Source organism: Streptomyces sp. Ncost-T10-10d, assembly GCF_900091955.1.
In the GTDB taxonomy this organism is placed as follows: domain Bacteria; phylum Actinomycetota; class Actinomycetes; order Streptomycetales; family Streptomycetaceae; genus Streptomyces.
Genome location: NZ_FMDF01000179.1, coordinates 1 through 57671 on the forward strand (window position 1 = coordinate 1; position 57671 = coordinate 57671).

General features: G+C 71.0%; 43 protein-coding genes and 1 pseudogene (1 of these 44 running past the window's edge). 31 read left to right on the plus strand and 13 right to left on the minus strand.

Annotation, left to right across the window (positions count from 1 at the left end; genetic code table 11):
* On the plus strand, window positions 1–1367 hold a 1367-nt coding region (locus tag GA0115254_RS32120; protein WP_176740379.1), incomplete at its 5' end, for an SUKH-4 family immunity protein.
* 183 nt (window positions 1368–1550) lie between these two features.
* Window positions 1551–2450 carry a coiled-coil domain-containing protein gene (locus tag GA0115254_RS32125; protein WP_176740380.1) on the plus strand — a complete coding sequence of 300 codons (900 nt, stop codon included), beginning with the start codon at window positions 1551–1553 and terminating at the stop codon, window positions 2448–2450.
* Window positions 2451–2471: 21 nt separating this feature from the next.
* Here the strand turns inward: GA0115254_RS32125 and GA0115254_RS47925 are convergent, their stop codons facing one another.
* The 4 genes from GA0115254_RS47925 to GA0115254_RS47930 all read right to left on the minus strand — a co-directional run bounded on the left by GA0115254_RS47925 (window position 2472) and on the right by GA0115254_RS47930 (window position 6096).
* Window positions 2472–3017, minus strand: coding sequence for a hypothetical protein (locus GA0115254_RS47925; protein WP_141720951.1), 546 nt, complete (start codon window positions 3015–3017; stop codon window positions 2472–2474).
* Window positions 2959–3582, minus strand: coding sequence for a hypothetical protein (locus GA0115254_RS46760; protein WP_370740977.1), 624 nt, complete (start codon window positions 3580–3582; stop codon window positions 2959–2961). Before GA0115254_RS46760 ends, GA0115254_RS47925 begins: the two co-directional genes overlap by 59 nt.
* 604 nt (window positions 3583–4186) lie before the next feature.
* Window positions 4187–5806: a sodium/solute symporter gene (locus tag GA0115254_RS32140; protein ID WP_093898791.1), complete on the minus strand. Its 1620-nt coding sequence runs from the start codon at window positions 5804–5806 to the stop codon at window positions 4187–4189.
* Window positions 5803–6096, minus strand: a complete 294-nt coding sequence (locus tag GA0115254_RS47930; protein ID WP_370740978.1) for a DUF485 domain-containing protein — start codon at window positions 6094–6096, stop codon at window positions 5803–5805. The genes GA0115254_RS32140 and GA0115254_RS47930 overlap by 4 nt, the downstream gene beginning before the upstream one ends.
* 710 nt (window positions 6097–6806) lie before the next feature.
* Between GA0115254_RS47930 and GA0115254_RS32150 the strand changes: the two genes are divergently transcribed.
* Together GA0115254_RS32150 and GA0115254_RS32155 are read left to right on the plus strand one after the other, a co-directional pair.
* Window positions 6807–8513: a sensor histidine kinase gene (locus tag GA0115254_RS32150; RefSeq protein WP_093898793.1), complete on the plus strand. Its 1707-nt coding sequence runs from the start codon at window positions 6807–6809 to the stop codon at window positions 8511–8513.
* Window positions 8514–8587: 74 nt separating this feature from the next.
* Window positions 8588–9256: a response regulator gene (locus GA0115254_RS32155; RefSeq protein WP_093898794.1), complete on the plus strand. Its 669-nt coding sequence runs from the start codon at window positions 8588–8590 to the stop codon at window positions 9254–9256.
* 142 nt (window positions 9257–9398) lie between these two features.
* Here GA0115254_RS32155 and GA0115254_RS32160 read toward each other — a convergent pair whose 3' ends face one another.
* Window positions 9399–10958 carry an MFS transporter gene (locus GA0115254_RS32160; RefSeq protein ID WP_093898841.1) on the minus strand — a complete coding sequence of 520 codons (1560 nt, stop codon included), beginning with the start codon at window positions 10956–10958 and terminating at the stop codon, window positions 9399–9401.
* Between the two features lie 487 nt (window positions 10959–11445).
* Between GA0115254_RS32160 and GA0115254_RS32165 the strand changes: the two genes are divergently transcribed.
* From GA0115254_RS32165 to GA0115254_RS32220, 12 genes are all read left to right on the plus strand, one after another.
* The gene (locus GA0115254_RS32165; RefSeq protein WP_093898795.1) at window positions 11446–12234 is read left to right on the plus strand and encodes an ABC transporter ATP-binding protein; all 789 of its coding nucleotides are present in this window, start codon (window positions 11446–11448) and stop codon (window positions 12232–12234) included.
* On the plus strand, window positions 12231–14816 hold the full coding sequence (locus tag GA0115254_RS32170) for an ABC transporter permease (protein ID WP_093898796.1): 2586 nt from the start codon (window positions 12231–12233) through the stop codon (window positions 14814–14816). Before GA0115254_RS32165 ends, GA0115254_RS32170 begins: the two co-directional genes overlap by 4 nt.
* A gap of 516 nt (window positions 14817–15332) precedes the next feature.
* On the plus strand, window positions 15333–17210 hold the full coding sequence (locus tag GA0115254_RS32175; RefSeq protein ID WP_093898842.1) for a BTAD domain-containing putative transcriptional regulator: 1878 nt from the start codon (window positions 15333–15335) through the stop codon (window positions 17208–17210).
* 4 nt (window positions 17211–17214) lie between these two features.
* Window positions 17215–19413 carry a TOMM precursor leader peptide-binding protein gene (locus GA0115254_RS32180; RefSeq protein WP_093898797.1) on the plus strand — a complete coding sequence of 733 codons (2199 nt, stop codon included), beginning with the start codon at window positions 17215–17217 and terminating at the stop codon, window positions 19411–19413.
* Complete coding sequence (locus GA0115254_RS32185) at window positions 19403–21364, plus strand: TOMM precursor leader peptide-binding protein (protein WP_093898798.1); 1962 nt, start codon at window positions 19403–19405, stop codon at window positions 21362–21364. The genes GA0115254_RS32180 and GA0115254_RS32185 overlap by 11 nt, the downstream gene beginning before the upstream one ends.
* Window positions 21365–21378: 14 nt before the next feature.
* Window positions 21379–22953: a nitroreductase family protein gene (locus GA0115254_RS32190; protein ID WP_093898799.1), complete on the plus strand. Its 1575-nt coding sequence runs from the start codon at window positions 21379–21381 to the stop codon at window positions 22951–22953.
* 48 nt (window positions 22954–23001) lie between these two features.
* Window positions 23002–25716, plus strand: a complete 2715-nt coding sequence (locus tag GA0115254_RS32195; RefSeq protein WP_256102882.1) for a lantibiotic dehydratase — start codon at window positions 23002–23004, stop codon at window positions 25714–25716.
* On the plus strand, window positions 25713–26771 hold the full coding sequence (locus GA0115254_RS32200) for a lantibiotic dehydratase C-terminal domain-containing protein (protein WP_093898800.1): 1059 nt from the start codon (window positions 25713–25715) through the stop codon (window positions 26769–26771). The genes GA0115254_RS32195 and GA0115254_RS32200 overlap by 4 nt, the downstream gene beginning before the upstream one ends.
* The gene (locus tag GA0115254_RS32205; RefSeq protein ID WP_093898801.1) at window positions 26768–27904 is read left to right on the plus strand and encodes a M50 family metallopeptidase; all 1137 of its coding nucleotides are present in this window, start codon (window positions 26768–26770) and stop codon (window positions 27902–27904) included. The genes GA0115254_RS32200 and GA0115254_RS32205 overlap by 4 nt, the downstream gene beginning before the upstream one ends.
* Window positions 27905–27975: 71 nt before the next feature.
* A complete protein-coding gene (locus GA0115254_RS32210; protein ID WP_093898844.1) occupies window positions 27976–28950 on the plus strand; it encodes an ABC transporter ATP-binding protein in 975 nt (324 codons plus the stop codon).
* 65 nt (window positions 28951–29015) lie between these two features.
* Window positions 29016–29771: an ABC transporter permease gene (locus GA0115254_RS32215; protein WP_093898802.1), complete on the plus strand. Its 756-nt coding sequence runs from the start codon at window positions 29016–29018 to the stop codon at window positions 29769–29771.
* Entirely contained in the window at window positions 29768–31735 is a 1968-nt protein-coding gene (locus tag GA0115254_RS32220; RefSeq protein ID WP_093898803.1) for a TOMM precursor leader peptide-binding protein, read from the plus strand. Before GA0115254_RS32215 ends, GA0115254_RS32220 begins: the two co-directional genes overlap by 4 nt.
* A gap of 83 nt (window positions 31736–31818) precedes the next feature.
* Here GA0115254_RS32220 and GA0115254_RS32225 read toward each other — a convergent pair whose 3' ends face one another.
* Entirely contained in the window at window positions 31819–31995 is a 177-nt protein-coding gene (locus tag GA0115254_RS32225; RefSeq protein ID WP_073790073.1) for a thiazolylpeptide-type bacteriocin, read from the minus strand.
* A 215-nt stretch (window positions 31996–32210) separates the two neighbouring features.
* Between GA0115254_RS32225 and GA0115254_RS32230 the strand changes: the two genes are divergently transcribed.
* Both GA0115254_RS32230 and GA0115254_RS32235 read left to right on the plus strand, forming a co-directional pair.
* Window positions 32211–33512: an amidohydrolase gene (locus tag GA0115254_RS32230; protein ID WP_093898804.1), complete on the plus strand. Its 1302-nt coding sequence runs from the start codon at window positions 32211–32213 to the stop codon at window positions 33510–33512.
* On the plus strand, window positions 33509–33784 hold the full coding sequence (locus tag GA0115254_RS32235; protein ID WP_093898805.1) for a hypothetical protein: 276 nt from the start codon (window positions 33509–33511) through the stop codon (window positions 33782–33784). The genes GA0115254_RS32230 and GA0115254_RS32235 overlap by 4 nt, the downstream gene beginning before the upstream one ends.
* Before the next feature lie 98 nt (window positions 33785–33882).
* On the opposite strand, the gene GA0115254_RS32240 is transcribed toward GA0115254_RS32235, so the two are convergent.
* Window positions 33883–34881 (minus strand): helix-turn-helix transcriptional regulator, encoded by a 999-nt coding sequence (locus GA0115254_RS32240; RefSeq protein WP_256102886.1) that lies wholly within the window; start codon window positions 34879–34881, stop codon window positions 33883–33885.
* Window positions 34882–35356: 475 nt separating this feature from the next.
* On the opposite strand from GA0115254_RS32240, the gene mfd reads away from it, so the two are divergent.
* Window positions 35357–38887, plus strand: a complete 3531-nt coding sequence (gene mfd, locus GA0115254_RS32245) for a transcription-repair coupling factor (protein WP_093898806.1) — start codon at window positions 35357–35359, stop codon at window positions 38885–38887.
* Between the two features lie 55 nt (window positions 38888–38942).
* Here the strand turns inward: mfd and GA0115254_RS32250 are convergent, their stop codons facing one another.
* Window positions 38943–39344 (minus strand): ATP-binding protein, encoded by a 402-nt coding sequence (locus GA0115254_RS32250; protein WP_093898807.1) that lies wholly within the window; start codon window positions 39342–39344, stop codon window positions 38943–38945.
* A 150-nt stretch (window positions 39345–39494) separates the two neighbouring features.
* Between GA0115254_RS32250 and GA0115254_RS32255 the strand changes: the two genes are divergently transcribed.
* Genes GA0115254_RS32255 through GA0115254_RS32265 form a run of 3 tightly spaced genes read left to right on the plus strand, consistent with a single transcriptional unit; the run spans window position 39495 to window position 42932 of the window.
* Window positions 39495–40034: a UTRA domain-containing protein gene (locus tag GA0115254_RS32255; RefSeq protein WP_370740979.1), complete on the plus strand. Its 540-nt coding sequence runs from the start codon at window positions 39495–39497 to the stop codon at window positions 40032–40034.
* Complete coding sequence (locus tag GA0115254_RS32260) at window positions 40031–40810, plus strand: GntR family transcriptional regulator (RefSeq protein WP_093898809.1); 780 nt, start codon at window positions 40031–40033, stop codon at window positions 40808–40810. Before GA0115254_RS32255 ends, GA0115254_RS32260 begins: the two co-directional genes overlap by 4 nt.
* Before the next feature lie 58 nt (window positions 40811–40868).
* Window positions 40869–42932 carry an NACHT domain-containing protein gene (locus GA0115254_RS32265; protein ID WP_176740381.1) on the plus strand — a complete coding sequence of 688 codons (2064 nt, stop codon included), beginning with the start codon at window positions 40869–40871 and terminating at the stop codon, window positions 42930–42932.
* Here GA0115254_RS32265 and GA0115254_RS46765 read toward each other — a convergent pair.
* Window positions 42862–43130, minus strand: a pseudogene (locus GA0115254_RS46765) (WHG domain-containing protein); the annotation flags it as partial. The gene GA0115254_RS32265 and the pseudogene GA0115254_RS46765 sit on opposite strands and share 71 nt — an antisense overlap.
* Window positions 43131–43221: 91 nt before the next feature.
* Window positions 43222–44661: an ATP-binding protein gene (locus GA0115254_RS32275; protein WP_176740382.1), complete on the minus strand. Its 1440-nt coding sequence runs from the start codon at window positions 44659–44661 to the stop codon at window positions 43222–43224.
* Window positions 44662–44929: 268 nt separating this feature from the next.
* Here GA0115254_RS32275 and GA0115254_RS32280 point away from each other — a divergent pair, with 268 nt between their 5' ends.
* The gene (locus tag GA0115254_RS32280; protein ID WP_256102884.1) at window positions 44930–45712 is read left to right on the plus strand and encodes an HNH endonuclease family protein; all 783 of its coding nucleotides are present in this window, start codon (window positions 44930–44932) and stop codon (window positions 45710–45712) included.
* A 110-nt stretch (window positions 45713–45822) separates the two neighbouring features.
* On the opposite strand, the gene GA0115254_RS32285 is transcribed toward GA0115254_RS32280, so the two are convergent.
* A complete protein-coding gene (locus GA0115254_RS32285) occupies window positions 45823–46560 on the minus strand; it encodes a LolA-like protein (protein ID WP_093898813.1) in 738 nt (245 codons plus the stop codon).
* Between the two features lie 28 nt (window positions 46561–46588).
* A complete protein-coding gene (locus tag GA0115254_RS32290) occupies window positions 46589–47425 on the minus strand; it encodes a DUF4190 domain-containing protein (protein WP_093898814.1) in 837 nt (278 codons plus the stop codon).
* Between the two features lie 280 nt (window positions 47426–47705).
* On the opposite strand from GA0115254_RS32290, the gene GA0115254_RS32295 reads away from it, so the two are divergent.
* The 7 genes from GA0115254_RS32295 (at window position 47706) to GA0115254_RS32325 (ending at window position 54682) form a co-directional block, all read left to right on the plus strand.
* Window positions 47706–49892, plus strand: a complete 2187-nt coding sequence (locus GA0115254_RS32295) for an N-6 DNA methylase (protein WP_093898815.1) — start codon at window positions 47706–47708, stop codon at window positions 49890–49892.
* 119 nt (window positions 49893–50011) lie between these two features.
* The gene (locus tag GA0115254_RS32300; RefSeq protein ID WP_093898816.1) at window positions 50012–50647 is read left to right on the plus strand and encodes a hypothetical protein; all 636 of its coding nucleotides are present in this window, start codon (window positions 50012–50014) and stop codon (window positions 50645–50647) included.
* Window positions 50644–52182: a serine/threonine-protein kinase gene (locus GA0115254_RS32305; RefSeq protein ID WP_093898817.1), complete on the plus strand. Its 1539-nt coding sequence runs from the start codon at window positions 50644–50646 to the stop codon at window positions 52180–52182. The genes GA0115254_RS32300 and GA0115254_RS32305 overlap by 4 nt, the downstream gene beginning before the upstream one ends.
* A gap of 238 nt (window positions 52183–52420) precedes the next feature.
* Window positions 52421–53215, plus strand: coding sequence for a glycoside hydrolase domain-containing protein (locus GA0115254_RS32310; RefSeq protein WP_256102885.1), 795 nt, complete (start codon window positions 52421–52423; stop codon window positions 53213–53215).
* Window positions 53216–53631: 416 nt separating this feature from the next.
* The gene (locus GA0115254_RS32315) at window positions 53632–53982 is read left to right on the plus strand and encodes a type II toxin-antitoxin system RelE/ParE family toxin (RefSeq protein ID WP_370740980.1); all 351 of its coding nucleotides are present in this window, start codon (window positions 53632–53634) and stop codon (window positions 53980–53982) included.
* Window positions 53979–54347: a helix-turn-helix domain-containing protein gene (locus GA0115254_RS32320; protein WP_093898820.1), complete on the plus strand. Its 369-nt coding sequence runs from the start codon at window positions 53979–53981 to the stop codon at window positions 54345–54347. The genes GA0115254_RS32315 and GA0115254_RS32320 overlap by 4 nt, the downstream gene beginning before the upstream one ends.
* A gap of 122 nt (window positions 54348–54469) precedes the next feature.
* The gene (locus tag GA0115254_RS32325; RefSeq protein WP_093898821.1) at window positions 54470–54682 is read left to right on the plus strand and encodes a glycoside hydrolase family 25 domain-containing protein; all 213 of its coding nucleotides are present in this window, start codon (window positions 54470–54472) and stop codon (window positions 54680–54682) included.
* On the opposite strand, the gene GA0115254_RS32330 is transcribed toward GA0115254_RS32325, so the two are convergent.
* Window positions 54679–57165 (minus strand): YfhO family protein, encoded by a 2487-nt coding sequence (locus tag GA0115254_RS32330; protein WP_093898822.1) that lies wholly within the window; start codon window positions 57163–57165, stop codon window positions 54679–54681. The two genes, GA0115254_RS32325 and GA0115254_RS32330, sit on opposite strands and share 4 nt — an antisense overlap.
* Window positions 57166–57288: 123 nt before the next feature.
* Between GA0115254_RS32330 and GA0115254_RS32335 the strand changes: the two genes are divergently transcribed.
* Window positions 57289–57671 carry the 5' portion of a glycosyltransferase family 2 protein gene (locus GA0115254_RS32335; RefSeq protein WP_093898823.1) on the plus strand. It continues 583 nt past the right edge of the window, so the window shows 383 of its 966 coding nt (coding positions 1–383); its start codon is at window positions 57289–57291; its stop codon lies off the right edge, out of view.

A 57671-nucleotide genomic window follows, 5' to 3' on the forward strand; every position in this document is an offset into this window, starting at 1 on the left:
CTCCTGGTTCGACGCCTCCGCCGCTTGGTGGCGGGGTGCACCATGCGGCGACGATGTTCGCGGACCCGGGCATGGGTGGTCCGGGTGCGCCGCAGCCTCCGGGTCCGCCCGGAGTTCCCGGTGCCCCGCAGCCTCCCGGGCCTCCCGGGCCTCCGGCGCCTCCTGCTCCTCCTGGTTCGACGCCTCCGCCGCTCGGTGGCGGGGTGCACCATGCGGCGACGATGCTCGCGGGCCCCGGCCAGGTCGGGCCGTCCGCGCCGCAGCCTCCCGGTCCGCCCGGTCCGCCGGGAATACCGCAGGGCGGCGCCCCCGGCCCCGTACCGCCGAATTCGCACACCTCGCCGCCCCCGGCATACGGATATCCGCAGGCGCCGACCGGTCAGCCGACCGTCGGCCCCGGCTACCAGGCCGTGTTGCGCTACCGCGCGCCCGACGGCAGCGAGCAGCAGCTGATCCGCCGCTCGGCGCCGGGCACCCCGCACCCCGAGTGGCAGATGCTGCACGAGCTGCGGGCCATGAACGTGCCGCCGCAGCAGGTCATCGAGCTGCACACCGAGCTGGAGTCGTGCGAGCTGCCCGGTGGTTACTGCGCGCGGATGATCCGTGAGACCTGGCCCCAGGTGCGGATCACCAGCGTCGCCCCGTACGGCACCGATCACGCCAGCCGTCAGCAGGGCATGCAGCATCTGCTCACCCATCAGGGGGAGCTGCATCAGGTCGCGGACGGGCCGGCTCGTCCCGCGCCGGTTCGGGCCCCGCTGCCGCAGATGCCGCCCGCGCCGCCGGTGCCGCCGGAGGTCATCGCCCAGGAGATGGTGCAGACCTTCGGGCCGCAGGGCATCCTCCGCTTCGATCAGCGCGCGGTGTCCCGTCAGGGTGTGCCCGAGGCCGTGGCTCGGACGCTGGTGTGGGCAGGACTGCCCGCCGACTTCGGGCCGTTCTTCTGGGCGCAGCCGGGCCAGCCGGTGGTGCCGACGCTGGCCGAGCTGGCCGCGCAGCGGCAGGTGCAGGCGGCCCCCGATGCGGGGTCGTACCTCGTCATGGGGTCCGACTTCGGACGGGCGATCTGTGTCCAGTACGGCACCGCGAACATCGTGGCGGTGCCGGTCGAGGCGGGTTCCCCTGCGGGCGGGCACGGTCAGTCGGCGGCGCCGCAGTTCGTGAACACCGGGCTGCCGGAGTTCCAGCGCTCGATGGCGCTGCTCGGCCGGATGTGGCGGCTGCGCTTCGGGCTCAACCCGGAGCAGGCGGGCCGCTGGACGGTCGACTTCCAGGCCCAGCTGGTGGCGCTGGACGCGGCGGCGCTGGCGTCGCCGGAGAGCTGGTGGTCGGTACTCCTCGAGCAGATGTGGGACGGGCTGATCTGACCCGGCAGGCCCTGCGGACGGCGCCCGGCTCCCCGAGAGGGGGGCCGGGCGCCGCGCCATGTACGGCCTGTGATGCGGGTCGCTTCCGTCCGGAAAGTCGCGAAACGATTCCGACTTCTGTATCAATTGCCGCATCCTTAGACGTACTGCAGGTGGTCGGAGAGTCGGAAAGAGGCTTCAGGGATGAGTTCTGCACCGGTGTCCGCGCATGGCTTCGTCGGCGTACGAGGACGTGGCTACCGTCCGGAGCAGGTGGACCGCACCGTGGCCGGGCTGTCGGCCGAGCGGGACGAGGCATGGGAGCAGGTGTCCCGGCTGACCGCGCTGATGGAGGAGCTTTCGGCCGAGTCGGTCCGGCTGAGCGAGGCCGTCGCCGAGCTCGCCCCGCAGACCTATGAATCGCTCGGTGAGCGCGCCCAGCAGATCCTGGCGCTCGCCGAGAGCGAGGCCCGGGATGTACGGGGCGCCGCCCAGGAGGAGGCGCAGGCGCTGCGGGATACGGCGGACGAGGCGGGCCGCAGGCTGCGCGAGTCGGCGCGCGCGGACTTCGAGGCGATGCGGGCAGCGGCCGAGAAGTACGCCGACGGGACGCTGATCACGGCCGGGGAATCCGCCGAGGAGGCCGTCGCCGAGGCACGCAAGGAGGCGGCGGAGGTGCGGGAGCAGGCGGAGTCCGCGATGGCCGAGACGCGTCGCCGTACCGCGAGCGTCCTCGCGCACCAGGAGCAGGAGCACTCCGAGCGGTGGAAGACGGCCGAACGCGAGGTGGCGGAGGCCGAGGCCGCGCAGGCCGCGCACCACGACGAGCTGACCGAGCAGGCGGAGGTCCGACTGGCCGAGGCGCGGCGGGCGCTGGCCCGGACCGAGGAGGCCGCACGGCACGGCCAGGAGGACGCCGAGGCGCAGGGGGCGGAGCTGATCGCGGCGGCCAGGGTCCGTGAGGAGCGGGTGGTCCGGGAGACGGAGCGGATCCTGCGGGAGCACGAGGAGGGCCGCGAGGAGGTCCAGGCGCACATGGCGCATGTACGCAACTCGCTGGCGGCGCTCACCGGGCGCGTGGCCCCGGACCCGGCGGAGGACTGAGCCGTACGGGTCCGGCGGGGGTCAGGCTGCCTGCCTGTTGCCCTTTGAACGGCCGCGCGGTGCCGCTGAACGGTCGCGCAGTGCCGCGCGCACAGTTTCGGCGGAGTCGGCTCCGGTGCTCCCGTCGCCGTCGGGCGTGCCGTCGCGGTCGGGTGTGCCGTCTGCGTCACGGCAATCGCCGCAACTGCCGGGCCGGGCGGCGCGGAATGCACGTTCGCAGCCGCCGTCACAGGTCTGCCAGGGCAGCACATCCAACTGATCCGGCGGTGCGGGCGTGGTGGGTACGGCTACCGGCTTCTCGCGCAGGCGGTAGGCCAGGATGTGGGCCGGGCGGGACCGGAGGGAGCAGGGGAGATCAAGGGTGAGTGCCCGGGTGATCTCCTGGGCGCCGGTGCCCTGCGCGAGCCATTCGGTGACGGCGGGGGCGAGTGCGGCCACTTCACGCCGGGACAGGACGAGTCGACGGTCGACGATGCGGAGCGAGGCGAGGATGGCGACGGCCTGCGGGTCAGCGTCGTCGAGAGAGCGGGGGAGGGGCAACCAGCCCTGCGGGGGCGGCAGTTCCATCCACCGGACCGACGTTCGCGGGCGGAGGTAATTCGGGTGCGGCCTCGACCGGGGGAGCTTCACGGCCGTTACTGCCGGACGCGGTCCCGAATCCGGCCCCGCATCCGGCCGCGAATCCGGTCGCGCTGTTGGGCGCCGCTTCAGCCGTCGGCCCGGGCTCCCCGTCCCCGGAAGGCATCCGCGGGCGGGGCGGCGGCGGGGTGGGCCAATCCCCTTGGCCCGGTACGTCGTAGAAGTAGGTCTGGGTACGAATCAGGCCCCCGGGTCCGCGCACGCGGCGACGTTCGAGGTAGCCGGCGCTTTCCAGTTCCCGGAGCGCCCGCGAGATCAGGATCTCGCCCTCGGTGAAGTGGTCGCACAACGCGGCGACGCTTACGCGGGCCCCGTCCGGCAGCGAGAGGATGTACGCGGCGACGCCGACCGTGACCGCGCTTCCGGGGCGCTGCGCAAGGGCGTTGGCGATCACGGTGAAGTGGGCGGTGAGGTGCGTACGGACATGAATCACGCCGGAGGCCGGAGCTCCGGCGGGGGCGGACGGGTGCGCGCTAGACTGCGAATCAGCCATCGGGAAGGGTCTACTTCCTGGGTGGTCAGGCCTTCGATCGGGATTGCCGTCCCGGCCGGGGGCCGTCTTTGTGTGCGAGGTTGTCGCGGCGAACGTAACCGGCCCCACCCCGCATATGCAACCAAGTCACCCGTGTGAGTGACGAGTTGGGAGAGGCGGGGAGGGTAGGTAGTTCTTTCCCCAGGTTCTTTGGGGAGGTCCGTGACTCACCGGGTCCTCGAAGACGAGCACCCGGTGACCCCGAAGTGCCTCTCTGGTCCACCGACTTGCGTTGATTCGCGGGGCGAGCGGGTTGGCCGGTCGCTCCAGTCGGGTGGACTACGGAATCCGCGCAGCGGAACGCGCCGCGCGGAGTGTCGGAGCGGCTTACGCTGAACTCGCCAAGCTCGACCCGGCCGGATACCGGCCGCTTCGGGCCCGACTCCCCCTCGTCGACGTGCTCGCCGCAGGGGGGGGCGGTTCCCCGTACACCCCACGGGAAGACGGTGTGGGCGGAGTGCATGGTTGAGTCAACTGCCGTCGATTAGCGGCAAATTGGCGGGGTCCGCTCGGGCATCTGATCGCCATTCATCAGTCGATGCCTGCGAACCCCGCGCCCCCGTTCTCAGGTGCGGCCCGTCGGTGGCACGCCCGCCAGGATCCGTGGCTCCTCCCCGTCGTACCCTCGGCGGGCCTCGGCTGCCGTGTAGCGCGGCAGCACGGTTCCCAGCCAGCCGGCCAGGAAGCCGGCCGGGATGGAGACGAGCCCGGTCGTGGTGAACGGGAACCAGTTGAAGTCGTACTCGGGGAAGACCGAGGAAGGCGTGCCCGAGACCAGATTGGTGCCGGTGATCAGCACCATGACGGTGACGGTGCCGACAATCAGGGTGCTGAGCAGCCCGGTGCGGGTGAACCGCCGCCAGAACATGCTGTAGATGAGCGCCGGGGCCAGCGCCGACGCACCGACACAGAACGAGAGCGTCGCCAGCGCCTGTACGTTCCAGTGCCTGGCCACGACGGCGAGCGTGATGGCGAGGAGGCCGACGACGACCGCCGAGACCTGTGCCGTACGCATTTCGGACAGGCCCGGCACCGGCTTCCTGTCCGGGTCGCGCACCCCGTGCAGACCGTGGGCGAAGAGATCGCGCGCAAGGGAGTTCGCGCAGGCCAGGATCATTCCGGCGACCGAGGCGAGCAAGGTCAGGAAGATCGCCGTCGTCATCGTCGTGACAACCAGCGCGCCCAGTCGGCCGCCGCCCGCCACCACACCGCTGATCTGGAGGATCGAGCTGTTTCCGGAGGCGCCGGCCTCGGTGATGCGGTCGTGGCCGACGAGCGCCCCCGCACCGAAACCGATCACGACGAGCAGGAGACAGATCCCGGCGACCACGGCGACCGCCCAGGACAGCGAGCGGCGGACGGCCTGTGTGGAAGGGGCGCTCGTCATGCGCATGGTGACGTGTGGCAGACAGGCCGCGCCGAGCACCACGGTCAGTTCGGAGCTGACCATGTCGAGTCCGCTGCCGTCGAACTGGAGCCCCGAGCGCAGATATGCGGCCCCCGCCCCGCTGCCTGCCCGGGCGGCCGAGAGCAGGGCGCCGGTGTCCCAGTCGAAGCGGTTCATGATCAGTACGGAGATGGTGAGAGCCGCTACGAAGAGGACCACGGTCTTCACGATCTGGATCAGCGAGGTGCCCCTCATGCCGCCGATCGCCGCGTAACCGATCATCAGGATGCCGAGCCCGATGATGGCGCCGGTGCGGAACCCGGAGCCGTCGAACCCCAGGATGAAGGCGAGCAGATCGCCGCTGCTCGCGAGCTGGACGACCATCATCGGAACGAGCGCGGCGATGGTGGCCGCGCAGGCGGTGATACGGACCGCGCGGCCGGGGGCGCGGCGCACGAGAAGGTCGCCCATGGTGAACCCGCCCGTGTTGCGCAGCGGTTCGGCCAGCAGGAACATCAGCAGGACGAGCGAGAGGGTGATGCTCAGGGCGAGGATCAACCCGTCGTAGCCGGTGAGGGCGATGATGCCGGTGGTGCCGAGGACGGTGGCGGCGGACAGATAGTCGCCGGCGAGCGCGAGGCCGCTCCGGAACGGCGAGAGCGTGCGGGAGCCGGTGTAGAACTCGTCGAGGTCGTCGCGGTCCGGACCGGTCATCACGCAGAGCAGCAGGGCCACGGTGGCCACGGCGAGGAAGGCCACCAGCGACATCGACTGCGCGGAATTGTCGAATCCGTTCACCGGGCCGCTCCCGCTCTCCGGATTCGGGCGGCGAGCGGATCGACGGTGCGTCGGGCGGTCCGCTCGTACAGGGCTATGGCGAACAGAGTCACGGGGAGCTGACAGAGCCCCAGCGTCAGGCCGATGTTGAGACCGCCGAAGAGAGGGAGGTCCATCAGGTCCTTGGCAAAGCCTGAGAGCAGGAGGAAGACGACGAAGTAACCGAGTGCGGTCAGGGCGGCGGTGCGCCGCAGCAGCCGGTACGCGGTGCGTAGCCGGCGCAGATCGCCATGACGGGTGGGGGCGGCCACGGGTGGGGCAGGCGTGTCCGGCCGCTCCGGGGGCAGCGAGGGCTCCGAACTCTGCCAGGACGGCAGGTGATCGGGGTGATGCAGAGGCGGGGGTCGATGCTGCCGGGACGGCGTCGGCGGCCGTTCCGGCCAGGAGGAATACGGGGACGGGGGTGGGCTTCCGTGCGACATCTGGGTGCTGCTCCTTGCAAGGCTCGGGTCCTGGGCTGGACGGCAAGGCAGGAGTGCTGGTGTGCTGTCGGAAGCGCGAATATTACTCGCCGGTATGCGGGCTTGGGGAGACCTTGGCTCGAACTGCCGAGGGGATTGGCGCAGTTGTGTGCGGTCGGGCGGGAGCGGGGGCTTCGGGGTGTTCTCCGGGTGTTGTCCGGGTGCTGCCGGGTGTCGTCGGGGTGTCCCCCAGGGGCTTTCCCGAGGACTCCGGGAGGCGTTGTCACGTTGGCGAGGATGTGAGGACCGGCGCTCTGCTGCGGCCGGGGTCTTGTGGATGGCCGACGGGTGCCCGGGCCGCCGCGCCAGGTTGAACTTTCGTCGTTGGCCGTCGCGACCAATGGCTGACGCTGAGCGGGTTGAGGGGGTCTTAACGTAGCCGGGTGACTCGTGTGGAACCTACGGCCCTTAAAGCATCGGCTCGCCAGGCACTGGCGGCGAGGCTGCGTTCGGCGACCCCGCGGCCGGCCACCCCTGGCAGGGCTCTCTTGGCTCCCGGAATGTGGTCTCCCTGGCGCATCGTGGGCGAATCGCTGCTGAGCGTAGCGTTCGGGTTGCTGGGAGCAGGTCTCGCGGCCCTGGACAACGGCGGCACCGTACGGGTCGCTGCCACCGGGCTGGCGATCGCAGCGCTGTCACTTTTGCGCCGGACGCTGCCCGCTACCGTGCTGCTGGTGACCGCCTTCGGCTCTGTCCTGTTGGGCGGTCTCGCTCCGTTGGTTCTCGTCGCCGCCTGGTCAGCGGGGCGGCGGATCGACGTGGTCGGCAAGACCGTCGGCACCTTCGCCCTCGCATACATCCTCAACCTCGGCGTGGCAGTCGTGCAGGCGCTGCCTCATCTCTCACTGCCCCGCTTGGTCTTCAGCGTCTTGTGGCCGCTGGTCGCGATCATCGTGCCCGGCCTGGCCGGCCGCTACCGGTCGCAGCACCACATGCTGACCGACACGCTCCGGGAGTACGACGCCCAGCAGCAACGCGAGCGCGCGATGATCGCCGGACAGGCCCGGGCGCGGGAGCGTCAGCGCATTGCGCAGGACATGCACGACAGCCTCGGCCATCAGCTGGTGCTCATCTCGGTGCACGCGGGCGCGCTGGAGGTGGACCGCGAGCTGACCGGACGGCAGCGGGAGGCAGTGGGGGTGCTGCGCGAGGCGTCGGTGGCCGCGATGCACGAGCTGCGCGAGGTGATACAGGTGATGCGGGACAGCACGGAGGCCCCCCACCAGGACCGCACCACCCCAGGCGTCGCGGCCGCGGCGACGGAGGACACCACGGCGCTGTCGCGCGGGGTGGCGGGCATCGAGGGCCTGGTGGAAACGTCCCGGAGCGCGGGCGCGGCCGTGGAGCTGCGGCACTCCGGCGAGCCGCGCCCGCTCCCTCCGACCGGCGATCACGCGGCGTACCGCATCGTCCAGGAGGGCCTGACCAACGCCCACAAGCACGCCCCGGGCGCCCCGATCACCGTCGAGCTGCGGTATGAGCCGGACTCGCTGGTCGTGGAGGTCGCCAACGGACCCGCAACCGGGACGACGAACAACGGCCGGGACGTGGTGAGCGGCGGCCAGGGGCTGACCGGGCTCGGTGAGCGGACCCGGCTCATCGGGGGCATGGTGCACGCGGGCCCGACGGTGGACGGCGGCTTCCGGCTGGCGGGCGTGCTGCCGTACGCATCGCCGGAAGGCGGTATCCCGAGCCCCGAGCCCGGCAACGTGGCGACGACGTTCGTTGATCCGACAGGCGCCTTTTGGCAGCAGACCCCGGGGGACTCCTTGGACGAGGGTGGTCCCGTCATGAACGGGAGCGGTCTGAAGGAGCTGGCCAAGGCAATGAGCAGGAAGAACAGAAGTGGCATAGCCATCGGCTGCGGGATGGTGGTACTGATCCCTCTGCTACTGGTGATCGCAGCCGTCGGCGTCGGGGGATACGTCCTCCTGGACAAGGCGGAAAAGGCCAGGATCGAGCCGAAGCAGTACGACGCGGTGAAGGTGGGCCAGTCCGAGGCAGAGATCCGCAAGCAGTTGCCCAAGGAGAACCGCTTCGTGACCGACGGCCTGGAAATGGGTGCGCCGCCTGTGCCCAAGGGGGCGAAATGCCTCAGCCTGACTTCCACGGAGTCCAGCAGCAATCCGGACATGGAGCTGGCCTTCCGGTTCTGCTTCAAGGACGGCAAGTTGATCGAGAAGAAGTCCTTCGAGGTGAGGAACTGAGGAGTACCGGGCGCTCGATCAGGGATGATGGCGAGTGACCGCAGGTAGATGCTCAAGGACCGCGCAGGAGAGTCATGATCAGGGTTCTCGTCACGGATGACGAGCCGCTCATCCGGGCAGGCGTCAGGATGATTCTCTCCTCCGCCGACGACATCGAAGTCGTCGCCGAGGCGGTGAACGGCCGTGAGGCGGTCGAGCTGGCCCGGACCCGTCGCGTGGACGTCGTGCTGCTCGACATCCAGATGCCGGTCATGGACGGACTGGCGGCCCTGGCCGAGCTGCACCGGACCGTGCCTGACACGCGGGTGCTGATCCTGACAACCTTCGGGGAACAGCAGAACGTACTGCGCGCCCTGACCGGGGGCAGCGTGGGTTTTCTGCTCAAGGACTCGGCGCCCGCGGAGCTCCTGCGCGCGGTCCGGGCTGCCGCGGCCGGAGACGCGTACCTGTCGCCAGGTGCCACCCGCCGTGTCGTGGACGCGTTGGCGTCCGGCCGGAGCGCCCACCGTGCCGAGCAGGCCCGCCGCCGACTGGAGGCGCTGACCAACCGCGAGCTGGAGGTCCTGGCGCTGCTGGGTGAGGGCCTGTCCAACGCGGACGCCGGTCGGCGGATCCATATGAGCGAGGCCACGGTCAAATCGTACGTGAGCCGGATCCTGACCAAGCTGGGCTGCGAGAACCGGGTGCAAGCCGCATTGCTGGCACGAGACGCCGGCCTGGAACCTGACCACACCGCTCGATGACGTTGTTGCAGAGCCCGCTGCGGGTGGATCTCAACGGACAGGTCCGAGTCTCACCCGTCGCCTGGCAGACCCTCCCACCGGAACTGACCCGTGCGCGATGCGGGCGTCCGTGGTCCACGGCCCCGCAGCGCGATGCGGACGTCTACGGCGCCGGGGCGTCGTTCCCGGCCTCCTCGGTGAGGACCGGGAAGCGGCGCGGGGCCACGAAGACCAGCACCAGCAGGGCGAGCGCCGCGGCCCCGGCGGCACCCAGGTAGACGTGGTCGACGGCGGCGTCGACGGCCCGCCGCAGATAGTCCGTCGCCGCGGCCGAGAGCCCGCCCGGGTCGTCCAGGGCGTGCGAGATCGCGTCCAGGTCGCCCGGCAGCCCGGGGACCGGGGCGGCGGCCAGCCGGGAGGCGAGGACCCCGTTGGCGACGGCCCCGAAGAGCGCGGCGCCGACGCTCTGGCCGACCTGGCGGCAGAAGAGTACGGAGGCGGTCGTCGTGCCGCGCTCGGCCCAGCCGACCGTCGACTGGACCCCGACGATCAGCGGCAGCTGGAACAGCCCGAGCGCCGCACCGAGCAGCAGCATGATCAGGGCGGGCTGCCAGGGCTCGCCCGGATACGGCAGCAACGGGAAGGCGAGCAGTATCAGCAGGGCGCAGCTCATGCCGATGATCGCGGTGCGGCGGAAGCCGATGCGGTTGTAGACGCGGTTGGAGAAGGCCGCCGACACCGGCCAGCTCAGGGTCATCACGGACAGCACGAAACCGGCGGCGATCGGGCCGAGACCCAGCACCGACTGGGCGTACGTCGGCAGGAAGACCGTGGGAGCGACCATCAGCAGTCCCATCGCGCCCAGCGCCAGGTTGACCGAGGCGATGGTCCGCCGCCGCCAGACCCAGCCGGGAATGATGGGCTCGGCGGCCCGCCGCTCGATGACGACGGTCAGCACGCCGAGCACGACGCTGCCGGCCAGCAGCCCGAGGGACGGGGCGGAGAGCCAGGGCCAGGCGACCCCGCCCTGGACGAGCGCGGTCAGCAGCAGGGTGCCGGTGGCGAAGACGGCGAGGGCGCCCGCCCAGTCGATGCGCGGGCGGGGCGCGCCGGCAGCCCGGCGGGTGCGGGCCGGCTCGTGGAGGTGGCGTACGACGAGCCAGAGCGCGAGGGCCCCGATCGGCAGATTGATCAGGAAGATCCAGCGCCAGTCGGCGTACACCGCGAACAGCCCGCCGATCACCGGTCCGGCGACCGCCGACGTGGCCCATACGGTCGACAGCTTGGCCTGGATCTTCGGGCGTTCCTTGAGCGGATACAGGTCCGCGGCGATGGTCTGCACGGTGCCTTGCAGGGCGCCGCCGCCCAGGCCCTGGACGACCCGGAAGGCGATCAGCGCGGCCATGTTCCAGGCGGCGGCGCAGAGCACCGAACCGAACAGGAACAGGGCGATGCCGGCGATCAGGACCGGCTTGCGGCCGAAGGTGTCGGAGAGCTTCCCGTACACCGGCAGGGAGACCGTCACGGCCAGCAGATAGCCGGAGAACAGCCACGAGAAGACGGAGAAGCCGCCGAGGTCGCCGACGATCTGCGGAACGGCGGTCGAGACGATGGTGCCGTCGATGGCCGCCAGGGACATACCGAGCATCAGGGCGGCGACCACCGGGCCGCGCCCGCGCGGTGTCTCGGGAGAGGGGGCCGGGCCGACCCCGGGCCCGGACATCGCTTCGGTATTGCCGCCCGCATTGCCTCCCACGCCGCCCACCAAGATTCCTTCCCCCTGCACGTATTTTCTCGGGACACTGTCTCACCCGTGGATCCCGGCGGGGAGGGTGCCGCTGCTGGGGGGCGTGTCCGAAGGACTCTGCGGACCTTGTCGCCTGCACCTATGGGTCCAGTCCCTGAGGCGGGTCTCCACCCGGGGGCCGAGACCCCTAGGGGACGGTCCTCAGTTTTGCCCAGGGGTGGTTCCTCCCGGCGGAGGACGTGACGGTGGGGGCCCGTTCCTTAGCGTGTTCCTACACCGCGAAAAGCGGCTGATTCCCTTCGCGAATGCGGCTGACCGCAGGGGGCGGGGTGGGGAAATCCCCACCCGAAGACTGCGCTGTGCACCAGGGCACCGGTCCCCCTCGGGACATCAGACTTCACAGGTACACCCGCGACATCCCGAACGCTGGCCGAAAAATGCTGATCGACATAGGAGAAAAACCGTGACAACGGCTGTAACCATTCCCAGGCACGGGGGCACTGGAGGGCGTACGGCCGTCGCTGCGCGAGCACGGCAGGTCGTCAAGGCGTACGGGGCGGGGGAGACCCGGGTCGTCGCGCTCGACCATGTCGATGTGGACATCGCCCGCGGGCAGTTCACGGCGATCATGGGACCGTCCGGCTCCGGCAAGTCGACCTTGATGCACTGCCTGGCCGGCCTGGACACCGTGACCTCTGGTCAGATCCACCTCGACGAGACCGAGATCACCGGGCTCAAGGACAAGAAGCTCACCCAGCTCCGCCGGGACCGGATCGGCTTCATCTTCCAGGCGTTCAACCTGCTCCCGACGCTGAACGCCCTGGAGAACATCACGCTGCCGATGGACATCGCGGGCCGCAAGCCCGACGCGGCCTGGCTGCGGCAGGTCGTGGAGACGGTCGGTCTCGCCGAGCGGCTGAAGCACCGGCCCACCGAGCTCTCCGGCGGCCAGCAGCAGCGCGTCGCGGTGGCCAGGGCGCTTGCCGCCCGGCCGGAGATCATCTTCGGTGACGAGCCCACCGGGAATCTGGACTCGCGGGCCGGCGCCGAGGTGCTGAGCTTCCTGCGCAGGTCGGTCGACGAGCTGGGCCAGACCATCGTCATGGTCACCCACGACCCCGTCGCCGCCTCCTACGCGGACCGGGTGCTGTACCTCGCCGACGGACGCATCGTCGACGAGATGTACAACCCGACGGCCGACCAGGTCCTCGACCGCATGAAGGACTTCGACTCGCGCGGGCGGACGTCATGACCGTCTGGAAGACATCGAGGCGCAACTTCTTCGCGCACAAGGGACGAATGGCGCTCTCCGCCGTCGCGGTCCTGCTGTCGGTGGCGTTCGTGTGCGGCACGCTCGTCTTCACCGACACCATGAACACCACGTTCGACAAGCTCTTCGCCGCGACGTCGGCCGATGTCACCGTCAGCCCCAGGAGCACCGAGGACAACGACCGGCTCCCGGGGAACGGCAAGCCCGTCACACTGCCCGCCTCCGCCGTCCAGCAGGTCGGTGAGGCCACCGGTGTGAAGGACGCCGAGGGCGCGGTCAGCAGCATGTCCGTCACCGTCGTCGACAGTCACGACAAGAACATGGGCTCGACGACGGGTGCCCCGACGATCGCGGGCAACTGGACGAAGAACGACCTGCGTTCGATGGAGATCACCTCCGGTCACGCACCGCGCGGCCCCACCGAGGTGATGGTCGACGCCGACACCGCCGACAAGCACGATCTGAAGATCGGTGACGAGCTGCGCACCATCGCCGCCACCGGTGACATCAACGCGAAGATCAGCGGCATCGCCACCTTCAAGGTCACCAACCCCGGCGCGGCGATCGTCTACTTCGACACCGTCACCGCGCAGACGAAGCTGCTCGGCAGGCCCGGCGTCTTCAGCTTCATCTCCGTCACCGCCGAATCCGGCGTCACCGACACACAGCTGAAGCGACACGTCGCCACGGCGCTCGGCGACACCTCCGCGTACAAGCTCCAGACGCAGAAGGAGGCCGCGGCGGCCAACAAGGACTCGATGGGCTCCTTCCTCGACGTCATGAAGTACGCGATGCTCGGCTTCGCCGGGATCGCCCTCCTCGTCGGCATCTTCCTGATCGTCAACACCTTCTCGATGCTGGTCGCCCAGCGCACCCGCGAGATCGGCCTGATGAGGGCCATCGGCTCCAGCCGCAAGCAGGTCAACCGGTCCGTGCTGATCGAGGCGCTGTTCCTCGGCATCGTCGGCTCCGTCCTCGGCGTCGGCGCCGGTGTCGGCCTCGCCGTGGGCCTGATGAAGCTCATGGGCGCCATGGGCATGGACCTGTCCACCAAGGACCTCACGGTCGCCTGGACGACCCCGGTGGTCGGCCTCGCGCTCGGCATCGTCGTCACGGTCGTCGCCGCGTACATCCCGGCCCGCCGGGCCGGGAAGATCTCCCCGATGGCCGCCCTGCGCGACGCCGGAACCCCGGCGGACGGCCGCGCGGGCCGGGTCCGGGCCGCGATCGGGCTGATCCTCACCCTCGCCGGTGGTGCCGCGCTCCTCGCCGCGACCCGGGCCGACAAGTCGGGCGAAGGTTCGCTCTTCCTCGGTGTGGGCGTGGTCCTCACCCTGATCGGCTTCATCGTGATCGGCCCGCTGCTGGCCGGCTTCGTGGTCCGGGTGCTGAGCGCGGTCATGCTGCGGATGTTCGGCCCCGTCGGACGCCTCGCGGAGCGCAACGCCCTGCGCAACCCGCGCCGCACCGGAGCGACCGGCGCCGCCCTGATGATCGGCCTCGCCCTGGTGGCCTGCCTCTCCGTCGTCGGCTCCTCCATGGTCGCCTCGGCCACCGAGGAACTCGACAAATCGGTCGGCGCCGACTTCATCGTCCAGCCGTCCGGCGGCGGCGGCGCACTGATCGTGGACCAGGCGGCGAAGTCCCTCAAGTCCGTGCCGGACATCGAGCACTTCACCGACTACAAGGTCGTCGGCGCCTCTCTCACCGCCCCCGACGGCACCACCGAGGACAAGGGCCTGGCCGCCGTCGACCCCACGTACCGGGACGACGTCCGCCGTACGACCGTCTCCGGGAAGCTGGCCGACGCGTACGGCAAGGACGCCATGTCGGTCGGAGAGACGTACGCCACCAAGCACCACGTCAAGGTCGGTGACCGGCTCACCGTGGCATTCAAGGGTGGTGAGACCGCGAAGCTGAAGGTCGCCGCGATCACCTCGGACGATGTCAACATCGACAAGGGCGCGATGTACATCAACACCACGACCGCCGCGCGGTACGTCCCCGCCGACGCCCTGCCGGACAACATGATCATGTTCGCGAAGGCCGCGGACGGCAAGGAGAAGGAGGCGTACGCCGCCCTCAAGGACGCCCTCGTCAAGTACCCGCAGTACGAGGTGCAGAACCAGGCCGACTTCAAGCAGCAGTTGAAGGACCAGATCGGCCAGCTGCTGAACATCGTCTACGGCCTGCTGGCGCTCGCGATCATCGTCGCGGTGCTCGGTGTGGTGAACACCCTGGCCCTGTCGGTGGTCGAGCGGACCCGCGAGATCGGCCTGATGCGCGCCATCGGCCTCTCCCGCCGCCAGCTGCGCCGGATGATCCGCCTGGAGTCGGTGGTCATCGCGGTCTTCGGCGCCCTGCTCGGTCTCGGCCTCGGCATGGGCTGGGGCACGGCGGCCCAGAAGCTGCTGGCCCTGGAGGGTCTCAACGTCCTGGAGATCCCGTGGCCGACGATCCTCACGGTCTTCGTCGCCTCGGCCTTCGTCGGCCTGTTCGCGGCCCTGGTCCCGGCGTTCCGGGCGGGCAGGATGAACGTCCTGAACGCGATCGCCACGGAATAGCGAGGGTGACGACCGACGTAGGATGACTGATCCGGCCCCGGGGTGTTCCTCCAAACACTCCGGGGCCGGATTCGTTTCCGTACGGCGCGGTGAGTTCCTCCGGACTCCCGTGACCGGAACCGCTTGCACGAAGCTGCCGTGGCCCGTGCAGCAAGCTGACACGGCCGGGCGCGCGCCCGTGCCCTCCTCGCTGGCATCGTCGTCCTGCCGGGAATCCCCGGCAGGACGCAACAGCCGAAGGGGAAATCGTGTTCAGGTCTTCGCTTTCGACGCAGCCGGCCGGCGCCGCACGCACTGCCGCCGTCACCGGAATCGCCCTCGTCTCGCTCGCGCTCTCTGCCGGTGCCGCCTCAGCCTCGGGGACGGCCTCCTCCGGCCCCCGGCCCCGCAGCGCCGTCCGGCGCACGCCGTTCAGACGCTCTGTACGCGCCTGGAGGCGGTGGTGGACCGACTCCCCTCGCCCGCCGCACCCGTGCAGGTGTGCAAGCTGGTCAACGGCTGGGACTAGGCGCTGTGATGCGGTTTCAGCTGCTAGGGCCGCTGACTCTCACGGACGGCCCCGAAGCCGTCGTGCTCCAGCCGTCGAAGCCGACGATCCTGCTGGCCGCGCTGCTCCTGCACGCCAATGCCGTCGTGTCCGCCGACTACCTGCAACGGGCCGTGTGGGGAGAGGAACAGCCGGCCACCGCCAAGGCTGCGCTCCAGACCTGTGTACTGCGGCTGCGTCGGCTCTTCACCAAGCACGGAGTGACGGAGACATCGATCGAGGCGGTGCCCGGCGGCTACCGGATCACTGCCGAGCCGCACTCCCTGGACCTGCTCGGCTTCCGGGACCAGGTGCGCCGGGCCGTGGTCATGTCGGACGATCCGGAGGCGGAGCTCTGCACGCTCAAGGACGCGCTGTCCCTCTGGCAGGGCTCGCTGCTGGCCAATGTGCGCTCCGACGTGCTGCACCGGGACGAGGTGCCGCGTCTCGCGGAGGAGCGGCTGCGCAGTGTGGAACGGGTCTGCGACCTGCTGCTGGGCCTGGGGCGCCACGGAGAGGCCCTCGTCGAACTGTGGACGGCTACGCGCGTATACCCGGGCCATGAGCGGCTTCACGAGCAGTTGATCGAGGCGCTCTACCGGACGGGACGGCAGACCCAGGCCCTCGCGGAGTACCGGAGGGTCAAGGGGTTCCTGCTGGACGAGCTGGGTGTCGACCCCTCTCCCGCCCTCCAGCAGTTGGAGCTCGCGATTCTGCGTGGCGAGGATCTGGGGGCCGTGGGCCGGACCCCTCAACTGCCCGGCGCCGTCCCGCGGGTGGTCGAGGGGGAGGTGGTGGTCACGGCGGGCGGCCCCGGCCCGGTACCGGCCGCGGCGGAGCCCACCGCTCCGGGGTCCCCGGAAGCGTCCGCCGGCGCGGCCCTGCCGGGAGCCACCGCGCGACCCGCGGCTGCGTCGGTTCCCGCAGTACCGAACTTCACCGGGCGGGATGCCGAGACCGCCGCCATGGTGGCCCGCCTCACCGCCCCCGCCGCACCCGGCGAGGACGACCGGCACCCGCTCACCGTCCTGGTGTCGGGGGCGCCCGGTATCGGCAAGTCGGCCCTCGCCCATCACGTCGCGCACCTGGTGCGGGACAGCTTCCCGGGCGGCCGGCTGCTCGTCCGGGCGACCCGGCCGGACGGCGAAGCCCGCGGCGCCGCCGACGTCGCGGCGGAGATGTCGGCGGCTCTGCGCCCCGGACAGGCGGGGAGACGCACCCTGCTCGTACTCGACGACGTGGTGGACGCCGATCAGGTGCGCCCACTGCTGCCCGTCATCGCGCAGGCGCAGGGGGCCGTGATCGTCACCAGCCGGATGGGGCTCGCCGGGCTCATCGCCACGCACGGCGGGTGGGTGCACCGGCTCTCGGCGTTCACTGGGGCGGAGTCGTACGCGCTGCTGCTGTCCGTGCTCGGCACCGAACGGGTCGAGGCGGAACCGGACGCGGCACGTCGGCTCACGGCGCTCTGCGGTCACTTCCCGCTCGCGCTGCGCATCCTGACGGCCCGTCTGCTGACCCGGCCCGGGCTGCGGCTCGGCGATGCCGTCGGCTGGCTGGGCGAGGATCCGCTCGCCCGGCTCACCCTCACCGACTCCCCGGGCCTCTCCGTGACGGCCCTGCTCGACGGTGCGCTGGACCGGCTCGACCCACGGCTGTCCGAAGCGTTCCTGCGGGTCGCGGCAGCACCCGGGGCCGCTTTCACGGCCGAGGACGTCCCGGCCGTCACCGAAGCGGAACTGGAACGGCTGGCCGACGCCGGACTGCTGGAGGACGGCCCGCCGGGCCCGTACCGCATCCATGAACTGCTCCGCGCCTACGTACGAAGAACCGACCAGGAACGCATCCGCCGCACAGAGAAGGTGTGACCCCATGGCCGAGAGTGCCGAGACTGCCGAGAGTGCCGAAACCGCAGCGGCCGGGACGTTCGATGCGCTCGCCGCGACCCGGCCGCGCATCCGCCGGGACGTGCTGTTCACCGAGACCCCTGGCGGGGTGCTCTTCCACAACGCCGACGGTGGGTTCCATCTGGCCGGCCGCACCGCCTACCGCTTCGCCTCCCTCGTGGTCCCGCATCTGGCCGGCCACCACCGGCTCGCCGACGTCTGCGCGGGCTTCGGCCCGGGGCAGCGTGCGATGGCGGCAGAGCTGGTCAAGACGCTGTACGAGCGGGGGTTCGCCCGCGATGTGCCCGAGGCCGACACCGGGGCCCGGCCGGTGCCGGACGAGGTGGCGGAACGGTTCGCGGCACAGATCGCCTACGTCGACCACTACGTCGACGGCGCGCCGGAGCGCTTCGCCCGCTTCCGCGCCACCCGCGTCGCCGTCCTCGGCGACGACGAGGTCGCCCGCTGGTGCGCGCTGAGCCTGCTGCGCAACGGGTGCGCGCGGATCGGCACGACCAGGGAGTTCGGCGAGGTCACGGCCGAGGCGGGCCGGGCGGCCGCACAGGCGGACCGTATCGGCGCAGGCGCGGAGGCCGGCTGGGAGGCGCTCGACGGTTACGACGTCGTCGTGGTGACCGGGGCCGGGGCCGGGGCACGTACCCATCGACTGCTCGCCGCCGGGGTGCCCGAGGGCCGGACCCTGATCCCCGCCTGGCTGTTCGGCGAGCGTCTGGTCGTCGGCCCGCTCTCCACCGCGACCTCCACCGGCTGCTGGTCCTGTGCCCTGCTGCGGCTGGGCGGCAATGTGGCCGCCGGGGAGGCCGCCGAGCTGTGGGGCGAGGCGGCGGGCGCCACACCTGTGTCCCGGGACGAGCTGTCCGGCCCGGTCGCCGCGATGGTGGGCAACCTCCTCGGCTACGAGATCTTCCGCCTCACCACCGGTGCGCTGCCCGCCGAGACGGACGGTCAGGTCCTCGTCCAGGACCTGGCCTCGCTCGATGTGGTGTCCGAGCCGGTCCGGCCGCACCCCCGCTGCGGCCGCTGCGCCGCCCTGGACGCGCGTGAGCCGGCGACCGCGCTGCCGGGCGGCCTGGCACTGCCGGTCACCCCGACCGTGGAGACCGCTCGCGACGCGGAGGCCATGGTCGAGGACCTGAACCGGATCAGCGCGGCGCTGGTGCGCCCGCACACCGGGATCTTCAGCCGTTACGACGACGAGAGGCTGACCCAGACCCCGCTGAAGATCAGCCGGGTCGAGGTGGCGCTCGGCGCCGGGGCGCGGCGCCGGATCGCCGCCTTCGACGTGCACCATCTGGCGGGCGCGCGGATGCGGGCGCTGTACGCGGCGGCGACGGCGTACGTGGAGCACGTGGCGCCCCTCGACACGGACTTCGAGGTGGCGGCGGACCGGATACTCGGCCCGGACGCGCTGACCACCGGCGGCGGGAGCGGCGCCCTGCCGGGCGCCTGGACCGTCGCGACCTCGCTCATCGGCAAGGAACCGGTGCGGGTGCCGGCCGCGGCCGTGCGGACCTTCGGGGCGCACAACCGGGACCGGCTCCATCTCGCGACGGTCGCGGGTTCGGGCGCGGGTGCGGATGCGCGGGAGGCGGCGGGCGTCGGTCTGATGTCGGCGCTGGCGCACGACGCACTGCTGCGGGCGGTCCGGGGTACAGCGGTGGTGAGCCCGGTCTCCGACGACGACCCGGAGCTGGTGTTCCTGCTGAAGTCCGCGGTCAACCTGGATCTCGCCGTGGAACTGCTGGATCTGGGGGAGGGGGAGCGCACCTCGGCCCAGGTGGTGCTGGCCCGGGAGTCCGACGGCGGGGGACGGGAGGGCCGTTGGGCGGTCGGTGCGGGTCTGTCGCGCCGGGCGGCGGCCTGTGCCGCGCTGCGGGATCTGCTCGGGCAGGTGCAGCTGGCCGCCGAGGACCCGAGTGCGGAGGTCGACCCGGGCGACCCGCTGGTCCGTGATCTCGCCGCCGGGAGCATCGCGGTGACCGGCGGCCCGGTCACGGCGGACGGGCCCACGGCCACGTTCGCCGCGGTGCTCGACCGGCTTCGGCGCGCCGGACGCGACGCCCTGTACGTGCCCACCACCCCGGCCGATCTCGCCACCGGCGGCATCAGCACCGCCCGGGTGCTGCTCACGGTGGACGGCGGGAGCGGGCCCGATGGCCGTTGAGACCCCGGTTCGTGAACACCGTCGGCCGGCGGAGTCCGCGCACACGCTCGCGGCACTCCTCCATGACGCACTGACTCACCACGGCACCCCGCCCCCGCTGGACGTGGCGCCGCTCGGCATACGTGACGCCTTCGTGGACGGCGGGGTCGACGTGGGTGCCGCACCCGGGGCATCCGCCGTGCCCGTCCGGTTCTACGGCCGGCACGTCGTCGTCGGCCCCTTCGCGCCGCCCGGACACGCCGGCCCGCGGCTCTGCGCCCACTGCCTCGAACGGCGCTGGCAGGCGGCCCGTTCCGTCGCGCTGCGCGAGGCGCTGGAGCTCGGTTCGGGCACCCGGACGGCCGGGGAGTCCCCGTACCTCACACCGTTCGCCGCACACGCGCTCGCGGGGGTCGTCGCCGCCCGGCTGGGCGGCACCGGACCGGAGACCGGCGTCTTCCCCGCAGTGCACCTGGTGGACCTCCGGACCCTGACGGTCCGCCACTATCCGCTCGTCCCCGACCCCGAGTGCCCGCGCTGCGCGGTGGCGGAGCCGGACACCGCCGAGGCAGCCACGCTCACGCTGCGCCCGGCGCCCAAACACCGGCCCGGCAGCTTCCGGGTCCGGGACATCGACGAGTACGAGTTGCCCGTCGAGCCGTACGCCAACCCGGTGTGCGGTTCGCTCGGCCCGTCCGTCGTCCAGGACGTCTCCTCCACCTCCACCTCCGCCACCATCGGCTGCTTCTCCATGCGCTCGGGGGAGTATCTGCGCGAGACCTTCTGGGGCGGTCACGCCGACACCTTCGCCGAGAGCATGCGGATCGGTGTGCTCGAAGGTCTTGAGCGGTACGCGGGCATGCGCTCCCGGGCCAGGAAGGCGCAGACACGGGACTCCCTGAACGCCCTGCGCGCCCGCGGCGAGCACGCGCTCGACCCGCGCGTGTGCGGGCTGTACTCGGACGGTTTCCACCGCGCCAACCCCCGCGTCACCCCGTTCTCCCCGGACCGTGCGATCCCCTGGGTCCAGGGCTGGTCCCTGCGCGACCGGCGCACGGTCCTGGTGCCCGAAGTCCTCACGTACTACCACGCGCCCGGTCTGGAGAACCGCTTCGTCCAGGAGAGCTCCAACGGCTGCGCCTCGGGGGGCTGCCTGGAGGAGGCCGTCTACTACGGGCTGATGGAGCTCGTCGAGCGCGACGCGTTCCTGCTCTCCTGGTACGGGCAGGCCGCGCTGCCCGAGATCGACCCGCGCACCAGCCGTCGCCGGGCCACCCGTCAGATGGTCGACCGGCTGGAGATGTACGGCTACGAGGCCCGCTTCTTCGACACCCGGATCTCCTTCCCGATCCCGGTCGTCACGGGGGTCGCCGTGCGGATGGACGGCGGGCCGGGCCTGATGTGCTTCGGCGCGGGTGCCGGACTGGATCCGGAGGCGGCCCTGGCCGGTGCGCTGTGCGAGATCGCCACCGACGCGGTGAACCTCCGCCGGCGCACCGAGCGCGACCTGGAGCGGTTGCGCGCCATGGCGGACGACTTCCACCGGGTCGAGGCGCTGCACGACCACCCCCTGGCCTACGGCGTCCCGGAGATGGGCCGCCATGCGCACTTCCTGATCGGCGAGCCGGGAGCGCCGCGCCCTCCCCTGAGGTCCTTCGACGAGTTGTACGGGGACGGCTCGGTGCTTCCCGTCTCCGACGATCTGCGGGACGACCTGAGCCGATGCGTGGATGCCGTCACCGCCGCCGGATTCGACGTGATCGTCGTCGACCAGACCATGCCGGAACAGCGCGAGCTGGGCCTGACCACGGTCGGCGTCATCGTGCCCGGCCTGCTGCCGATCGACTTCGGCTGGACCCGGCAGCGCGCGCTCGGCATGGACCGGCTGCGCACCGCCCTGCGCGAAGCCGGGCTGCGCGAGAGCGATCTCACCGACGCCGACCTCAACCCCGCCCCGCACCCCTTCCCATGACCGAGGAGCCCGCCATGGGGTACGCCCATGAATACGCCGCCGCGATCCTTCAGCGCGGCCGGGTCCCGATGGACCCCGCCGATTTCGTACCGAACTGGTCGGACGGCCCGCGCAAGGCCAAGTTCTATCCCGGCGTCGAGAACCTGCCGCTGCCCGCCTGCGACTACCCGGACCACGCGGCACTCGATCGCGGTCTCGCCCAGGACTCCGGCGAGGAAGCGGAGTTCGACCTCACGCTGCTCTCCGGGATGCTCCATGACTCCTACGGGCTGACCGGCCGCCGCCTGGGCGTCCAGACCAACACCGACCTCGGCGCCCTGCCGTACTACCCGCTCGCCAACTGGTCCCGGGGTTCCGCGTCCGGCGGCGGGCTCTACCCGGTCAGCCTCTACTGGGTGTCCGGGCCGAGCGGTCCCGTACCGCCGGGGGTGCACTACTACTCCACGCGGCACCACGCGATGCAGCGGCTGCTGACCGGCGAGGTGTCGGGCGAGGTGCGGGCGGCGCTCGGGGACGGGGCGCCGGGTCCGGACACCGATCAGTATCTGGTCCTCGGGATCAAGTACTGGCAGAACGCCTTCAAGTACAACAACTTCTCCTTCCACGCCGTGTCCATGGACCTCGGGGCGTGTGTACAGACCTGGCGGATGTGGGCCGGCGCCCGGGGGCTGTCCGTTCAGCCCGCGCTCTGGTTCGACGAGGAGCGGCTCGGACGGCTGCTCGGTGTGGACACGGAGGCGGAAGGCATCTTCGCCGTCGTACCGCTGAAGTGGGCGGGGGCCGCCTCCCGCACACCGTCCGCCTCCCCGGTCTCCGTGCGCCACCGGGACCGTGAGCGCTCGCGTACGGTCCTCACCTTCGACGCGCTCCGGCGGATGCAGGCCGTCACCGCCGCCCGTGCCACCGACCGTCCCGACCCGGCGGCGCTCGCCCCGGCCGCCGCGCACCCCGCCGATCCGGCCCGCCCGGAGGTGGCACTGCCGCCCGCTCCGCCGCTCGACACGGACGTACGCACCGCGCTGCGCGCCCGCCGCAGCAGTTTCGGCCGTTTCGACGCCCAGCGCCCGATCGGCGCAGGGCAGTTGGCGGCCTGCCTGGCGGCTTCCGTGGCAGGTTCGCGGATCGGCGGCGACACCGGAGGGCAGCGGCTGGCGAAGCTCTATGCGTTCGTCGGCCATGTCGAGGGGATCGCGCCCGGTGCGTACGAGTACGACCCCGACGCGCACAGTCTGCGGCTGGTGAAGGCGGGCAGGCCGGGCGAGTTCCTGCAGAAGAACTACTTCCTGTCGAACTACAACCTGGAGCAGGCCGGCGCGGTCCTGGTGCCCACCGTCCGCACCGAAGCCGTCCTCGACGCCGTCGGGGACCGTGGATACCGCCTGGTCAACGCCACCGTCGGGGCGATCGCCCAGACCGCCTACACGGCCGCGTCCGCCGTGGGCATCGGCTGCGGGGTGGCGCTCGGCTTCGACAACATCTCGTACATCGAGGAACTCTCTCTCGCCGGGACGGGCGAAGCGCCACTGCTGATCATGATGATCGGCAACGAGCGGCCGGCCCCGGCCGACTTCCGGTACGAGATCGCCTGAGCGCCGCCACTTCCGACGACGACCGGAACGAGAAGGGGAAACCCCGCCATGACGCCGGACCACCCATCCACCGCCGCTGCCACCCGCTCCCGCTTCATGCTGCGGGTCGCCGGCCTGCCGGTCGAGAGCGTGCAGGCGCTGCGCTGCCCGGAGAGCCGCCGCTGGGCCGACGAAGTCCTGCATGCCACCGAACGGTTGCGCGCCGACGGCGAGCGGCTCGGCGACCTGATCCACGACCTCATCGGCGGCAGCGAGGACGAGGCGCTGCGCCGCACGCTGCTGGGACTGCGCCGTGACGTCTTCAACAACCGGCTGCCGAGGGCCGATGCCGCCGGCCGTCTACCGGCCCTCGTACAGGGCCTCGACGCGGCGGCCGGCGCGGCGCTGGCGGCCTGGCTGACCGGCCGGCGCCGACTGGACGAGCAGCGGGCGATGGGCCGCGCCCTGCTCGCCGACGAGACCGGGCGCGCCCGCGACGTACTGCGTCGGCTGGCAGGAGAGGAGCGGCTGCGCAAGGGGCTGCTGCTGGCGTCCCCGGCGCTGGACGCACAGCTCGACGCGTATGCGAGGAGCAGCGCCGTCACGCCCCCGGACAAGAAGCAGCGCAAGATCGAGCGCTCGCTGCTCTCGTACCTCTACCGCACGGTGTGCAAGACCAGCCCGTTCTCCACGTTCACCGGCGTCGCCCTCGGAACCTTCGGCGAGCCTGCCGGGGACCAGGGCCTCCGGGTCCGGGTCGGCGACGAATGGGCCGGGCGGCTGCGGCTCAATGTCGTCGCCGTCGGCAGGCTCGCGGAAGCCGTGATCGCGGACCCGGTCCGCCGCGCCGATCTGCCGGTCGCCCTGGCCTCCGGCTGGGGTCGCGACGACGACCGGGTCCGCTATGTGCGCCGCTGGGTCACCCAGGGCGACGAGGACACCGCTGTCACCTTCGACGCGGTGAAGGACCGGCTGTTCTTCCTCCGCCGCAGCGGCACTCTGGAACGCCTTCTCGGTCTGTTCGAGGAGCGCGGCACCCTTCGCTACGGGGAGCTGGCCGGCTGGCTCGCCGCGGACCAGGACGCGGACGAGGAGGAGTGCGCCCACTACCTCCAGGCGCTCCTCGACCTCGGCATGGTGCAGGTCCCCTGCCTGCGGACCGAGGTCCATGACACCGATCCGCTGCGCGCCTTCCAGACCTCGCTGCGCGGACTCGACCGTCCCTGGGCGGACCGGCTCGCCGGGCGTCTGGACGCCCCCGCGTCCTGTGTCGAACGGTTCGCGGACGCGAGTCCGGCCGAACGGCGTTCGCTGATGGACGAGTTGCGCACCGCACTGCGCACCCTCCAGGAGGAGGAGCTCGGCATGGACAGGGCGAGAATTCCGCAGACCCTGCTGTACGAGGACGTGGCGGCCGGGCAGCGCACCCAACTGTCCGCCCCGGCCTGGGAGAGGCTGGCGGCCGGGCCGCTCGGCGCGGTGGAACGCATCCTGCCCGCCTTCGACCTGACCCTGCCGCAGCGCGTCACCTTCAAGGGGTTCTTCCTCGCCCGGTACGGACAGGGCGGCCGCTGCGACGATTTGCTGAAGCTGGTCCACGACTTCCACGAGGACTTCTTCGACCAGTACATGTCGTTCACCGCGAAGCACACCACGTTCGACGCGGACGGAAATTACGTACCCGAGGAGAACTGGCTGTCCCTGCCGCAGCTCAAGGCCCTCGACACGGCCCGGCAGACCTTCGTGGAACGGATGCGCGCCCTGTGGTCGGCCTGGGAGAAGTCGGGCACGGACAGCGGCGAGATCCACGTCGACGACGGCATCCTCGACGAGGTTGCCTCCGAACTGTCCACGCTGGCACCGGAGTTCAGTCCGCTCGCACACCATGTGCAGATCGTGGAGCGGCCCGCCGATCCGCTGGTCGTCCTCAACCGTTCCTACGGGGGTGTCTCCTTCCCGTTCAGCAGGTTCACGCACCTGTTCGACGGCCTCGACGAAGAGCTGCTCGCCGCAACCGCCGGCCTCGTACCCGAGGGCGCCGTCCTCGCCGAGGTCACCGGGGGGCCCGTCACCAGCAATCTCAATCTGCACGGCCGGCTCACCGAGTACGAGATCGTCTGCCCCGGCGAGCGCGGCACCCTGCCCGCCCCCAACCGCATCCACCTGAACGACCTCCACCTCGCCCACGACCGGACCACGGGCCGGCTCGTCCTGCGCTCCACCCGGCTGGGCAAGGAGGTGGTGCCCGTCTACCTCGGCTACCTCGTCCCCCTCGCCCTGCCCGAACTGCCCCGCACGCTGCTGCTGCTCTCGCCGACCTCCATGTCCCCGCTCAATGTGTGGGGCGGCGTGCCCGAGGGCGCGCCGGAGGGCGGAGTCACCACGAGGCCGCGGGTCCGGCACGGGAGTGTGGTCCTCAGCAGGCGCAGCTGGAGCGCGCCCGCCGCCGTGCTGCCGCTGCGCCGGCCGGGGACCGGGGACGACACGTGGTTCCTGGACTGGCACGCGTTCCGCCGCGCCCATGGTCTGCCGGACCGGGTCTTCGCCACCGTCGCCGACAGCGGCGCGCGCGGGGCGACTGGTGCCAAGCCCAGCTACGTCGACCTCGACAGCCCGCTCTCCCTGTCCGCGTTCGAGGCACTGATCAAGACCCCCGAGGCCCGGGTCGTGTTCCGGGAAATGCTGCCCGACGAGGACGGGCTGCACACCGTCTCCGGCCGAGGCCGCCATGTCGCCGAACTCGCGGTGGAGACGGCCACCGCCCGAAGGAGAGACCGCTCATGAGACCGGCCCCACCCACCCCGGCCACCACGCAGATCCGCCCGACGGGAGCCTGGCAGGCCACCCACATCTTCTACGCCGCCAACCCCCGGCCCATGCTGACCCATTGCATCCGCCCGCTGGTGGCGGAACTGGAGGCGGACGGTCTGCTCACGGGCTACTTCTTCATCAACTACTGGCTGGAGGGCCCGCACGTGCGGCTGCGGATCAGGCCCGCGACCCCGGACGCCGAAGCCGAGGTCCGACGCCGTACGGAGGCGGCCGTCGACGCGTTCCTGGCCGAACGGCCCGCGCTGTACGAGGTGGACTCCGGTTTCCTCAACGACTTCTACAACACCTTGTTCGACATCGAGTTCCCCGGAGCCGAACGCGGCCACTACATGGACGACCAGGGCCGGATGAACCTGCGCCCCAACAATTCGCGCAGCGAGGAGGTCTACGAACCGGAGTACGGCAAATACGGCGGCCCGGCCGGGATCGAGCTCGCCGAATGGCATTTCAGGCACTCCAGCGACCTGGTCATCGACGCCTTCCGGACGAAGAACCTCCATCTGCGGACCGTGCTGCTCGGCACCTCCGCGCAGCTGATGATGGTGATGGCCGCGGCCTTCCTGCCGGACCGGCAGGAACTCGCCGACTACCTCGACAGCTATTACGAGTTCTGGCACCGGGCCTTCCCCGGTACCGGCTTCATCGGCAGCGACGAGTACGACCGCAACTACGCCTCGATGGCCGCAGGCCTGGCCGCCCGCTTCGCCCGGGTCCGGGCCGCCGTGGCGGGCGAGGAGGGCGCGGCGCGGCTGCCCGGATTCCTCGCCGGCTGGGCCGATCACTGCGTCGAGCTGCGCGACAGGGCCGTCGCGCTGACCCTCAAGGGTGATCTGACGTTCCGTTCCTGGGACGGCGAACGCGACGAGCAGGTCACCGACCCGGCGGCCTCGCTGCCGCTGCTCCTGTCCCCGTACATGCATATGACCAACAACCGGCTGCATGTGACGATCAGGGACGAGGCATACCTCTCGCACGTGCTCGGCCGGGCCCTGCGGGAGCCGGGATGAGCGCCACTGCGCAGGGGGCCGCCGAAGCCCTCGCCGAATACCGGCCCGCACTACGCCCCCGGGTTCTGCTCAGCGACGCGCTGCTGCACGGCGCCGCGACGGTGCACCTGATCAAGGACACCGACAGCGGCAGCTCCTTCAGGGTCGGCCCCAAGGAGCACTTCCTCATCGCGAGGATGGACGGAGAGCGCAGCCTGCGGGAGATCGGCGAGGAGTACGCCGAGGAGTACGGGCGCAGGCTGGACGGCGCACGCTGGCAGCAGATCCTGCGGATGCTCGGCACGCGCGGCCTGCTGGCCGGTGCCGACGCCCGCGCGCCCGCCGAATCGGCCCCCCGGCCCGCCGAGCCTGCCGAGCCCCGGCGCGGGGTACTGCGCGGCAGCATCCGGCTGGTCGCCGACGCCGACGCCACCACCGCCAGGCTGCACCGGGTGACCGGCTTCCTGCTGGCTCCGGGATGGCTGGCACCCCTGCTGGTCCTGGTGCTGGCCATGGAGGTGGTGGTCGCCCTGCGCGCGGATGAACTGCTCATCAACGCGAAGGAGTTGTTCACCAACCCGGTTCTGCTGACGGGTGCTGCCACGCTGCTCTGGTTCAGTACCGCCCTGCATGAACTCGCCCACGGAGTCGTCGCCCGGCACTACGGCGGCACGGTGGCCGAAATCGGTCTGCGCTGGCGGCTGCCCGTGGTCATCATGTACTGCACGGTCGACAACTACCTCTATCTGGGCTCCCGTTGGCAACGCATCCATACTGCGCTGGCGGGCGCGGTGATGAACCTGCTCTTTCTGCTTCCGTTCTGTGCTCTCTGGCTGTTCGCCCCGCTCGACGCGGCCACGCACGGAGCGCTCGGCGCCCTGCTGCTCCTCGGCAGTGCGCAGGCGCTCGCCATGCTGGTCCCGCTCCCGCCGCTCGACGGCTACCGGATCGTGAGCCAGCTGTGCGGGGCCACCGAACTGGCCGCGTCGGCCGGCACGTACCTGCGCCTGGTCGCCCGCCGCGACCCGGCCGCGGCCGATTACCCACGCCGCGCCCGGACCGCGTACCTCGCCTACGGACTGGGTTCGGTGTTCGTGCTCGTGCTGATCCTCGCCGCCGTCGTGGCGGGTGCCCACCATCTGCTGACCGTGTGACCACCGACCGCATGCCGACCCACCGCCCCGAAGGTCCGACCCGCCGGGCAGCGGCGGACAAGGAGAAGTCCATGACCCCCACCGCCCCGTCCACCTCCCCGGGGAATCAGGCCGACCCGGACGACAGCGGCCGGCCCCCGGCAGCCGTCGTCCTCGACGACGTACACAAGCGGTACGGCGACACGCGCGCCGTCGACGGGGTGTCCCTCACCGTGCCGCGCGGCGAGTTCTTCGGACTGCTCGGCCCCAACGGGGCAGGCAAGACCACCCTCGTGGAGATCATGGAGGGGCAGCGCAAGGCCGACTCCGGGACCGTGACCGTCCTCGGCGCCGGTCCCTGGCCGCGCAACGCGGCCCTGCTCCCCAGGCTCGGCGTGCAGACCCAGACCTCGGCGTTCTTCGTCCGCCTCACCGCCCGCGAACATCTGCGCACCATGGCCGCCCTCTACCGGGTGGACCGTGCGGCGGCCGAACGCGCGCTGGCCTCCGTCGGCCTCGCCGAGCAGGGCGACACCCGGGTGGACAACCTCTCAGGCGGCCAGCGGCAGCGGCTCGCCATCGCCTCCGCGCTCGTCCACGAACCCGAGCTGATCTTCCTGGACGAGCCGACCGCAGCCCTCGATCCGCAGGCCCGGCGCGCCCTGTGGCAGGTGCTGCGCGACCTCAAGGGCGCGGGCCGCACCATCATCTACACCACCCACCACCTCGACGAGGCCGAGGCGCTCTGCGACCGCGTCGCCATCATGGTCGACGGTTCCGTCGCCGCCCTCGACAGCCCCGCCCGCCTCATCGCCGCAGCCGGCCCCACCACCAGACTGCTGGTCCCCGCGGGCCGCCTGTCCCTCGACGAGGCCCGGGCCATCGAGGGCGTCGACAGCGTCACCGAGGAGCCCGGCGCGCTCGTGCTGGAAACCCTCGAATCGGGCAGGGTCCTGGCCGCGATCGACGCCCTCGCCGGACTCCAGGGCGTACAGACGCGCACCGCCAGTCTCGAAGACGTCTATCTGACGCTCACCGGGGCAGAGGCCGGATCCCCGCAGCCGTAACGGGCCGAACCGCTCGCCCCCATGGCCCCCACCACCCTCGCACCCAGCGATACGGAGACACCCCGATGAGCGCATACGCGGCGCTGAGCCAGGCCGGATACCGGGCCTACACGCGCGACAGGACCACCCTCTTCTTCACCTTCGCCTTCCCGCTCATCTTCCTGGTCGTCTTCGGACTGATCTTCCACGGCCAGACGGTCGAGGAGAGCGGCAAGCCGTACATCAACTACATCGCTCCCGGCGTCCTGTCGTGGGGCGTCGGCAACGCCGCCGTGTTCGGGGTCGGATTCGTCCTCATGCAGTGGCGGCGCGACGACATCCTGCGCCTCATCCGGATGACCCCGACGCCGGTCTCCGCCGTCCTCGCCTCCCGCTACGTCCTGGCGCTGGGCATCGGCGCGGTACAGACCGCGCTCTTCGTCGCCGTGGCCCTGCTGCCCTCGTTCGGCCTTCGACTGGACGGCCGCTGGCCGCTCGCCCTGCCGGTGCTGGTCATCGGCATCACCGCGTTCCTCGCGATGGGCGTCATCGTCGGCAGTTACGCGAAGACACCGGAAGCCGTCGCCGCCGTGGCCAACTGCCTGATGATCCCCATGGCGTTCCTGTCCGGTTCGTTCTTCCCGCTGGACGCCATGCCGTCCTGGATGCAGAACCTCTCCCGCGTACTGCCGCTGCGTTACCTCAACGACGGGATCTCCGGGGCCCTCACCGGTGACGGCACCACCGCAGACATCGGCCTGTCCTGCGCGGTGCTCGCCGGCTTCGCCGTCGTCCTCTGCGCGATCGCGCTCAAGACCTTCCGCTGGAGCGACAAATCATGACGACCGACACCGGCACCCCACCCGTGCGCGGCGAGAGTCCGCTGGAAGCAGCCCGCGCCGACCTCCAGCAGGAACTGGCCACCCGGTACGCGAGGTTGTCCGCACCGTCGGCACTTCCCGCCCCGCTCGTCGTCCCCCTCGGCGCGGCCGACACCCTCGGCTTCGGCCGCCCCGACCCGTACGCGGACACCCGTCCCGCCGCCAACGTCCAGCTCACGTCACGGGCCGTGCTGATCGGCCCCTGGGGTGGCGAGCCCGGCACCACAGCCTGTGGACAGTGCCTGGCCATGCGCTGGCAGCGGCTGCGCAGCCGCTCGGAGCGCGAGGCACTGGAACTCGGCAGCGCACCGCACGGCGCCGTCCACTGGCCGGTCCTCACCGACTACGCGGTCGACGCCGTCTGGGCCCTCTACCGTGCCGCACTGGGCGGCGGCCACGACACCCCCGACGCGACCCCCGCCGACCGCCCCCTGCCCCGGGTCACCCGGACCGACCTGGTGACCCTCGCCACCGCGACGTTCCCGCTCCTGCCCGAACCCCTCTGCCCCTCCTGCGTCCAGGAGGTCCCCGACACCGCCGCCTCGGCCCGTATGGTCCTGCGCCCGGCCCCCAAACCGGACCCGGACGGCTACCGGCTGCGCTCCCTCGCCTCCTACCCCCTGCCGACCGCGGCCCTCGCCAACCCGGTGTGCGGCACCCTCGGCTCCGACACCTGGATCAACCCGACGTCCACCACGACGGCACCGGTCGCGGGCACCCATTTCGTACGGGGCTACGCCGGCCTCAACGACGTCACGTGGAGCGGCCAGGCCAACAGCTACGACACCAGCCGCACCCTCGCCCACCTGGAGGGCCTGGAGCGGTACGCGGGCACCACGCGCAGACGTGGCACCTCACCCGTCGTCGGCGCCTACTCCGACCTGGCCGACCGTGCGCTCAACCCCGCCGACTGCGGTTTCTACGCCCCCGAGACCTACGCGAGCGATCCCATGGTCTCCCCGTTCGACCCGGACCGGACCATCCCCTGGGTGTGGGGCCACTCCCTGCGCGACGACCGCCCCGTCCTCGTACCCGCCAGGCTCGCCCACTACAGCGCCGGGGTCGAGGCCGACAACTTCGTCTTCGAATGCTCCAACGGCTGTGCCACCGGCGGCAGCCTGGAGGAGGCGATCTTCTTCGGGCTCCTTGAGATCGTCGAGCGGGACGCCTTCCTCCTGGCCTGGTACGGCCGTGTCCCCCTCACCGCGATCGATCTCGGGACCTGCCGCTCCCCGGCCATCCGCACGATGACCGACCGGGCCGCGCTGCACGGCTACGACGTCCATGCCTTCGATACACGGATGGACCTGGCCGTCCCGGTGGTCACGGCCCTCGCGGTACGCAGGGACGGCGGGTACGGGACGCTGTCGTTCGCCGCCGCCGCCGGATTCGACCCGGAAGTCACCGTCGAGTCGGCCCTGTCCGAAGTCCTCACGTACATTCCGCACCTGCCCGGCCAGGTTGCCGAGCGCCACGGCGAACTCGTCGCCATGGCACAGGACTTCACTCTCGTACGGCATCTGAAGGACCACGCCCAGCTCTACGGGCTGCCCGCGATGACCGAGCACGCGAAGGAGTACCTGGACCCCGTTGCCGTACACCCGCTGGCCGACACCTTCGCCGAATGGGAGCCGCAGCGCCCCCGCACCGGAGACCTGCTGGACGACCTGAACCTGCTGCGCGACCAGCTCACCGCCGCCGGGCACGATGTCATCGCGGTCGACCAGACCACCCCCGAACAGCGCCGGATGGGCCTGCACACCGTCGCCACCCTCGTTCCCGGCTTCCTGCCGCTGGACTTCGGCTGGACACGGCAGCGCGCCCTCCTGATGCCCAGGCTGCGGACCGCGCTGCGGGCGGCGGGGCGGCGGAGTGACGATCTTCCGGAATCCGCGATCAAGTGCGTCCCGCACCCCTTCCCGTGACCGGTGCCGGCGCGACGTCCGCAAGCCCCCTTCGCGTTCGCTCCGCGAAGAGGGCTTGTGGACGTGCGCGAGGTGCGACCGGGTCAGGCGCAGCAGGAGGTGGTGCTGGTGGTGCTGGAGCAGGTCGACGTCGAGGAGCAGGACGTCGAACCGGCGAGCACGACCTCCGCGGCGTCGGAGTAGTCCGAGATCTCGAAGGTCTCCGACTCCAGCTCCAGGATCTCGTCGGCGAGGGTGGCGAGCTCGGTCTTCGGGGCCATGGTGTTCTCCCTTGGGTCACGGGGATCGGCCGGCCGGTCCGGCGCTGTTCCCCTGCGCTGATGCCATTGCAGCGGGGGCCGCTGTCACATCGGCCGCGCTTTCGCTGTCAGATCGCTGGCACCCCATGACAGCGGAACGCCGAATTCCTGAAGCCGGGGCGGCGCAGGCTCACGGACAGGACCCAATCCCGCCCAGCGGAACGAGGTGAGATGACATGAAGGAGACCCCCGCCCCACCCGAAACCCCGCCCCCACCCACGCCTCCGCCCTCGTCCTCACCGCCCCTCTCGCCCCCGGCCGTCGCGCGGGCGGCCCTGCGCCAGGCGCTCGAGCTCTACCTCGATGTCCATGCCCACCCGGAGCTCTCCGGGTCCGAGCAGCGCACCGCCGACCGGCTCGCCGCCCGGCTGGAGGCGAGTGGCTGCACGGTCACCCGGAAGGTCGGCGGCGGTCACGGACTCGTGGGCGTTCTGCGCAACGGGCCCGGCCCGACCGTCATGCTCCGCACCGAACTCGACGCGCTCCCGGTCACCGAACGCACCGGCCTCGCCTACGCGAGCACCGTGCCCGGCGTGATGCACGCCTGCGGACACGACCTGCATCTCGCCGCGGTCGCCGGAGCGGTGGCCGAACTCTCGCGGGCACGCTCCGCATGGAGCGGCACCGTCCTGGTCGCGGGCCAGCCCGCCGAGGAGACCCTGACCGGGGCGCGGGCGATGCTGGCGGACGGGCTGTACGAGCGGTTCGGCACTCCGGACGTCGTCCTCGCCCAGCACGCCTCGCCGGCACCTGCCGGTACCCTCGCGCACGCCGCGGACTTCCGTTCCCCGTTGATGGCGGCCAGTACGGCGGTGGATGTCACCCTGTACGGTCGCGGCGGCCATGCGGGCACCCCGCACCTCACCGTCGACCCGGTCCTCGCGGCGGCGGCTGCCGTCCTGCGGCTCCAGTCCGTCGTGTCGCGGGAGACCGCACCGGCCGAGCAGGCGGTGCTGAGCGTCGGCATGCTGAGAGCCGGGGAGCGTGGCAACGTGATCCCGGACATGGCCGAACTCGCCCTGTGCATGAGGGCGTTGTCCGAGCCGGTGCTCGACCGGATGACGGCCGCCGCGCTGCGGATCGTGACCGCCGAATGCGCGGCGTCCGGCTGTCCGCAGAATCCGGACTTCACCGTCACCGCGCGCTCGCCCGCACTGCTGACCGACGCCGCCGCCACCGCATCCGTACGCGCGGTGCACGAGGCGTTGTTCGGACCGGAGCGGGTGACGGACTGCGGCCCTCTCACGGCCACCGAGGACTTCTCGTGGTTCGGCTCCCAGGGCGTGGCGACGGTGTACTGGATGCTCGGCGTGACCGGGGTGCGGCAGTGGCGCACCGCCCGGGACGGCGGACCGCACGTACCGCCCAACCATGCGCCGGAGTTCGCCCCGGACGTCCGTACCGCTCTGCCGGCCGGGATCGCGGCGATGGCATCGGCTGCCAGACATGTGCTGGCCCCGGAAGGGGGCGCGCCATGACCCGCCCCGGCAGGGAGGCCGTCCACGCCGTCGGCCATGTCGACATGGTCACCGTCCGCCGGGACAGCACCGCCCCGACGGGCGAGACCACCGTCGTACGCCTGTTGAGTCTGCTCCCCGCCCACTGGACCTGTATCCCGCGTTTTGTGGGCCCCGACCGGATCGCCCTGCGCATCGCCCTGAACCCCACCGTCGACCGGCAGACGGTCCGTCGTGCCGTCTCCCGTGCCCTCGCCGACCGGGCACTGGAGGGCTGGGCGGAGGAGCGGTGAGGGCGCGGCGGTGCGGGTCGGGACGCGAGTCCGGGCGGAGCCCCGGCCGCGGGGCCGGAACCGGACCCGCGCGGGGGCGGGCCGGCCCGTGTCCCGCATCAGATCCAGCCGCGCTCGCGGGCCAGCAGCGCCGCCTGGGCCCGGCTCGCCGCGCCGAGCTTCTGCATCAGATCGGCGACGTAGCGCCGGTACGTCCGCACCGAGACACCCAGCTCCCGGGCGCCGGCCTCGTCCTTGCCCACGGTGCACATCGACACCAGCACCCGCCGCTCGGTCTCCGAAAGGCCGGTGTCCGACGCCCCGGTGTCCTCGCCGCTCGCCTGCGACAGATCGTCCGCCTGGTCCCAGATCTTCTCGAAGAGAGCGATGATGTTGGAGACCAGACCGCTCCGGTGGGCGAGCAGCGCACCGCGCGAGGTGTTGCGCGGATCGAGCGGCACGAGCGCGGCCTTGCGGTCGTACACCAACAGCCGTTCCGCGGTGTGCGCCGTCACCCGGATCGAGGCCCCGTGCTCGGCCAGTTCCCGCAGATAGGCGGCAGTCGCCGGATCCCGCAGCGCGGCCTGTGCGACGACATTCCGGATCCGCACGCCGCGCCGCAGACATCGCAGGTCCAGCGGGCGCGAGCGGGCGATGTTCTCGGGCGACAGTTTTGTGTACGGCTCCACGGAGAGGATCTCGTCCCGGGCGAAGAACGCGAGGTCGTCGATCCGGTTGCGGATCTGCGCGAGCCCCTCCAGTTGCTCGATGCCCGGTGGAGGGGGTCTTCGCGCCCCCTGCTCCGCGCGTAGACCGTCGATGACATGGCGGGACCGGGTGACGCGCTGCAGCTCCTGGTGGAGGGAGTGCAGACGTAAGTCGATCAGCCGGGCCAGCGCGACTTCGGGGTCCGTCGGAAAAATGCGCAGGTCGGAGCCCTCGGGATGGAGCAGGCCGAGCTCCTGGAGCCGGGCGATGCACGAGCGCGCGACCCGCGGGTCGGTGTGCAGCAGGAGGTGCAGGTCGTCGGTGGCGGTGCCGGGGTTGCGCAGGAAATGCCGGTAGACCTCTTCCTCGGTCTCCGAGACTCCGAATATGGACATCTCGTTCTCGCCCACGTGTGCCCCCGCTGCCTGGTCCATGCGCGGCCGCGCACCTCCGGGGATAGCCCGTGAGCGCGGGTCGACGGCTGCCGTACTCACTGCCCGTGCAACTGTTTGTGGAATCTTCGGCCAAAGCGTAGACGCTGGGATTGTTTCTGTGACGATCCCGGACGCAACTGTGTGCGATACGGAGATGAACGGTGTGTGGTCCGCGACGAGCGGCGCCCGGCGCACGACGGGCGGCACCGACCGGAATTCCGGCCGGCAGCCGGGCCATCGGGAATCCGGGCGGACCCGCGGACCCGCCCACTGCCGGCCGTCGGAATCAGGCCGCACACCTCCTGCCCCGGGCGATTGCGCACGCGGCTGTCACACGGGAGTCGTACGCTGGGAAGCCCCCGGCCCGTGAGACGTGTCGGGTCCTTCGCGTTGCCCCCTGGCAGCAGCCGGCTGTCAGACCTCGCCCTCGTTACCCGGACGGAAGCCCTTCATGAGCCTGCACGGCCTGCTGGATGTCGTCGTACGTGATCCGGCACTCTCCGAAGCGGTGAAGGCCGCCACCGACGGCCACCGGATGCACGTCGACCTCGTCGGTCCGCCCGCTGCCCGCCCCTTCGCGGTGGCGGCGCTGGCCCGTGAGGCCGGGCGGACCGTGCTCGCCGTCACCGCGACCGGCCGGGAGGCGGAGGACCTGGCGGCCGCGCTGCGCACCCTGCTGCCGCCGGACACGATCGCCGAGTTCCCGTCCTGGGAGACCCTGCCGCACGAGCGGCTCTCGCCCCGCTCCGACACCGTGGGCCGCCGCCTCGCCGTGCTGCGGCGCCTGGCGCACCCGCGGAAGGACGACCCGGAGACCGGCCCGGTCAAGGTCGTCGTCGCACCGGTCCGCTCCGTGCTCCAGCCGCAGGTCAAGGGGCTCGGCGACCTGGAACCCGTAGCGCTGCGCATCGGACAGAGCGCCGACCTCGGCAAGACGGTCGACGCGCTCGCGGCAGCCGCGTACTCCAGGGTCGAACTGGTCGAGAAGCGCGGCGAGTTCGCCGTGCGCGGCGGCATCCTGGATGTCTTCCCGCCGACCGAGGAGCACCCCCTTCGAGTGGAGTTCTGGGGCGACGACGTCGAGGAGATCCGCTACTTCAAGATCGCCGACCAGCGGTCGCTGGAGATCGCCCCGCACGGGCTGTGGGCGCCGCCCTGCCGCGAGCTGCTGCTGACCGACGAGGTGCGCGAGCGCGCCGCGGCCCTCGCCGAACTCCACCCGGAGCTGGGTGAACTGCTCGGCAGGATCGCCGAGGGGATCGCGGTGGAGGGCATGGAGTCCCTCGCGCCGGTTCTCGTCGACGACATGGAGCTGCTGCTCGACGTGTTGCCCAAGGGCTCGATGGCGCTGGTCTGCGACCCGGAGCGGGTCCGGACCAGGGCGGCCGACCTGGTCGCCACCAGCCAGGAGTTCCTCCAGGCGTCCTGGGCGGCCAGCGCGGGCGGCGGTGAGGCCCCGATCGATGTCGGCGCGGCCTCCCTGTGGGGCATCGCGGATGTCCGTGACCGGGCCCGCGAGCTGGAGATGATGTGGTGGTCGGTCTCCCCGTTCGCCGCGGACGACGAGCTCGACGAGGACACTCTCAAGCTCACGATGCACGCCCCGGAGTCGTACCGCGGAGACACCGCCCGCGCGCTCGCCGACACCAAGGGCTGGATCGCCGACGGCTGGCGCACGGTGTACGTCACCGAGGGCCAGGGGCTCGCCTCCCGTACCGTCGAGGTGCTGAGCGGCGAGGGCATCGCGGCCCGCCTGGACCCCGACCTGGCGGAGATCTCCCCGTCGCTGGTCCACGTCTCCTGCGGCGCGATCGACCAAGGCTTCGTCGACCCGGCGCTCAAGCTCGCCGTGCTCACGGAGACGGATCTGACCGGCCAGCGCACCGCCACCAAGGACCTGGGCCGGATGCCGGCCCGCCGCCGCAAGACGATCGATCCGCTGACGCTGGAGACCGGCGACTACATCGTCCACGAACAGCACGGTGTGGGCCGCTACATCGAAATGGTGCAGCGCACCGTGCAGGGCGCCACCCGCGAGTACCTCCTCGTCGAGTACGCCCCCGCCAAGCGCGGCCAGCCCGGCGACCGCCTCTACATCCCGACCGACCAGTTGGAACAGGTCACCAAGTACGTCGGCGGCGAGGCGCCCACCCTGCACCGGCTCGGCGGCGCCGACTGGACCAAGACCAAGGCGCGCGCCAAGAAGGCCGTCAAGGAGATCGCCGCCGACCTGATCAAGCTCTACTCGGCGCGGATGGCGGCCCCCGGCCATGTCTTCGGCCCCGACACCCCGTGGCAGCGCGAACTGGAGGACGCCTTCCCGTACGCGGAGACGCCCGACCAGCTCACCACCATCGCCGAGGTCAAGGAGGACATGGAGAAGTCCGTCCCGATGGACCGGCTGATCTGCGGCGACGTCGGCTACGGCAAGACGGAGATCGCGGTACGGGCGGCCTTCAAGGCGGTCCAGGACGGCAAGCAGGTCGCCGTCCTCGTGCCCACGACCCTCCTGGTCCAGCAGCACCACGGCACGTTCACCGAGCGCTACTCCCAATTCCCGGTCAACGTAAGGGCGCTGAGCCGCTTCCAGTCCGAGTCCGAGTCCAAGTCGACCCTGGAAGGGCTCCGCGAGGGCTCCGTCGACCTGGTCATCGGCACCCACCGCCTCTTCTCCTCCGAGACGAAGTTCAAGGACCTGGGCCTGGTCATCGTCGACGAGGAACAGCGCTTCGGCGTCGAGCACAAGGAGCAGCTGAAGAAGCTCCGCGCCAACGTGGACGTCCTCACCATGTCCGCGACGCCCATCCCCCGTACGCTCGAAATGGCCGTGACGGGCATCCGCGAGATGTCCACGATCACCACGCCCCCCGAGGAGCGCCACCCGGTCCTCACCTTCGTCGGCCCGTACGAGGAGAAGCAGATCGGTGCGGCGATCCGCCGCGAACTGCTCCGCGAGGGCCAGGCGTTCTACATCCACAACCGCGTCGAGTCGATCGACCGCGCCGCCGCGCGCCTGCGCGAGATCGTCCCCGAGGCGAGGATCGCGACCGCCCACGGCCAGATGTCCGAACAGGCCCTGGAACAGGTGGTGGTGGACTTCTGGGAGAAGAAGTTCGACGTCCTGGTCTCCACGACGATCGTCGAGTCCGGCATCGACATCTCCAACGCCAACACCCTGATCGTGGAGCGCGGCGACAACTTCGGCCTCTCCCAGCTCCACCAGCTGCGCGGCCGCGTGGGCCGTGGCAGGGAACGCGGCTACGCGTACTTCCTCTACCCCCCGGAGAAGCCGCTCACCGAAACGGCCCACGAGCGTCTGGCCACGATCGCCCAGCACACCGAGATGGGCGCTGGCATGTACGTAGCGATGAAGGACCTCGAAATCCGGGGCGCCGGAAACCTCCTGGGCGGCGAACAGTCCGGCCACATCGCGGGCGTCGGCTTCGACCTGTACGTACGCATGGTCGGCGAGGCGGTGGCCGACTACCGGGCCTCCCTGGAGGGCGGCGTCGAGGAGGAGCCGCCCCTGGAGGTCAAGATCGAGCTCCCGGTCGACGCACATGTCCCCCACGACTACGCCCCCGGTGAGCGGCTGCGCCTCCAGGCGTACCGCGCCATCGCCTCCGCCAACACGGAGGACGACATCAGGGCGGTCCGCGAGGAACTCACCGACCGCTACGGCAAGCTCCCCGAGCCGGTCGAGAACCTGCTCCTGGTCGCGGGCCTGCGCATGCTGGCCCGCGCCTGCGGCGTCGGCGAGATCGTGCTCCAGGGCTCGAACATCCGGTTCGCCCCGGTCGAGCTGCGCGAATCGCAGGAGCTCCGCCTGAAGCGCCTCTACCCGAAGACGATCATCAAGCCGGCCGTCCACCAGATCCTGGTCCCGCGCCCCACGACAGGAAGGATCGGCGGCAAGCCGGTCGTCGGCCGCGAACTGCTGGCGTGGACGGGGGAGTTCCTCACGACGATTCTGGGGTCGTAGCCCCGGAACGTCTTCTGCCTCGGCCCCGTCGGACGTCCGGCGGGGCCGAGCCCTTTCATGAGACGAACGGTGCCGCAGGCCTCTTGAACGTGAGCCAGACGGTTTTGCCGACGATGTGGTGGTCGATGCCGAACTCCGCGGCCAGTTCATCGACCAGGAATAAGCCGCGCCCCGAGCAGCAGTCGTCTTTCGCGTGCTGGATCGCCGGTCGTCCGCCGCCGCTGTCCCGCACTTCCAGGCGCACAAGATCCTCTGTTGCGCGGAGGCGGACGGCGAAATCCCTTCCCGGCGGGACGCCGTGCAGCAGGGCATTGGTCGCCAGTTCCGAGACGCAGAGCTTTATGTCGTCGATCAGGGGCGTGAGCTGCCACTCCGTGAGGACATCGACGACGAAGTCGCGTGAGGCACCGACAGAGGTGCGTCGTCGGGGAAAGCGCCGTTGCTGCGACAGAGACACGGTGGTCCACCGCCTTGCTCGTGGGGCATGACGCGCATACCGTACTGCTATTCGCGAAAGGCGGCAAGGTACTCTTTGGGGGGATCGAATGCTTCGCCTACCGTGTGCAGCGGCAGGGTGTCTCGGGCGTCAACTGCGAAGGAGAAGGCCGTGGGTGAAGAGAGGGCCGGTACATCCGCTCGGTACCTGGCGCCGCCCGTCCGGGGCGAAAGCGATGCCTGGGGGGCCGAGTCGGCAGCCGAAGGGCGACGAGGTGCCCAGCGGATCGTGCGCGCGGGAGAGGTGGTCGCACCTGACAGGGTGGCCGACCTCCTCCTGGTGGAGCGTGGCAGTCGTGTCGTCGAGCGACGGCGGATCATGTACCTCGACGGTGAGCCGTGCGAGTTGACCGACACCTACTACCCGCTGGAGATCGCTCGGGGAACCGGGCTGGCCGCAGCGGGCAGAATCCGGGGAGGGGCCATCCGGCTGCTCGCCGATCTGGGGTATGCCGGTGTCCGAGCGCAGGAGGATGTGGTGGCCCGCATGCCGTCCGAAGGCGAGAGAGCGTCCTTGTCGCTGGAGGCGGGTGAGCCTGTGCTCGAACTGACACGGCTCACGCTGAGTGGAGATGACCGACCCATCCAGGCCGATGTGATGGTCATGTCTCCCCGAGGTCAGAACCTGCGGTACGAGATCAGGATCGGATGACTGTGCCCGGAGTGGACGACGAGACATTGGACCGCCGCTCCCTGCATGAGCGGATTGCGGCGGATCTGCGCGACGAGATCATGTCCGGGGATCTGGCCCCGGGAGCCGGCCTCCCCTCCACCGCGCAACTCAAGGAACGGTTCTCCGCTTCGAACGCCACCGTGCAGAAGGCGTTGCAACTCCTCAAAGGCGAAAGACTGGTCATTGGACGCCCAGGTGCGTCGGTGACGGTTCGCGAGCACCGGCAGCGGACGATACGTCCGGCCGCGTACATGGCACCGGCGGCCTCCGGCCGGCCGTACCGTTGGCTGAGCGAAGCAGCGAACTCGGGTGCGCGCGCCCACAGCACCTTGATCGAGGTGGCCGAGGAGAAGCCTCCGGCAGACGTTGCTGCGGCGTTGGGCCTTCAGCCGGGTGGAACTGCGGTCCTCCGGCGTCAGTTGCTGTCGATCGACGACGAACCGGCGGAACTCGTCGCCTCCTACTACCCGTTGGACATCGCCCTCGGTACCGCCCTCACCGAACGCCGCAGAATCACCGGTGGTACGCCCACCCTTCTCACGGCACTGGGCTATCCACCTCGGGTCAGTGTGGACCGGGTGTCCGCGCGTGTCGCCACCCAGGACCAGTACCGATTGCTCCGGCTCCCCGGCGACCTGCCCGTACTGCGCACCTTGCGCATCGTCCACAGCGATGACGACCGGCCCGTCGAAGCGACGGTGATGGTCAAGGCGGGCCATCTGTACGAGGTGCAGTACGCGTTCGTCCCCGAGTGAGGGGTGCTTTGCGGGTTCGCCCGGCCGGTTGTCGGATCGGTGAGGCAGGATGCGACGCATGGAGAGGGGCAGGGAGAACAGAACCCGGAACCGCTGGATCGTGGTGACGTGCGTGCTGCCGGCCTGTTGCCTGCTGTACGTCCTGCGCCCAGGGCAGGGTGCGGAGAACCTGCCGGACCGCTTGGGCGTCGTCGGGATGCTGCTCACGGCCCTGACGCTGGTCGCGACAGTGTTCGGGGTGTGGGCGACGCAGCGGGTCGGTGCGGTGGTGGACGATGTGGCCGCGGCGCGACAACTGAGCCGGGCAGTGGCGCTGGCGGAGCCGCTGTCGCGCCGGGTGCTGGGCGGGGATCGGGTCGTCGCGGACATCACTTACCGATTCCGCCCCTACACACACGCCAGAGGCGCGGCGCCGCCCCTGGCGCCGGCCGGACGATTGGACGGTCTGGTCGCTGACTACCAGGCCCTCAGACCCCGGCGCCTGGTGGTGACGGGCCGGCCGGGAGCCGGGAAATCGGTGCTGGCCCGTTCCTTCGTGGCGGAGCTCAACAAGGTCAGGGCGGATGGCGACCCCGTTCCGGTGCTGATCGCGCTCGGGGACTGGGAGCGGGAGGAGAGCTTCCGCGACTGGGTCGTCAGACATCTGGTGCGCGACTACGGCAGATCGTGGAAGCGTGCCGGTCAGCTCGTGGACGCCGGACTGGTGCTCCCGGTCATCGATGGTCTGGACGAAATGGACAGGGCGGAAGTCCCGCTCGCCGAGTCACGGGCCCAGGGCGCGCTGGACGCCCTGGCCGACTATCAGGAGGGCCTGGAACCCGCACCACTCGTCCTGACGTGCCGCACGGATCTCTACGACGCGCTCGAAGCCTCCGGAAGGCCGATGCTGGACACGGCGCGGGTCGAGATCGACCCGGTGAGTGCCGAGGCGGCTGCGGGATTCCTGTCGCGGCGCGCGGGGGCGGCCTACCGTCAGGTCGTATGGGCCCCGGTCCTGGACGAGTTGCGCGCCCGCCCTCACGGCATGCTGGCCCGTTCGCTCTCCACGCCGTGGCGGCTGGTGCTCGTGGCCACGGCGTACGAGCAGGCCAACGACCCCGGCGAACTTCTGACATGCACCACGCAGGAGGAGGTGGGCGACGTACTCCTCGGCCATTTCATCCCGTCGTCCGTCCGCACTGTCGCGGGAACGCGGAGCCGGTACGCACCCGAGGATGTGCACGCGTGGCTGGGCGCCCTCGCACGCGGTCTTCAGGCGCGGGGCGGTGGCGGGACGGATCTGGTGTTGTCCGAACTCGCCCACTCCCCGGGGGCCGTGTGGGCGAGGCGGTTGTACGCCGTTCTGGTCGGTGTCCTCGCGCTCGGCCCGGTTGTGCTTCTGCTGTCCGACGGGGACAGGGATGCGATGACCTGGAGCCTGGCCGCTGTCCTTCTCGTGGTGGGAGGCATCGGGTTCCGACACCTGTGTTCCAGCGAGATCAGCCTGTGGGGACGTGCCGACTTCGCCCTGCCCCCGTGGGGCAGCCCGCTGTGGCGGGTGGGGATGCGGCTGGCATGGAACGGGAGCGGGCGCTGGGCGGTACGCGTCACCGCGATCTGGCCCGTTCTGGCGATGTGGCGGGTCGCAGCACCTCAACGATTCGGTGGCATGGAGAACGGGCCGATGACCGTGGCGATGCTGTTCACTCCCGCGCTGTTCTTCATCATGTTCTCCGCCTACTTCCTCGGTTCAGCGGCGGTGGGGCCGTCCGGCTGGCCACGCACCGGCGCTTTCTTCGCTCTGATTGTTCTGTGGCCCGCGGCTGTCCTGGTGTTCCTCAGCCGTTCTGCGGGTCTTGGCCCGACCGCCGACCTCGTACTCTTCACCATGTTCGGGTCGCTCTACTGTGCTTTGTGCGGCCCCATGGCCATGTACACGTGCTGGCTGCTGGTCAACTGCCGACGGCTGCCGTTCCGCCTGAGCCGCTTCCTGGAGTGGTCCCGGACGGCGGGGCTGATCCGGGTGACCGGTGCCGCCTACCAGTTCCGGCACCGTGAGTTCCAGGAGTGGCTCACGCGCCACCCCGCTCCGGCCCGTCCGACGCCGAGCGCTCATCCGCCGGCGCGAACACCGGCCCCGTGACTGAGCGGAACACCTCCTCGGGGTCCCGGCCGCCCGCCGCCCCTCCAGGTTGCCGCTCAGCAGCAGGGTGGCGAATCCGTGGGCCGTCGACCAGGCGGCGATGGCGGTGAGCAGGCCCGTGCGGTCCTTGAAGTGGTGGGCGGGGGCCGCGTGGGAGACGCCGAAGGTGTGAGCCACCGTGTGCCATGCCGACGCGGCGCCAGAGACTCAGGCGGTACGGGATCCGGATCGGGTGACTGCGCCCGGCCCCGAAGCGGAGGGACCGGATCCTGACTGCTGCCCGCATTCCTCACCCGCGCCAGGCGGCCAGCAGATCCGCCGGGGTGAGCGTCAGGTCCGGGCGTACGCCGTCCTCGACCCCCGCCGGGCACACCGCAAGCAGAGGGGCCGCCGACGCGCCCGGTACGGCGGACCGGGCCTCGGCGAGGCGGGAGAGATCACGGTCGCTGAAGCGCTTGGTCTCGCGCCACTTGACCGAGCCGAGGAGGAGCGTGCGCTTCCCCGAGGTGGCGGGGACGACGATGTCGTACTCCTGGCTGTTGTCGCGGTTCCACCAACTGCCCACCTGCCCGGCGTCCTCCAGCCCCGGCAGTTCGGGGCTGAGTCGGTACACCGCCTCTTGGACGAGCGGCTCGATGGCGCGGCCCCGCCAGCTCGGCCAGCCCCGGTCGAAGGCGCCGCGGGCGATGTCCGCTCGGCCGCGGGCGATGTGGGCCTGCTGTTCCTCGACGAAACGGAACCAGAAGCGCAGATACGGGTCGTCGATGCGGTAGCGCCGCAGCTTGCTGTTCGCGGGCGCCCCCACCGGTACGTCCACGCTGACCACTCCCTTGTCGGCGAGCACCTTTATGGCCCTGGTGACCGCTGTGTGGGCGGTGCTTCCTTCCTCGGGAAGCCTTCCGACGACCTGGGTGAACGTGCTGACTCCGATATCGGTACCCCCCATCGCGGACAGGACGCGCCGCGCCTGTTGCGCGTCGGGGAATTCGGCGTCGAGAGAGCGCTGTCCCATGACCGCCAGATCGCTGTTCTCGTCACCGAGCTGTTCGTGCACGAACGCCCGAGTGCTGCGCGCGCGTGCTCGGTCCAGTACCAGGCGTGGGTAGCCCCCGGTGATGAGTGCGGTATCGAAAGCGGCCAGAGGATTCCCGCCGCTGCCTAGGGCCTCGGCGCACTCGGCGGGGTCGAAGGGGGCGACAGTGGTGCTCCTGGCCCGGCCGTAGAGCGGCCTGTCGTGTTCGGTCAGCCGCTCCATCATCCCGACGTCGGAGCCGATCAGCACGAAGAGAACGGGAGTGTTCTCCAGCTGCCGGTCCCAGGCGTTCTGGAGTTGCCCCTCCAGGGTCGGATCCGCCGCGGCAGCCCACGGGAACTCGTCGATGACGACGACGGAGGGGGTGCTGCGGCAGGCGACGGCGATCCGGCCCAGTGCGTCCCGCCAGTCGGCGGGAGAAGCGGAGAAGAGCGAACCGGCATCGGCGAGCGGGGTCGTCGAGGTGTGCAGCTCGGCTGTGAGGGTCTGGAGCTGGAGGGTGGGCGGTGCGTTCTTCACGGCGGAGAAGTAGAGGTAGGGCAGCCCCGACTGCTCGACGAAGCGTGTGAAGAGCCGGGACTTTCCCACCTGCCGACGCCCGCGCACGGCGAGCAGCTGTCCGGTTCCGGACTCCCGGATGCGCAGCATGCGGCGTTCCAGATCGGCGAGTGTGCGTTGACGGCCGTAGAAGCCCATGCGTCTACCTCCCGGACCTCGACGAAACATGCATGGCTGAATCATACGTCGAGGAAACATACATAGATGCATGTTAATCAGAGGTGCGATCGGGGGTACCGGTGAACGGGCTGTAGCCCCCGGCGGCGAACCTGCCGGGGCCCGGCGGCTCGACGGGAGTGTGATTCAGGCCGCATCCGGCCCGAACCGTAGCCATGTGCATGCCTCTCAGGGAAAGGCCTCCGTAGGATTCCCCGGATCAGCTTTCTCCCCGTCAGGACGGCTTCGAGTGATATCTCCCCGCACGTACCGAGTGATGCTGCCCGCCCTCAGCGTGGCAGCTGTGCTGGCCCTGGCCGGCTGCGACCCCGAGCAAGCGGCCTCCGGAACCGGCCGGAAGGGCAGTGGGGCAGAGGGCGGCGGACAAGCCGGCACCGGATTCGGGGCCAGTCCGCTCGACAACACCGACGGCACGAAGCCGGGGCTCGCGCCGCTCACGTCCGAGGCGGACAGGGCGGCTGGCCGGAAGATCATCGAGAAGGTGGCGACGAAGGGGCGGGGGCCGAAGACCGGGTACGCGCGGGACAAGTTCGGCTACGCGTGGAAGGACTCGGTCGACGGGATACCGCTCGCGAGGAACGGCTGCGACACCCGCAACGATCTCCTCGCCAGGGACGGCAAGGACGTGAAGTTCCGCTCCGGTTCGGACTGTGTGGTCGTGTCGATGACCCTCAAGGACCCGTACACCGGCTCGACCGTCGACTGGCGCAAGCAGCAGGCCACCAAGGTCCAGATCGATCACGTCATGCCGCTCTCGTACGACTGGCAGATGGGCGCCGCGCGCTGGAACGAGGCCAAGCGGCAGCAGATCGCCAACGACCCGCTCAACCTCATTCCGGTCGACGGCCCGGCCAACAACGCCAAGCGGGATTCGGGGCCCGCCTCCTGGCTGCCGCCGTACAAGCCGGTCCGTTGCTCGTACGCGGTGCGGTTCGCGCAGGTGTCCCTGAAGTACGACCTGCCGGTGACGACTGCGGACAAGCGGACCATGCTGGAGCAGTGCGGAGGGTGATCGCGTGCCGGGGGACGCGGCGGAGCCCCATATGTGTGGGTGCGGCAGCGGGTGTGAACGCGCAGACGGAACCCGCCCGGGTGAGGGCGGGTTCCTTGGCGCCGGGCGGGTCAGGCGGGTGAGATCTTCGGCTTCTTCGCCGTGAACGGCTTGTCGAACTCGGAGAACTCGACGGTGAGGGGGCGGCCGTTGCCGCGTGCGCCGTCCGTCAGGCGTGTCCTCAGGAGGTAGGGCCTGCCCTCGGTGGCGATGCTCGCCGTCCATGTCCCGTCGTCCGTCCTGCCGGTGACGGTCAGGGTGGGTACGGAGCCGAGCGTCGTCGGCTTCCCCTTGCGGGCCGTTGCGCTCTTCGACGCGAGGAGGTCGAGGAACTCCTTCCGGTCGCAGTAGCGCAGGGCCAGCCTCGTGTGCCGGTCGTCGGCGGGCGCCTTCACCCAGCGGCCCGTGAGCCTTTTGACCTCGGCTTCGGCATCCTTGCGCGGCGTGCCCGGGGCGGCGGCCGCCCGCAGCATCGCGGCGTCGGACAGGGTGTAGACCGTGCCGCCCGTCCGCACCAGCTCCATCGTGCCCGTCGCGCCCATGGACAGCGTGACCGTGCACTCGCCCCTGACGTCCGTGGCGACGTACGCCTCGACCGGGCCCTCGGGGGAGGTCGTCTCCACCGTCATACGTACCGACTTGGCGCCCCGGGTCGCCGCGAGGGCCTTGTTGACGACCTCGGGGCCGGTCAGCCGTGCATAGGGGGCGGCGCTTCGTGCATCGTCGAAGAGCGTGTCACAGGCCGCCGTGGAACCGAGGGCTGTCACGGTACAGAGAGCGGCTGCCGCGGTGCGGGCGAGTGGGCGCATGGTGGTCGGCTCCGGTCGGAAGGGAAGGTCAGAGCTTCAGGTCCCACTGGGTGGCGTCGTACGTAAAGCCGGGGTTGACCTCGACGTTCAGGTTCTTGGCGTCGGCGGGGGCGTCGAAGGCGAACTGGACCGTGACCTTCTTGCCCGGCAGCACCGTGCCGCTGAAGCCCTGGCCGACCTTGCCGTCGAAGATCTGCTCGGCGTCCACACCGTCCTGGCCGGCGTGGGCCGTGACATTGACGAGTGCGGAGTCGAACTTCTCCTTGCCCGCGTTCTCGATGACGACGGCGACCCGGTAGGCCTTGTTGCCCTTGGTGTGCCCGGCGGCGTACGTGTCCGGGGTGTACGAGGTGGCGTCGCCGACCGTGACCGTCAGATCGTCGTCGTACACGGCCGAGTCACCGGCCTCCAGGGCCTTGCCGGTGTCCTTCTTCTTCGCCGCGTCCCCGTCCTTCGCGGAGTCGCTGCCGGGCTTCGGCTTCGCGGAGGCCGTGGTGTCCGACACCGCTTTGTTGAGGTCGTTCACCGCATCGTCCACGGCCTTGAACGTGATCACCGCGCCCACCACCGCGAGGATCAGCGAGATGAGGCCGAGGACGGCGCCGAAGGTCGTCATTCCCTTGTTGGTGGCCTCGCCGCGCTTGGCCCGGCCCCGGCCGGCCAGGCCGAGGACCAGGGCGATGACGCCGAGGATGCCCGCCAGCCAGAACAGGAACGGGATCAGGCCCGAGACGGCGCCGATGACACCCAGGACGAGAGCGGCGATGCCCAGTCCGTTACGGGCCGGGCGCATGCCCGGCGTCTGGGCGGGGGCGTACGGCTGCTGGGGCTGGGGGGACTGCGGCGGCTGCGTGAACTGGGACATGGCTGTGCCCTCCGGCAAATGCAGAGATGGGTGGTGAGCGGTTCTGTGCATCGCTCTCGTGTGGCGACAGGTCAATAACAGCAGAGCTTGTGAACCGAGTCAACACTGTTCACGCTGGACAGGTTGATGCACGCTGTGAATCGGTGTCGCGTGAACGCGGTCGGTATGCTCGCCGACAGAGCCAGTACGGGGACGAGCGCCAGGACCGCCAGGACCGCCAGGACCGCCAGGACCGCCAGGACCGCCAGGACCGCCAGGATCAGGACCAGGGAGACAGTCAGTGCCGGAGAACTCGACAGAGGTGACCGCGGCCGGGATCGCCCGGCTCGCCGGCGTGGGGCGCGCCGCCGTCAGTAACTGGCGCCGTCGCCATGCCGACTTCCCCAAGCCCGTCGGTGGCACTGAGACGAGCCCCTCCTTCGCGCTGCCCGAGGTCGAGCGATGGCTGCGGGACCAGGGGAAACTCGCCGAGGTCCCACTCCGCGAACGGGTCTGGCAGCAACTCGCAGGACACCCGGCCGGCGCGGTCCCCGCCCTGGTCCACGCGGGCTGCGCCCTGCTGCTCCTGCGGAACAGCCCCACCGTCTGGCCCGAGATCACCGCCGTGTCGGACGAGCGGATGGCCGGTGTGCTGTCCCTCGCCCTCAACGACGTGCTCGCCGCCCGCTTCGGGCCGGCCGCGGAAGCCGGACGAGCGGTTCACACCCCCAGCCGCGCGGAACTGCTGCCGTCCATTCCGCTGCTTCGCGGCGCCGCGGAGCTCGCTGCCGAGACCGGAGCCCAGCAGACCTTCGAGTTCCTGCTCGGCCGCCAACTGGACGCCAACCCACGCCAGTACACGCTCACCCCGCCCGGACTCGCCGAACTGATGGCAGCCCTGGTGGAGACCGGGAATCAGCCCGCCCGCACGGTCCTCGACCCCGCCGCGGGCACCGGCGCCCTGCTGCGCGCCGTCGGCCGACCGACGGCCCTGTACGCGCAGGAGACCGACCCCGACCTCGCCGCGCTCACGGCACTGAGGATCGCCCTGCACACCGACTCCGACAACAGCTGCGCCCTCGCGGTACGGGCCGGCGACACCCTGCGTGCCGACGCCTTCCCGCGGCTCGCCGCCGATGCCGTCCTGTGCCACCCGCCCTTCAACGAGCGCAACTGGGGTCACGACGAGCTCGCCTACGACCCGCGTTGGGAGTACGGCTTCCCGGCCCGCACCGAGTCCGAACTCGCCTGGGTCCAGCACGCCCTGGCCCATCTGCGCGAGGGCGGTACCGCCGTACTCCTGATGCCCCCGGCCGCCGCTTCGCGCCGTTCCGGCCGCCGGATCCGCGCCGATCTGCTGCGCCGCGGCGCCCTGCGCGCCGTCATCGCGCTCCCCGCCGGCGCCGCACCCCCGTACGGCATCCCGCTCCATCTCTGGGTGCTGCGCAAGCCGGGCGGCGGCCTGCATCCCTCGCCCGAACTGTTGCTCGTCGACACCGCCGAACCCGCCGAATCCTCCTCGGCGGGCCCGGCGGCCGCCGCCCCGTCGGGCGGACGCGACCGGCTCGACTGGCAGGCGGTACGCAGCGCCGTACTCGACGCCTGGCAGTCGTTCGAGGGCAAGGGCAAGGGCAAGGGCAAGGGCAAGGGCAAGGGCGAGGGCGAGGGCGCAGGCACGGGCAGGCCCGGCCGGGCGGACCGGACAGGACCCAGCCACCCGCTCGGGGTCCGCCCGGGCGTCAGCCGCGCCGTCCCCGTCATCGAACTCCTCGACGACGACGTGGACCTGGCCCCCGCCCGGCATCTGCCGCCCCCGGCCGCCGCGGGCGGACCGGCCGAACTGATCCGCGTACGGGAACGGCTCACCGAGACGCTCGGTCTCACCGGCACCCTCACCCCTGCGGCCGTGACCCTCTCCACGCCGGCCCACTGGCCGCTCACCACCGTCGGTGAACTCGCCCGCGCCGGCGCGCTCCAGCTCCGCACCGGCGGCTCCGGCACCGGCCCGGTCCCCGTCCTCACGGAACACGACGTCCTCGGCTCCACCGCCCCCTCGGGAAGCCTCCCCGTCGACGGGCCTCCCGAGGAGCCGGTCCTCGTCGAACCGGGCGATGTCGTCGTCCCCGTACTCGGCGGCGGCTCCGTCGCCCGTGTCATCGACGACGCCACCTCGGGCGCCGCACTGGGCCGCAACCTCCAGTTGCTGCGCCCCGATCCGGCCGCCCTCGACCCATGGTTCCTCGCCGGTTTCCTGCGCGGCACCGCCAACAACCGCCAGGCCAGCAGTTACGCCTCCACCGCCACCCGGCTGGACGCCCGCCGCCTCCAACTGCCCCGGCTGCCGCTCGCGGAGCAGCGGAGGTACGGGGAACGGTTCCGCGCCCTGGCCGAGTTCGAGGAAGCACTCCGGCTGGCCGGCCGGCTCGGCGGACAACTGGTCCAGGGGATGTACGACGGACTGACGGACGGCACGGTCGCGCCGAAGTGAGCTGAACCACAACGGTTCCGTACAACCCGGGGCCGGTTGTCGGTGTCGCCCTTTACGCTCGGATCCGCGTACACGGAGCGTGTGCGCGGACGTTCACGACCAGGTCTCCAGGAGCAGCCATGTACGCCCCGGGTCATCCGCCGACGCCGCCGCGCCGGGTTCCCAGCCGGGCCTGGATCGTCTCGATGCGTGTGCTGTTCGTCGTGCTCTCGGTGTGCTCGCTCGGACTGCTGCTGTGGAGCCCGCTGCTCCGGCTCGCGATCGTGCGCCGCCGGACGTCCGACTGGTGGCTGACCGGGGCCGGGTTCGTGTTCGTCTGTGTGCTCCTGCCGATCCTCGGCAGGGACGGCAATGACGAGCCCACGGGCATCGACAACATCCTCATACTGCTGCTGTTGCTGGCGATGGCAGCCGCTTCCGCCTACTACCTGGTCGGGGACATCCGTCACTACGAACAGCTCACGAAGCGGAACCTCATGGGCGGTTACGCGCCCCCGGTGCCGGGGTACGGATACGCGCCCACGGTGCCGATGCGTGTGCCCGCCCCCGCACCCATGCCCGTACAACAGCCGCCGCTGCGTCAGCCGATGCAGCCGCCCGCCGCACCACCGCAGCAGTACCAGCAACCCCAGCCGCATCCTTCGGTTCACCCCCAACCGCACCCTCAACCGAACCCCCGGCCCCAGCGCATCGACCAGGTCCGCGCCGAGCTGGACGAGTTGAGCGACTACCTCCGCAAGGAGGAGGGACGGTGAGCGGACGTCTCATCGGCGGGCGCTACCAGCTGGCGACCATCCTCGGCCAGGGCGGCATGGGCCAGGTCTGGACTGCCTACGACCAGCGACTGGACCGCCGGGTCGCGGTGAAGCTGCTCCGCCCCGACCGGGTCACCGGCCCCATCGGCAGCGAGGCCGCGGACGAGCTGCGCCGCCGCTTCGTCCGCGAGTGCCGGGTCACCGCCCAGGTCGACCACCCGGGCCTGGTCACCGTCCACGACGCGGGCAGCGACGGCGACGACCTGTACCTCGTCATGCAGTACGTGGAGGGCGCCGACCTCGCCGACCATCTCGCCGAGCACGACCCGTACCCCTGGCAGTGGTCCGTAGCCGTGGCCGCCCAGCTCTGCGCCGTCCTCTGCGCCGTGCACGCGGTACCGATCGTCCACCGCGACCTCAAGCCCCGCAATGTGATGGTGCGCCCGGACGGCACCGTCACCGTCCTCGACCTGGGCGTCGCCTCCGTCCTGGACACCGACACCACCCGTCTCACCCACACCGGTTCACCGATCGGCTCCCCGGCCTACATGGCTCCCGAGCAGGCGATGGGCGGTGCTGTCGGCCCGTACACCGATCTGTACGCACTCGGTGTGCTCCTTCATGAACTGCTCAGCGGCGACGTGCCGTTCGCGGGGTCGACCGCACTCGGTGTGCTGCACCGCCACCTCTACGAGCCGCCGCTCCCGGTCCGCCGGATCCGGCCCGACATCCCCGAACCGCTCGAAGCGCTGGTGCTGCGGCTGCTGGCCAAGGACCCGCAGCACCGCCCGTCCGGCGCCCAGGAGGTGTACGAACACCTCGCCCCGCTGCTCCCCGCCCGGGGCACCGGGCTCCCGACAGGACCGCTCGACCCGACCCGCCCCTTCCTGCGCCCGCACGCCCCGTGGCCCGACCGCACGACCACCCCGCCGCCGCCTTTGGCCCCGCCCGCCCCGGTCGCAGCCCGGCCCGATGTCGCCGCCGCCGTCGACGACGTCAAGAAGCTGCTCGGCGAGGGCCGCATCACCCAGGCCGTGGACATCCTCGGCTCCATCCTCCCGGTCGCGGCCGAACAGCACGGTGAGGACTCCGCCGTGGTCCGCATCCTGCGCAAGCAGTACGCGGCGACGCTGATGGACGACGGCCAGTACCGCCGCGCCCTGCCCGAACTGCGCCGCCTCGCCGACGACCGCGCGGCGGAGGCCGGCCCGGCCGACATCCAGACACTCCAGTTCCGCTACGACGCGGCTCAGTGCCTGGAGCAGCTCGGCGAACCGGCCGCCGCTCTCGCGGAGTACCGCGCGGTTCTCCCGTACTACGAGAACCACCGCGCCACGGGCAACGACCCGGCCCGCTCCTTCGAGATCCGCAACCGCATCGGGCACCTGCTGCTCGCGGTCGGCGACCATGTGGCGGCGCGCGTACAGCTGCAGGGGCTGCTGTACGACACGGAGCGGGCGTACGGGCCGCACCATCCGCTGCCGGTGGAGCTGCGCCGCCGCCTCGACCGTCAGGCGGAGGTGCACGGCGGCTGACGGGACGGCGGAGACGGCGACGGTTGCGGCGAGGGCGAGTAATGGACACGCCAAGCTTCCGCAATGGATTGCCGCGGAGACCGCAGCCGGGGGCGAAGGCCGGCTCCGGCATGAGACTGTGATCTGCCGCCGGGGCGGCTGACGACTCGCCTGCCCCGTCGGCCTCTTACTTCTTTCGAGCACTGTTGAGGTCTCTGTGCCTTCTCACCGCATATCCAAGAAGCGTCGCCGCGTCTCCATGGCCGTTGCAGGTGTGGCCGTTCTCGCCGGTGGCGCGTTCGCCGCCGAGGCCGCCACCGCCACCACGGTCTCCAGGCCCGCGCCGAAGATCTACACCGGGCATGTCTTCGACACCTGCACCGCACCGTCGCTGACCACCATGAAGGGCTGGTACAATTCCTCCGTCTACCACGGTGCCGCCGTGTACGTCGGCGGGAAGAACCGCGGCTGCGCTCAACCCAACCTCACCGCCTCCTGGGTGAAGTCCGTCAGCGCCACCGGATGGAAACTGGTCCCGCTGTACGTCGGTGCGCAGCCGCCGTGCCAGACGAGCGCCAACCCCGAGAAGATGACCGCCGCCAACGCCACCGCGCTGGCCGTCACCGACGCCAACGACGCCGTGGCGAAGGAGGCTGCCCTCGGCATGAAGCCGGGCAGCCCGGTCTACCTCGACATGGAGTACTTCGACCCGAAGAACACTTCCTGTGTGAACACGGTGCTCGCCTACATCCGGTCGTTCGACAAGACGGTCAAGGCCAAGGGGTACTGGTCCGGCTTCTACGGTTTCAGCAACTCCAGCGCCGCCGTCGTGGCCAACGCCACGAACCGCACGGACCTGCCGGAGATCCTCTGGTACGCCCGTTACGACGACGTGTACTCCACCACCAAGGGCTTCCCGTACGCCTCGACGCTGTACACCGGGCACCGCCGCGGTCACCAGTACGCCGTCAACAAGAAGGTGACGCACACCGGAGGCACACTCACGATCGACCGGAACGCCTGGGACGCCCCGGTCGCGATCGTGACTGGCTAAGACCGACCGGCAAATGGGGGGCGGCGTCGCGGGGCTGGGCACGCGCATCTGCCGCGTTGTCGTCAATCACCATGGCTCCTTCCCCAAGCTCTCGGCTGCGCTCGAGCAGGGGAGACCCCATCTGTCTCAATCCTCCGCCTTGCAGCTGCACGCACCCAGCCCCGCTCCTTCTCCCACCCCCCATTTGCCGGTCGGTCTAACTCCTGGGGGGCCTGGCTCCGCTTGCGGCACTGATTCGGTTGAGGGTGGCCGTGTCGTTCGGGAAAGGTCCGCAGGCCTGCGCCTCATGCCGGCAACGGGCGTTCACGGGACCGGAGGGCCACCGCCGCCCCGCTGCGGCGTGCGGTCTGGCAGCGCTGCCGATTCATATAGATTTCTGTATAATCGCTTCCGTGAGTGGCCCCTGGCAGATCGAGATGGAGCCGGAAGTCCGGCGTTGGCTGGAACTCCTTTCGGACGCCCAGTACGACAAGGCCGAACGGGCGGCCGACATGCTCGCCGCCCAGCCGACCACTCTGGGAGAGCCGTACTCGCGCCACCTCGGCGGCAAAGTACGCGAGCTGCGTTTCACCATGGACGGCAGTGCCGTGCGCATCACGTACTGGCTGGCTCCTGACCGGCACATCGTGCTGCTGACGGTGTTCCGTAAGACCAGGCAGCGCGAGACGGCCGAGGTCGAGCGTGCGCAGCAGGCACAGAAGTCGTGCGAGGCGGACCACGGTCCTGCGGAGCACAGCTACGACCGGATCAAGGAGGAGAATCCGTGAACCACTCCCAGTGGAAGACCCGTCGGACCAGGAGGCTCCTGGGAGAGTCGGTCGAGGAGTCCCCGGCCTATCGGGAAGCCGGGTATGCGTTCGCACTCGGCCAGGCCGTCTACGACCGCCGTATCGAACTCGGTCTGTCGCAGACCGAACTGGCGCGGCGCGCAGGCATGTCCCAGCCGCAGATCTCTCACATCGAGGGCGGCGACTCCGTGCCGACCCTGCACCTGCTCACTCGCCTCGCCAAGGCCCTGGACGCGTCGCTGACCATCGACCTCGACGGCGATAGCTCGGCTTTCGTGTTCACCCCGCACGAAGGCCGCGAGCCTGGCGGAGCACCCCCGGGCAACCGCTCCACAGCGGCTTGACGTGTGATCAACCAGCGCCCGTAAGAGCCGCTGCCGCCCCGCATACGCGGGAACCCCTGCGCGGGCGGGGCGGAGGAGGGCCGGGCAGGGCCGGGTGATCGGGTGCGGGTCGGCGGCGAAGCGTGGACCGCGCGGACCTGCCGGAGATTCTCTGGTACGCCCGTTACGACGACGTGTACTCCACCACCAAGGGCTTCCCGTACGCCTCGACGCTGTACACCGGGCACCGCCGCGGCCACCAGTACGCCGTCAACAAGAAGGTGACGCACACCGGAGGCACGCTCACGATCGACCGGAACGCCTGGGACGCCCCGGTCGCGATCGTGACCGGCTAGCTACTGCGGGCCGGGTCGCGTCGCCGCCGCGTCCCCCACACTCCCACCACCAGCAGGGCGAGCACCGCGCCCGCCCCCACCACCACGCCCGCCCGCAGGCCGGGTGGCCGGAACGAGCAGTCGACGGATGTGCCGTGGGCGGGGACCGGAGTGGAGACCAGGCCCAGATAGTTGTCGGCGGGCCGCCCCTGGCAGCTCCAGCCCGCGATCCGGGGCGCGGCGATCACGACCGTTCCGGTGCTGCCGGGCGGCAGTTCGGCCCGTATGCCGTCGACGGTGACATGGACGGCGGTCGCACCGGTGCGCTTCAGCCCGGCGACCGCCGAGGCCAGCCGGGACCGGTCCAGGCAGCCGATCGCCTCGTGCGGCATGGTCCCGGCGCGTGCGGCGGTCAATGTGACCGTCACCGGTGTGCCCCCGCCCGCCTCGCCCAGGCGCTGTATCGGGGCGCGTCGGCGCGGCAGCTGCCCCCGGAACGGGATCTCCGGGCCGTTGCCGAGCCGTGCCGAGCCGAACAGGTCGGGCGCCCACAGATACGCCTCGGAGGCCGCCGGGCACCGGGCGGTCAGTGTGTACGTACCGCGCCCCACCCGGTAGTCGTACGCCCCCCGGTCCGCGGCCGCGCCACCCCCCGCCGCGCGCAGCACCGTCGGCGGCACCGTGTAGACCGTCGTACCGAGCAGCCGCTCCTGGTTCCGGAAGGGTGAACGGCCGTACGGCACCGGCGTGTCCGGTCCGCGCACCGTCACCAGCGGCGGCGCCTTCTCGCGGCTCACCGTCACCGGCCGTTCGTCGGGGGCGTTCCATCCCTGATGGGGATCGCGCGGCATGTGCACCCGCGCGCCGACCGAGAAGACCGCGTCCGTGACGGGGTTGTCGAGACTTTGTACGGCCCGGCCGTTCGACGTCCACCCGTCGCCCAGCGCACGCAGGGTGCGGGTCAGCACATCGGGGGTGAGGCTGCTGTAGTACGCGGCGCCCTGCCCGCCCACCAGCAGCGGATCGTTCGCCGTGGTCTGTTCGCGGCCGGGGTCCGTGCGATAGCGCGGCCAGCCGTCGGCGCCCGCGACCGCCGCCGCCTGGGCCCGCTGCCGCTCGCCCCAGGGCGCGTAGTCGTCCAGCCGGTTCAGCCGCTGCCGGTCGGCGAAGGCGGTGGTCGCGGCGGCCTGCCCGGCCTGCGCGCCGACCAGCAGCACGGCGGCGACGACCGCGGATCTCCGGCTGCGGCCGACCAGCAGCAGCGCCCCGACCGCCGCCACCAGACCTGCCGCGAACAGCGGATACGTCCACGGCGTGACCAGGTCGCTGAAGCCGGCCCCGGCCCCGATCAGCAGCAGCACCGCGCCCCCGCCGACCAGCGCCCGCCACCCCGGCCAGTCGTACGAGACCGAGATCCAGGCGGCGATCACCACCAGCCCGGCCAGTACGAACGTCTGCCGGTACGGACTGCCGTTGGGCGTGGCGAAGGCGTGCCAGAGCAGATGCGTCGGCCCCCATTGCAGCGACAGCGTGACCCCGGCCACCAGCCCCGCCCACGCCCACCGCTCGCGCCGCGGTACGGACCGCTGGAAGGCCAGCGCACAGGCCAGGAGCAGGGTGCCCGTACCGAGGAAGAGCGCCGGGGTGAAGAAGCTGTACGTGGCGGGCAGCAGCCGGGCGAACACATCGGGCCAGTGGGCGGGCGCGAACGTCCGGTTCCAGCCCGGGTAGGCGTGCTTCGTCCCCAGGTAGACGGGGATCAGGACGGGCGCCGAGAGACCGATGCCCACCCCGGCCGTGGTGACCACCCGAACCAGCCCCCGGGCCACCGCCCGCCGGTCCTCCCGGTCCGTGAAGAGTCGCACCGCGAGCACCAGAGCGGCGCCGAGCGTCGCCATGTAGGCCGTGTAGAAGTTGGCCGCCCACATCAAAGCGACGAGCAGCGGCGCGGCGATCCGGTGCCGCCCCGTCCGGGCCCACTCCCCGGCCAGGCAGAGCAGCGGCAGTGCGACCAGGCCGTCCAGCCACATCGGGTTGTACGACGCCTCGGCGACCGACCAGCCGCACAGCGCGTACGAAGCACCGAGCACCCCCGCCGCCCACCAGCGCCCGCCGCGCAGCGTCAGCAGCAGCAGGGCCATCAGAGCCGCGGCCGACGCCATCTTCAGGACCGTCACCACATAGACCGCGAGGTCCATCCGGTCGCGCGGGAAGACCCCGACGAGCAGGGCGAACGGGCTGGTCAGATAGGTGCCCAGATCCGGCAGGAAGCTGGTCCCGTACCCGGACGACCAGTTGAGCAGCACCCCGCCGTCGGCGTTCCCGTGCAGCAGGTCCCACAGCCGGGCGTGGAACGGCACGAACTGATTGCCCAGGTCGTTGATGTTGCGCGTGTGCGGCCCGAACGGAAAGCTGCGCGCCACGGCGTCACCCGCGCAGACGGAGCTCACGGTGAGCAGCGCGGCGAGCGAGCCCGCCCACAGGCGGGGACGGAAGATCGGCATACGCAGGAATATGCCGGCCTCGAACGCCTAACTCCGTGCCGAAATAGGGCAGTTCACGCGATGGACGCTCATCGGCCATATGGAGCACCGGGTTCCGACACGTGGACGGGTTGATGTGCATCCGTGCTGATCTCGCTGGTGGTGCCTTGTTTCAACGAGGAAGAGATTCTCGAACGCTTCCACGAACGCGTCACGGACGAAATGACCAGGCTGGGGCATGAATTCCAGCTGGTCTACGTCGACGACGGCAGCGCGGACCGGACCCTGGTGATCCTCCAGGAGCTGGCCGCCGCCGATGCGCGGGCCCGCTATGTCTCCTTCAGCCGAAACTTCGGCAAGGAGGCCGCCATGCTGGCCGGCCTCCAGCACGCCGAGGGTGACGCGGTGGTCATCATGGACGCCGACCTCCAGCACCCGCCGGAGCTCGTGGGCCGGATGATCCAGGAGCACGAGGACGGCTACGACCAGGTGATCGCCCGCCGCACGCGCAAGGGCGACCGCGTCAC

Coding starts and splice junctions, on each gene's coding strand:
- GA0115254_RS32190 (WP_093898799.1), top strand. CDS start 21,379: ATGGGGTACGCCCATGAATACGCCGCCGCGATCCTTCAGCGCGGCCGG.
- GA0115254_RS32185 (WP_093898798.1), top strand. CDS start 19,403: ATGGCCGTTGAGACCCCGGTTCGTGAACACCGTCGGCCGGCGGAGTCC.
- GA0115254_RS32330 (WP_093898822.1), bottom strand. CDS start 57,165: ATGCCGATCTTCCGTCCCCGCCTGTGGGCGGGCTCGCTCGCCGCGCTG.
- GA0115254_RS32200 (WP_093898800.1), top strand. CDS start 25,713: ATGAGACCGGCCCCACCCACCCCGGCCACCACGCAGATCCGCCCGACG.
- GA0115254_RS32310 (WP_256102885.1), top strand. CDS start 52,421: ATGGCCGTTGCAGGTGTGGCCGTTCTCGCCGGTGGCGCGTTCGCCGCC.
- GA0115254_RS32275 (WP_176740382.1), bottom strand. CDS start 44,661: ATGGGCTTCTACGGCCGTCAACGCACACTCGCCGATCTGGAACGCCGC.
- GA0115254_RS32195 (WP_256102882.1), top strand. CDS start 23,002: ATGACGCCGGACCACCCATCCACCGCCGCTGCCACCCGCTCCCGCTTC.
- GA0115254_RS32300 (WP_093898816.1), top strand. CDS start 50,012: ATGTACGCCCCGGGTCATCCGCCGACGCCGCCGCGCCGGGTTCCCAGC.
- GA0115254_RS32225 (WP_073790073.1), bottom strand. CDS start 31,995: ATGGCCCCGAAGACCGAGCTCGCCACCCTCGCCGACGAGATCCTGGAG.
- GA0115254_RS32285 (WP_093898813.1), bottom strand. CDS start 46,560: ATGCGCCCACTCGCCCGCACCGCGGCAGCCGCTCTCTGTACCGTGACA.
- GA0115254_RS32265 (WP_176740381.1), top strand. CDS start 40,869: ATGGAGAGGGGCAGGGAGAACAGAACCCGGAACCGCTGGATCGTGGTG.
- GA0115254_RS32175 (WP_093898842.1), top strand. CDS start 15,333: ATGCGGTTTCAGCTGCTAGGGCCGCTGACTCTCACGGACGGCCCCGAA.
- GA0115254_RS32315 (WP_370740980.1), top strand. CDS start 53,632: ATGGAGCCGGAAGTCCGGCGTTGGCTGGAACTCCTTTCGGACGCCCAG.
- GA0115254_RS32160 (WP_093898841.1), bottom strand. CDS start 10,958: ATGTCCGGGCCCGGGGTCGGCCCGGCCCCCTCTCCCGAGACACCGCGC.
- GA0115254_RS32150 (WP_093898793.1), top strand. CDS start 6,807: ATGTGGTCTCCCTGGCGCATCGTGGGCGAATCGCTGCTGAGCGTAGCG.
- GA0115254_RS32260 (WP_093898809.1), top strand. CDS start 40,031: ATGACTGTGCCCGGAGTGGACGACGAGACATTGGACCGCCGCTCCCTG.
- mfd (WP_093898806.1), top strand. CDS start 35,357: ATGAGCCTGCACGGCCTGCTGGATGTCGTCGTACGTGATCCGGCACTC.
- GA0115254_RS32235 (WP_093898805.1), top strand. CDS start 33,509: ATGACCCGCCCCGGCAGGGAGGCCGTCCACGCCGTCGGCCATGTCGAC.
- GA0115254_RS32125 (WP_176740380.1), top strand. CDS start 1,551: ATGAGTTCTGCACCGGTGTCCGCGCATGGCTTCGTCGGCGTACGAGGA.
- GA0115254_RS32210 (WP_093898844.1), top strand. CDS start 27,976: ATGACCCCCACCGCCCCGTCCACCTCCCCGGGGAATCAGGCCGACCCG.
- GA0115254_RS32180 (WP_093898797.1), top strand. CDS start 17,215: ATGGCCGAGAGTGCCGAGACTGCCGAGAGTGCCGAAACCGCAGCGGCC.
- GA0115254_RS46760 (WP_370740977.1), bottom strand. CDS start 3,582: ATGGCTGATTCGCAGTCTAGCGCGCACCCGTCCGCCCCCGCCGGAGCT.
- GA0115254_RS32170 (WP_093898796.1), top strand. CDS start 12,231: ATGACCGTCTGGAAGACATCGAGGCGCAACTTCTTCGCGCACAAGGGA.
- GA0115254_RS32230 (WP_093898804.1), top strand. CDS start 32,211: ATGAAGGAGACCCCCGCCCCACCCGAAACCCCGCCCCCACCCACGCCT.
- GA0115254_RS32290 (WP_093898814.1), bottom strand. CDS start 47,425: ATGTCCCAGTTCACGCAGCCGCCGCAGTCCCCCCAGCCCCAGCAGCCG.
- GA0115254_RS32220 (WP_093898803.1), top strand. CDS start 29,768: ATGACGACCGACACCGGCACCCCACCCGTGCGCGGCGAGAGTCCGCTG.
- GA0115254_RS32215 (WP_093898802.1), top strand. CDS start 29,016: ATGAGCGCATACGCGGCGCTGAGCCAGGCCGGATACCGGGCCTACACG.
- GA0115254_RS32155 (WP_093898794.1), top strand. CDS start 8,588: ATGATCAGGGTTCTCGTCACGGATGACGAGCCGCTCATCCGGGCAGGC.
- GA0115254_RS32205 (WP_093898801.1), top strand. CDS start 26,768: ATGAGCGCCACTGCGCAGGGGGCCGCCGAAGCCCTCGCCGAATACCGG.
- GA0115254_RS47925 (WP_141720951.1), bottom strand. CDS start 3,017: ATGGAACTGCCGCCCCCGCAGGGCTGGTTGCCCCTCCCCCGCTCTCTC.